Below are 56,501 nucleotides of genomic sequence, written 5' to 3'. Positions count from 1 at the left end.
CCGTCGATACGGACTCTTGGGGAAGATCAGCCTGTTATCCCCGGGGTACCTTTTATCCGTTGAGCGACGGCGCTCCCACAAGCCACCGCCGGATCACTAGTCCCTGCTTTCGCACCTGCTCGACCCGCCAGTCTCACAGTCAAGCTCCCTTGTGCACTTACACTCACCACCTGATAACCAACCAGGCTGAGGGAACCTTTGGGCGCCTCCGTTACTCTTTAGGAGGCAACCGCCCCAGTTAAACTACCCACCAGACACTGTCCCCGATCCGGATCACGGACCCAGGTTAGACATCCAGCACGATCAGAGTGGTATTTCAACAATGACTCCACCCAAGCTGGCGCTTGAGCTTCACAGTCTCCCACCTATCCTACACAAACCGAACCGAACACCAATATCAAGCTATAGTAAAGGTCCCGGGGTCTTTCCGTCCTGCTGCGCGAAACGAGCATCTTTACTCGTAATGCAATTTCACCGGGCCTATGGTTGAGACAGCCGAGAAGTCGTTACGCCATTCGTGCAGGTCGGAACTTACCCGACAAGGAATTTCGCTACCTTAGGATGGTTATAGTTACCACCGCCGTTTACTGGCGCTTAAGTTCCCAGCTTCGCCACACCGAAATGTGACTAACCAGTCCCCTTAACGTTCCAGCACCGGGCAGGCGTCAGTCCGTATACATCGCCTTACAGCTTCGCACGGACCTGTGTTTTTAGTAAACAGTCGCTTCTCGCTGGTCTCTGCGGCCACCCCCAGCTCAGACAGCAAAGTGTCATCACCAGAAGAGGCCCCCCTTCTCCCGAAGTTACGGGGGCAATTTGCCGAGTTCCTTAACCATAGTTCACCCGAACGCCTCGGTATACTCTACCTGACCACCTGAGTCGGTTTAGGGTACGGGCCACCATGAAACATCGCTAGAGGCTTTTCTCGACAGCATAGGATCATCCACTTCACCACAATCGGCTCGGCATCAGGTCTCACCCACAATGTTGCACGGATTTACCTGCACAACGGGCCACACCCTTACCCCGGGACAACCACCGCCCGGGCTGGACTACCTTCCTGCGTCACCCCATCACTCACCTACTACCCCCTCGGGTCACCGGCTCCACCACTCTGGATCACCTCGAAAGGATCACCAGCGGCTTCACGGGCTTAGCATCAGAAGATTCAGCGTTGGCGCTCCATAGCGGGTACCGGAATATCAACCGGTTATCCATCGACTACGCCTGTCGGCCTCGCCTTAGGCCCCGACTTACCCTGGGCAGATCAACTTGACCCAGGAACCCTTAGTCAATCGGCGCACACGTTTCTCACGCATGTATCGCTACTCATGCCTGCATTCTCACTCGTGAACCGTCCACAACACGTTTACACGGCTGCTTCACCCAGCACACGACGCTCCCCTACCCACCACACACAAGTGCAGTGACACGACTTCGGCGGTGTACTTGAGCCCCGCTACATTATCGGCGCAGAATCACTCGACCAGTGAGCTATTACGCACTCTTTCAAGGGTGGCTGCTTCTAAGCCAACCTCCTGGCTGTCTCTGCGACTCCACATCCTTTCCCACTTAGCACACGCTTAGGGGCCTTAGTCGATGCTCTGGGCTGTTTCCCTCTCGACCATGGAGCTTATCCCCCACAGTCTCACTGCCGCGCTTAAACTTACCGGCATTCGGAGTTTGGCTAAGGTCAGTAACCCGGTAAGGCCCATCACCTATCCAGTGCTCTACCTCCGGCAAGAAACACACGACGCTGCACCTAAATGCATTTCGGGGAGAACCAGCTATCACGGAGTTTGATTGGCCTTTCACCCCTAACCACAGGTCATCCCCCAGATTTTCAACTCTGGTGGGTTCGGGCCTCCACGCAGTCTTACCCACGCTTCACCCTGCCCATGGCTAGATCACTCCGCTTCGGGTCTAGGGCATGCTACTCAAACGCCCTCTTCGGACTCGCTTTCGCTACGGCTCCCCACCAACAGGTTAACCTCGCAACACACCGCAAACTCGCAGGCTCATTCTTCAAAAGGCACGCAGTCACGACACAGCAAGCAAGCTCACTGTGCGACGCTCCCACGGCTTGTAGGCACACGGTTTCAGGTACTATTTCACTCCGCTCCCGCGGTACTTTTCACCATTCCCTCACGGTACTATCCACTATCGGTCACCAGGGAATATTTAGGCTTAACGGGTGGTCCCGCCAGATTCACACAAGATTTCTCGGGCCCTGTGCTACTTGGGAAACACACAAGAGAGCCACCATGATTTCGCCTACGGGGGTCTTACCCTCTACGCCGGGCCTTTCGCATGCCCTTCGACTACCACAATGGTTTCTTACTCTCCGACCGTCCGGCAGAACGACCAAGCACGCTCCCACAACCCCGCCTGCGCAACCCCTGCCGGGTATCACACACAAACGGTTTAGCCTCATCCGGTTTCGCTCACCACTACTCCCGGAATCACTGTTGTTTTCTCTTCCTGCGGGTACTGAGATGTTTCACTTCCCCGCGTTCCCTCCACACCGCCTATACATTCAGCGGTAGGTGACAGCCCATAACGACTGCCGGGTTTCCCCATTCGGACACCCCCGGATCACAGCTCGGTTGACAGCTCCCCGGGGCCTATCGTGGCCTCCCACGTCCTTCATCGGTTCCTGGTACCAAGGCATCCACCGTGCGCCCTTAATAACTTGGCCACAGATGCTCGCGTCCACTGTGCAATTCTCAACCAACAACCAGTCCACCAAAAGAAACCCCCCATCAAGGGAGCCCCTCCTGATACTGGAAACCGAAGACACCAACCACCCAACAGCGGCCGTGCCCTCAGACACCCAACAACGTGCCCAACACCCCTCATGCCTCCCAGACCACGTTCCACACCCACCGAAGCGAGTAGTACTAGCAGGCCGAAAAACCCGAAGAGCGCCGAATAGTCAATGTTCCACCCATGAGCAACCACTCCAGGACACTCGCCCGAAGCTGGCCATATGCTCCTTAGAAAGGAGGTGATCCAGCCGCACCTTCCGGTACGGCTACCTTGTTACGACTTCGTCCCAATCGCCAGTCCCACCTTCGACAGCTCCCTCCCACAAGGGGTTAGGCCACCGGCTTCGGGTGTTACCGACTTTCGTGACGTGACGGGCGGTGTGTACAAGGCCCGGGAACGTATTCACCGCAGCAATGCTGATCTGCGATTACTAGCGACTCCGACTTCATGGGGTCGAGTTGCAGACCCCAATCCGAACTGAGACTGGCTTTTTGAGATTCGCTCCACCTCACGGCATCGCAGCTCATTGTACCAGCCATTGTAGCACGTGTGCAGCCCAAGACATAAGGGGCATGATGACTTGACGTCGTCCCCACCTTCCTCCGAGTTGACCCCGGCAGTCTCCCGTGAGTCCCCATCACCCCCGAAAGGGCATGCTGGCAACACAGGATAAGGGTTGCGCTCGTTGCGGGACTTAACCCAACATCTCACGACACGAGCTGACGACAGCCATGCACCACCTGTACACCGACTCAAAGAGGGCTACTGTCTCCAGCAGTTTCCGATGTATGTCAAGCCTTGGTAAGGTTCTTCGCGTTGCGTCGAATTAAGCCACATGCTCCGCCGCTTGTGCGGGCCCCCGTCAATTCCTTTGAGTTTTAGCCTTGCGGCCGTACTCCCCAGGCGGGGAACTTAATGCGTTAGCTGCGGCACAGACAACGTGGAATGCTGCCCACACCTAGTTCCCACCGTTTACAGCGTGGACTACCAGGGTATCTAATCCTGTTCGCTCCCCACGCTTTCGCTCCTCAGCGTCAGTATCGGCCCAGAGACCCGCCTTCGCCACCGGTGTTCCTCCTGATATCTGCGCATTTCACCGCTACACCAGGAATTCCAGTCTCCCCTACCGAACTCTAGCCTGCCCGTATCGACTGCAGACCCGGGGTTAAGCCCCGAGCTTTCACAACCGACGTGACACGCCGCCTACGAGCTCTTTACGCCCAATAAATCCGGACAACGCTTGCACCCTACGTATTACCGCGGCTGCTGGCACGTAGTTAGCCGGTGCTTCTTCTGCAAGTACCGTCACCCACCCAAAAAGGCAAGGCTTCTTCCCTGCTGAAAGAGGTTTACAACCCGAAGGCCGTCATCCCTCACGCGGCGTCGCTGCATCAGGCTTTCGCCCATTGTGCAATATTCCCCACTGCTGCCTCCCGTAGGAGTCTGGGCCGTGTCTCAGTCCCAGTGTGGCCGGTCACCCTCTCAGGCCGGCTACCCGTCGTCGCCTTGGTAGGCCATCACCCCACCAACAAGCTGATAGGCCGCGGGCCCATCCTGCACCGAAAAACTTTCCACCAACCACCATGCGACAGTTGGTCATATCCGGTATTAGACCCAGTTTCCCGGGCTTATCCCGAAGTGCAGGGCAGATTGCCCACGTGTTACTCACCCGTTCGCCACTAATCCCCGGCCGAAACCGGTTCATCGTTCGACTTGCATGTGTTAAGCACGCCGCCAGCGTTCGTCCTGAGCCAGGATCAAACTCTCCGTGAATGTCTTAGAAAGGCATCTCACGAAGGATGCTTGAACATCCTCGCAAAAATACAACAAAATCTGGCATTGACTTTTGGCACGCTGTTGAGTTCTCAAGGAACGGACGCTTCCTTCGAACCTCTTCCGAGGCCCTCCGGGCGCTTCCCTTCGGTGTGTCCACTACTTTAGATCCAACCCCCGCCGAATTCCAAATCCGGCCCCGAAGCATCTATTCCAGGCAAGCCGAAACAGACCCTCACGGGTTCGAGCTCTCACAAAGTAGGCGCCACACATGGTGGCAGATCGCTTCCTCTTCACCGTCCGTTATCCGGGCGGGTCCGTGGCAGCTCGGAGAACGTTACGCCCCGCCTGGTAGCGAGTCAAGCTCGGCCGGTCAGGCCGCCACGGGGATGTCGGCCGGGCGGTCGGAGGCTGCCACGTCACCCGTCTCGCCTGCCTGTACGGCACGGCGCCCCAGGGTGAAGACATAGACGAGGAAGGCCACTTCCGCGGCGATCCCGATGGCGATCCTGGCCCAGGTGGGCAGCCCGGAGGGGGTCACGAACCCCTCGATCGCGCCGGAGATCAGGAGCACCACCGCCAGGCCGATGGCCATGCCGAGCGCCGCCCTTCCCTCCTGGGCGAGGGCCACGGCCCGGGTGCGGGGCCCGGGGTCGATCACCGTCCAGCCCAGGCGCAGGCCGACTCCGGCCGCCACGAAGACGGCGGTCAGCTCCAGCAGCCCGTGCGGGAGGATCAGCCCGAGGAAGACGTCGAGCCGATCGGCGGAGGCCATGAGGCCGACGCCGATCGCCACGTTGACGGCGTTCTGGAACAGCACCCAGAGCACCGGCAGCCCGAGGAGCGCGCCGAAGGCGAGGGACATCCCCGCCACCTGGGCGTTGTTGGTCCACACCTGAGCGGAGAAGGCCGCCGCCGGGCTGCTGGAGTAGTAGGACTCATAGGAGCCGCCCGGCCTGGTCATCTCCCGCAGCTCCTCGGGGGCCGCGAGGCTCGACCGCACCTCGGGGCTGTCCGCGATCCACCAGCCGAGCGCGGCCACCAGGGCCGTGAACACCAGGGCCGTGGGAATCCACCAGTGTCGGGTGCGGTAGCAGGCGGCGGGGAAGCGGACGGTGAAGAACCGCGCGGCGTCGCGCCAGGTGGCCCTGCGGGTGCCGACCACGGCGCTGCGGGCCCGGGCGACCAGCGTGGTGAGCCGGTTGACCACCACCGGGTCGGGCGCCCCGGACTGGAGCTGGGAGAGCTGGGTGGCGACGCGCTGGTAGAGCTGGACCAGCTCGTCCGCCTCGGCTCCGGTGAGCCGGCTGCGGCGACGGCGCACCAGGGCTTCGAGCCGCTCCCACTCCGGCTCATGCGCGGCGACGAACACGTCGAGGTCCATGGGAGGCAGCTTGTCAGACCCTGGTGTCAGACTGTCCAGCGGAAGTCGATAACGGCGGCGGATAGGGGGCGGCCGATGAGTAGCCAGCTGGTCACGGGGGATGCGGTGGTCCTCGGCCTGCGGCCGGCGCGCCTGCCCAGTCGGGCGCTGGCCGTCGCGATGGATCTCGCGGTGGTGGTCGGCCTCTATCTCCTGCTCTCCGTCGTGCTGTTGAGCGCCGTGCTGCCGCTCGGCACGGCCACGGCGGCGGCGGTGCAGGTGGCGTTGCTGGTCCTGGTGGTGGTCGGCGGGCCGATCCTGGTGGAGACGCTCAGCCAGGGCCGCTCCCTCGGGAAGCTGGTCCTCGGGCTGCGGGTGGTGCGGGAGGACGGCGGGCCGATCCGCTTCCGGCACGCGCTGGTGCGGGGCGCCATCGGCTTTGTGGAGCTGCTGCTGACGGCGGGCTCTGTGGCCTGTATCGCCTCGCTTGTCTCCGCACGCGGGCGCCGGCTGGGCGATGTGTTCGCCGGGACGCTGGTGGTGCGCGAGCGGATACCCGCCGGGCGGCGCGGGGCGGTGCCGGCGGCGCCGCCGGAGCTGGCCGGCCACTTCGCCCAGCTCGACCTCTCCCAGGTGCCGGACGAGCTGTGGCTGACGGTGCGCCGCTTCCTCACCCGGGTGGAGCAGCTGGACGAGGGAGTTGCCTGGTCGATGGGGGTTCGGCTGGCCACGGATGTCACGGATCGGGTGGGGGCGCCGGCGCCCTCGGGCGCGCATCCGGTGGGATATCTGGCCGCTGCGGTCGCCGAGCGGCATCGGCGGGAGGCGGAACGGGCCCTGCCCGGGGCCGCCGCCGAGCCCGCGACACCCTCGATACCGGCGACACCCCCGATACCCGCGACACCCGCGACACCCGCGACACCCGCCGCGTCCGGAACGGGCTCCGGGTTCGCGCCGATCGTTCCCGGGGTCCCGACCGGTCCCGGGGGCGGGGCGGCCGAGGCGGCCTGGGAGGCCGCGCCGCAGGCGGAGGCGGCACCCGAGCGGCGCACGGGGTTCGCCCCTCCATTCTGAGCGGGCCCCGAGGGCGGTGCCGGCGCTATCCGGCTTCGCCGGGCGGCGGGGAGGCGAAGGTGGAGGGCGGGGAGTCGAGCTCCTCCAGTTCGACGCCCGGGGCGGAGAGCACCACATCGCCGGCGAGGTGGACGGTGTGCCGCTCCCCCGTCTCCAGGTCCATCACCTGGTAGGCGTCCACGGTCAGCGGTGGGCCGTCGGCCGGGTGGACCTCCCGGCCGAGGTGGGCCCAGCTCTCGTCGCGGGTGCGGGCGGCCAGGGTGGGCGGGGTGACGGTGACCAGCCTGAGCCGAGTGCCTTCGTCCGGCGGGGTCCCGGGGCCGTCCGGGCGCGGGCGGAGAACGCGGCTGACGGCGACCAGGAAGCCGGGTGAAGGGCCGCTGAAGGTGTGGGCGGCGGCGTTGCCCTCGTCGGCCTGACGTCCGGCGGCGTCCATCCGCACCCAGGTCAGGCCGTCCAGCACGCCGCCGCGCAACTGCCAGCCGCCGGCGCGCAGTTGAACGCGCAGCGGGCGGCCCAGGGCGTCCAGGGTCAGATCGGTGGACCCGAGCGGGGAGCCGTCCGGCGAGGTCAGCGCACCCACATAGCGCCAGCCGGCGGGGCCCGGCGCGCAGTGGAAGCGCTCCTCGCCCAGGAGCGTGCCGTCCTCGGGGTCGCGGATGCTGTAGCGGCCTTGGGGCATGGTGTCGCTCGGTGCCGCGCGGGCCGACCCGCCCACGCCGGGTGGCATGGGCGGGCGCCCGGAGCGGCGGCCTCGCTCAGTACCGGTAGTGGTCCGACTTGTAGGGGCCCTCGACCGGGATGCCGAGGTAGCTGGCCTGCTCCTCGGTCAGCTCGGTCAGCTCGACGCCGAGAGCCGAGAGGTGGAGGCGGGCCACCTTCTCGTCCAGGTGCTTGGGCAGCACATAGACGCCGGTCGGGTACTCGCTCTGCTTGGTGAACAGCTCGATCTGGGCGATCGTCTGGTTCGCGAAGCTGTTGGACATGACGAACGACGGGTGGCCCGTGGCGTTGCCCAGGTTCAGCAGGCGGCCCTCGGAGAGCACGATGATGTTGTGCCCGTCGGGGAACGTCCAGGTGTGTACCTGGGGCTTGACCTCGTCGCGGACGATCCCGGGCAGCGCGGCCAGCCCGGCCATGTCGATCTCGTTGTCGAAGTGGCCGATGTTGCCGACGATCGCCTGGTGCTTCATCCGCGTCATGTGCGACGCGAGGATGACGTCCCGGTTGCCCGTGGTGGTGACGAAGATGTCGGCCGTCTCCACCACGTCCTCCAGGCGGGCCACCTGGTAGCCGTCCATGGCGGCCTGGAGCGCGCAGATCGGGTCGATCTCGGTGACGATGACGCGGGCGCCCTGCCCACGGAGCGACTCGGCGCAGCCCTTGCCGACATCGCCGTAGCCGCAGACCACGGCGACCTTGCCGCCGATCAGGACGTCGGTGGCGCGGTTGATGCCGTCGATCAGCGAGTGGCGACAGCCGTACTTGTTGTCGAACTTGGACTTGGTGACCGAGTCGTTGACGTTGATCGCCGGGAACAGCAGCTTCCCGTCGCGGAACATCTCGTAGAGCCGGTGCACGCCGGTGGTGGTCTCCTCGGTGACGCCCCTGATCTCCGAGGCGGCCTGGGTCCACTTCTGCGGGGACTCGGCGACGGTGCGGGTCAGCAGTTCGAGGATGACCCGGTGTTCGTCGCTCTCGGCGGTGGCGACGTCCGGCACCTGGCCCGACTTCTCGTACTCGACGCCCTTGTGCACCAGGAGGGTGGCGTCGCCACCGTCGTCGAGGATCATGTTGGGGCCGCCGGTCGGGCTGTCCGACCAGGTCAGCGCCTGCTCGGTGCACCACCAGTACTCTTCGAGGCTCTCGCCCTTCCACGCGAAGACCGGGATGCCGGCGGCGGCGATCGCGGCGGCGGCGTGGTCCTGGGTGGAGAAGATGTTGCACGAGGCCCAGCGGACCTCGGCGCCGAGCGCGACCAGCGTCTCGATCAGGACGGCGGTCTGCACGGTCATGTGCAGCGAGCCGGTGATCCGGGCGCCGGCCAGTGGCCGGGCCTCGGTGTACTCCCGCCGAATGGCCATCAGACCCGGCATCTCGTGCTCGGCCAGGGTGATTTCCTTGCGGCCGAACTCGGCCAGCGACAGGTCGGCGACCTTGAAGTCCTGAGCGGTGGTTGCGGTCGTTGTCATGACGGCTGCTCCTCACGCGTGAGTGTGGGCGGACAGGAAGCACTGACGGGCACGTGGCGAGCCCGCACGGGATGGTGCGCGGGGTACGCGGCGCGTCCGTTGTGCCACGGTCCGTCGGAGGGCCTTCTTTCCCCTCGGCCGGGAAGGGCTGTGCCGTGTTCGGCCCTGCCGCCCGACTGCCATCAGCAACGACGTCTGGTAACGCGACGAATCTACACCGCCCGCCCCACGGGGCACTATGGCGCGGGTGGATCTCGGCCAGCCGCGCGCCCGCCCCGTCCGGGTCGGGGTCAACCGGCCACGGTGGCGCGGAAGACGGCTCCGGCGCCGGCCAGCTCGACCCGTTCACCGGCCCTGACGTAGGCGGACTCACCCGGAGCCAGCTCGACGCGCTCGCCGGCGGCGTCGGTGACGGACACCCGGCCCTCGACTCCGAGCAGGATCGCCGGCCGGTCCCCTGCCACGCGGCGCGGCGCGGCGCCCTCGGCGAGCAGCAGCCGGGACAGCTCGAACTCGTCGACGGGGGTGGTGTACACCTCGAACCCGTCGGCGCCGGTCTCGGGCCGCAGCACCCCGGGGCCGGTGGCCTCGAAGCGCACGACGCGCAGCAGTTCGGGCACGTCGACGTGCTTGGGGGTGAGCCCGCAGCGGAGCACGTTGTCCGAGTTGGCCATGATCTCGACGCCGAGGCCGCTGAGGTAGGCGTGGGGCACCCCCGCGCCGAGGAAGAGCGCCTCGCCGGGTGCCAGCCGCACATGGTTGAGCAACATGGCCGCGATCACTCCCGGGTCGCCCGGGTAGTGGCGGGCGATCGCCGCGTAGGCGGCGTAGGCGTCGGCGAACCGCGCCGCCGGCCCCTCGGTCGGGGGCGCGGCGGCGGCCCGTTCGGCACGGACGACCGTGTCCGCCATGGCCTCCGGGTCGGCGGTCAGCACGGCGGTGAGCACCTCGCGCAGCGCGTCGGCGGCGGGGCGGGCGCGGAGCAGGTCGGCGTAGGGCTTGAGCTGGTCGACGTCCAGGCCGTCGAGGAGGTCGGCGGTCTCGGCGGCGTCGCGGAACCCGCAGAGTCCCTCGAAGGGAGTGAGGGCGCAGATCAGCTCGGGCTTGTGGTTGGTGTCCTTGTAGTTCCGGTGCGGGGCGTCCAGCGGGACTCCGTTGGCCTCCTCCTCGGCGTAGCCGGCGGCGGCCTGGTCGCGGTCGGGGTGGACCTGGAGCGAGAGCGGGGAGCCGGCCGCCAACAGCTTGAGCAGGAAGGGGAGTCGGGGACCGAACCCGGCGACGGTGCGGGGGCCGAGCTCGCCGGCCGGGTCCTCGTCGATCAGCGCGGCCAGGGAGCGGGGCCCGGTGCCCCGGTCGATGTGCGAGGGGGCGCCTGGGTGGGCCCCCATCCACAGCTCGGCCTGGGGTTGGCCGGTCGGCTCGATGCCGAGGAGTTCGGGCAGGGCGGTGGTGGAACCCCAGGCATAGGGCCTGATGGTGTTCTGCAGGCGGTCCATCGCAGGTCTTCCTTTGCGCGCGAGGCGTGGTCGGGAGCTGGGTGGCGGGGCCGGGATTCAGCCGTCGGCGCCGGCGCCGGTGGCCAACGCCAGATAGACGGCGGCGAAGTCGAGCCGGTCGACCGTCTCGGCGAAGGCGACCAGCGGATCCGCGCCGTCGCCGCCCGCCAACTCGCCCACCGCGACGCCCCGTTCCTCGGCGGCGGCGCGGGCGGTTTCCACGGCGGACCGCGGGCCGCCGGGCGCGCCGTCGGCCGGCGGGTCGCGGAGCAGCAGCACGGAGGGGCGGAGCGGCGCGGGCTCGTCGACCCGGTCGCGGAAGAAGTCGTCCGGGTCGCTCGCCCCCGACAGGTCGCCGGCGAGCAGCGGTCCGTGGAGGGTGAGCGCCGCGGGCAGCGGGGCGGTGAGCGCCGGGCGTCCCGGCAGGCTGGTCAGGGTGCGTGCGGCGTGCCGGGCGGCGGCGGTGGCCAGCGGTCCCTCGCTCCAGAGCAGCGGCAGGGCCGTACCGAACTCGCTGGCCAGGGACTTGGCGGGGTTGTCCCGGGTGCCGACGGACGGGCCGCAGCGTTCGGCGACATCGTCGAGCCGGTCGGCGACGGCCTGGACGGTGGCGTCGGGCGCGGCGAACAGGCCGAGGCGGTCGCCGAGCAGCAGCAGCGGCGTGAGCAGCGCCCAGCCGATCCCGGGCGCGGCCGGATGCCCGGTCGGCTCCTGGAAGGGCGCGGCGGTCAGTGGCAGCAGCAGGCCCCTGCGGTAGCGGACGGCCTCGGCGAGCGGGGAGCCGTCGGGGGCGACGGCGACGACGGAGCAGCCGCGTCGTTGGGCTGCCTCGGTCAGCATCGAGAGGCCGGGTTCGACTCCGGTGGCGCTGGTGATCAGGAGCAGGTCGAGGGCGCCGACCCAGCGGGGCAGGCCCCAGCTGAGGGCGCCCGGCTCGGTGCTCGGTCCTTCGGGACGCAGCTCGGTCACCCGCACGGAATCGCCCGCGAGGGCCTCGAACAGGTCGGCCAGCAGCGGCACCTGGGGGCCGAGCCCCGCGTGCAGCACGGTGCCGGGGCGGCCTTCGGGGGTGAGGTGGGCGAGCGGCGACTCGGCGGCGCCGCGCGCGGCGCCACGGACCTGGGCGCCGGCGCCGGCGACGGCTCGGAGCAACCTGCGCGGGTCGGCGCGGACGAGCCGGTCGGGTGCGTCGAGCAGCGCTTCGTCGATCATGGCGGGTCCGTGGCTCCGGCGGCTCAGCCGGTCCTGCGGGCCTCGTCCACCAGCAGCACGGGGATGCCGTCGCGGACCGGGTAGGCCAGGGCGCAGGCGTCGCCGGTGCAGATCAGCTCGCGCTCCTGCTCGTCGGCGCGCAGCGGGGCATGGCAGACGGGGCAGGCGAGGATGTCCAGCAGGGCGTCTTCGACGAGCGGCATGGCTTCCTCCAGCGGTGGATACAGGGCTTTGAGGGGATGGGGCGTCGGTGCGTGGACAGCGACGATCACCCTACCCGCAGCGGCGACGGCCGGGCACGGGGTGCCCGACCGTCGGTGGCGTGGGCGGGCGGCTCGGACGTTCAGGCGCGGACGATGGCGAGCACCTCGTCGCGGACCTTGTCGACGGTGGCGCTGTCCCTGGCCTCGATGTTGAGGCGCAGCAGCGGCTCGGTGTTGGAGGCGCGGAGGTTGAACCACCAGTCCTCGCTGGTCACGGTGAGCCCGTCGAGTTCGTCGAGGGTGACACCCGACCTGTCGGCGTAGGCGGCGCGGACGGCGGCGGCGCGGCCGGCCTGGTCGGCGACCCGGCTGTTGATCTCGCCGGAGGACGCGTACCGGTCGTACTCGGCGACCAGCGCGGAGAGCGGGCGGTCCTGGTGGCCGAGGGCGGCCAGCACATGGAGCGCGGCGAGCATCCCGGTGTCCGCGTTCCAGAAGTCCCTGAAGTAGTAGTGCGCGGAGTGCTCGCCGCCGAAGATGGCGCCGGTGCGGGCCATCTCGGCCTTGATGAACGAGTGGCCGACGCGGGTCCGCACGGGCTCGCCGCCGTTCTCCCTGACCACCTCGGGGACGGTCCAGGAGGTGATCAGGTTGTGGATCACGGTGGCGCCCGGGTCCTTGGCGAGTTCGCGGGCGGCGACCAGCGCGGTGATCGCGGACGGTGGTACGGGCTCGCCGCGTTCGTCGACGACGAAGCAGCGGTCGGCGTCGCCGTCGAAGGCGAGCCCCAGATCGGCGCCGGTCTCCCTGACCCTGGCCTGGAGGTCGACGATGTTGGCCGGGTCCAGCGGGTTGGCCTCGTGGTTGGGGAAGGTGCCGTCGAGTTCGAAGTAGAGGGCGTCGAGGCGCAGCGGCAGCCCGTCGAAGACGGTCGGCACGGTGTGCCCGCCCATGCCGTTGCCGGCGTCCACCACGACGGACAGCGGCCGGATGCTGGTCAGGTCGACGAGGGACCGCAGGTGGGCGGCGTAGTCGCGGAGCAGGTCGCGCTGGTCGATGGTGCCAGGGCGGTCGACGGGCGCGGGGGCGCCGGCGTCGGCCCAGCGCTCCACGAGGGCCCTGATGTCGGCGAGACCGGTGTCCTGACCGACGGGTGCGGCGCCCGCGCGGCACATCTTGATGCCGTTGTACTGGGCCGGGTTGTGACTGGCGGTGAACATGGCGCCCGGCAGGTCGAGCGCGCCGCTCGCGTAGTACAGCTGATCGGTCGAACAGAGGCCGATCTCGGTGACGTCGGCGCCGCGCCCGGCGGCGCCCCTGGCGAAGGCGCGGGCGAGACCGGGGGAGGACGGCCGCATGTCGTGTCCGATGACCACGGCGGGTGCGTCGACGACGTCCACGAAGGCGGCGCCGAACAGCTCCGCCAGGGACTCGTCCCACTGGGCGGGGACCTCACCCCGAATGTCATACGCCTTCACGATCTGTGACAGGTCCGGCACAGCTGACCCCTTGTCTTGAGGCTGGTGATTGGGCGGTGCTGTGATCAAAACGCCCTTCAATGTACCGGCCAGACGTTACGGGCAGCGGTTAGGGCTCAGGGGACCGCAGGATTCGAAGATGCCCCCGACGGGCGACCTCGACCGGGTCGGCGGCGCCTCGGCGGGGCAGCGGCGCGCCCGGCCTCGGCTCGGGGCGGACCGGGGTGCGGGCGGCCTCGCGGACGGCGTCGGCGAGGGCTTCGAGGTCGTCGCCGCTGGGGCGGGTGGTGCTCGGATCCATGGCGAGCCGGACGACCTCCCAGCCGCGTGGCGCGGTCAGCCGCTCGGAGTGCTCGGCGCACAGGTCGTAGCAGTGCGGTTCGGCGTAGGTGGCGAGCGGGCCGAGGACGGCCGTGGAGTCCGCGTAGACATACGTCAGCGTCGCGACGGCGGGACGGCCGCAGGCGGTGCGCGAACAGCGACGTACGGGGCTCACGATGTTGGACCGTACCGCACTCCTGAGCGGGCCGCGACGACTCGGGGCGGCGTCACCCTGCCGTGTCGTCCCGGTCCGGCCCGCAGTGTACGGATTCGCCCCCGGGGACTCGGTGTTGTCCCTCCCACGGGTGGCCGCGCCCGGGTGGGTCCGGTGGTTCCGGCGGGTGGCTGTGGGGGCGGGACGGGCGAAGGCGCTCTGACCTCGGGGCCGTATCTGATCTATCGTCGAGGCGATGGACAAGTCCAGCGGAGTCCCCCCACCCGCGTCCGGTCCGCCCGAGCGCCATCGGCGCCGCGACCGGCATGGCCGCGGCATGCGCGGCCCCGTGGCTCCGCCGCAGGTGCCCCTCGCGCTGAGCAGGGCGGACACGTTCGACTCGCTCGTCCACGACTCGGCCGAGCGGCTGCGGCGCCGGCTGCCGCAGCTCGACGGGGTGGATTTCGGAGTGCAGGAGGTGCCGGTGCTGCGCGCGGAGAGCGTCGGCGGCGCCGATCCGCTGGACGGCGTGGTGCCGCTGGGCGGGGTGCTGCGCGCCCAGCGCGGGCGGCGGGACCGCATCGTGGTGTACCGCCGCCCGGTGGAGCTGCGCAGCCGCAGCCGCGAGGAGTGCGCCCAGCTGGTGCACGAGGTGGTCGTGGAGCAGGCGGCCGAGCTGCTGGGGCTGGCGCCCGAGACGGTCGACCCGCAGTACGGGCAGGACTGAGCGCCCGGCCGTGACTCGGCCGTTCACTCGACCAGCATCGACAGGTCCTGGCTGCTCTCGGGGACGGAGACCCGGGAGTGGTCGTCGGGCAGGGTCTGGGTGGTGAACGTGGTCGTGCCGTCGTCGTCCACGATGAGGGTGCGCGCGGCCCAGAGCGATCCGCCCCGGCTCGACGGGGTCAGCGTGAGCGCGAAGTTGCCCTCGGTGTCGTCGAGTTCGGGGGTGATGGTCATGGTGGTGCCGGGGTCGACCGTGTACGTCTCCTCGACCGGCTCGCCGCCGTCGGCGCCGGCGGAGTAGGTGACCTCGACCTCGACCGTCTCGTCCAGCGCGAAGAGCGAGAGCCTGGTGCCCGAGCCGGTGTTCCCGGCGGCGGTGGCCCGCTCCCCCACCGGCGCTGCGGCCGGGATGAACGCGGACTCGCGCTCGTCGTCCTCGCCCGCGACCACGTGCAGGCTGGCGATCACCGGGCCGCCGCCGGAGCCGGACGTTCTGGTGAGGACCAGCGAGGACGCCTCGCCCTGGGTGATGTCGCCGAGGTCGACGGTGGTGACGGTGCCGGCGTGGGCGGAGACGGACTCGTGGCCGGCCGGCGTGATGGTGCCGGAGGGGCCGGCGAGGCCGATGTCGAGCGCGATGTCCTCCTCGCCGGGGGCGAAGACGGTGAGCCGGGAGGCGTTCACCCCCGCGGGGATGCCGGGCAGCACCACGGAGTCGGCGACCGGCGCGGTGACGGGGGGCAGCCAGTCCGTGCCGAGCCGCGCGTCCACCACCTCGACCTGCGCGCCGACCCGGCCGCTGCGGGCCGCGACATGCACGGCGAGCCCGGGCTCCGGCTCGCTCAGCAGCGTGGAGAGCCTGATGGCGACGCTCGACTGCCCGGGCACCGTGATGGCCTGGCCGTGCTCGGCCTCGACCCTGCCCTCGGCGCCGTAGATCTCGATGTCCACGACGGTCGCGGCCTCGTCCGGGTTGGTGACATGCACATAGTCGTGCCGGTCCTCCTCGGCGCTCGCGCCGGCGAACCAGAACTCGGTGTCCGGGGTCTGACAGGCGGTGCCGAGGGTGCCGGTGCCCTCACCTGAGCTGACGACGGTGGTCTGCTGGACCGTCCAGCCGGGCGCGAGCCACTGCTCGGCGATGCCGGCGAGGGCCGGCGCGCCCGTCTCGTCTACCCGGGTGGTGACGGGGAGACCCGGCTCGGCCAGCTCGATCACCGGCTCGACCTCGGGCTCCTCGGCCGCGCCGTCCTCCGCCTCGTCGGCCTCTTCGGTCTCGTCCGTGTCCTCGGACTCCTCGCCGCTCTCGCTCTCGTCGCCCTCCTCGGGGTCGGTCGTCTCACCGGCGTCCGGGTTGGGCGTGTGCTCCGGCGCGGGAAGCAGGTAGGCGGCGCCTTCCTCGTCCTGTGCGCCCCGCGCGCTCTCGGTCGGCGGGGTGAAGGCGCTGTACCAGGTGGTGGCGGACTCGGCTCCGGACGGGCGCGGGCAGGTGAGCGCGGTGCGCTCGACGGGGAGTCGGGTGGCCTCGGGCAGCTCCACCGTCTCCTGGGCGTCGGGGCGCAGCGCCGCGACGCCGGCCACGGCGAGCAGCGCCGCGACGATCCCGAGCAGCGGAAGGGGCGCGCGGTTCACCGGTGATCACTCCCGTCGCCATAGTCGGTCGGGTAGTCGTATGGCGCGACATAGCTCTGGTCGTAACTCTGCTGCTGGCCCTGGTCGTAGCCCTGCTGATAGGGCTGGCCCTCCCAGTCGCCGTAGGGCTGCTGCCCTGGCACCCGCTGGCCCGGCGGATAGCCGGGCCCCGGCTGCTGACCGTACTGGTCGGGGGGATAGCCGGAGCCGTCCTGGTAGGGCTGCTGGCCGCCGTCGTAGGCGGAGCCGTCCTGGTAGGCGTCCGGCGTCGCGGCCGTCGGCGCCCACTCGGGCCGCTCCGGCTCGGGCTGCTGGGCCGCGGCCGGCTCGGGCGCCGCGGCCGGCCCGCCCTGGGCCGGCACGGACGCCATCCGGCGGGCCCGGCGGCCCACGGGCGCCGCCTCGGCCTCCGGCTCGGGCATGTCGTCGTCCAACTCGCGGCGCCGATCGGGCAGGGAGAGCACGCAGAGCACCAACAGGCCAAGGCCCTGGGCCCAGACCCACAGGGTGTGGACGCCCGACGTCTCATAGACGACATCCAACCGGCCGCCGCCGGCGGGCAGTTCGAAGCCCTGGGCCCAACCGCCCACCGTGACGGGGGTGAGCGAGGCGCCGTCGAGCGTGGCCGTCCAGCCCTCGTCGGCGCTGTCGGCGAGCCGCAGCACCCGGCCGGCCGGCCCCTCGGGCAGCTCGGTGTGGATCTCGACCGACTCGGCGGGCAGCGGAACGGGCTCGGCGCCCGGCCCCTCCTCCTCGGCGGGGAGCACCATGGCGCGGGCCGCGTCGCGGTTCACCCGCCAGAGCGCGCTGCCGTCCTCCTGGCTGAGCCGCTGAAGCCCCGGGGTGGTGTCCAGCACCTGGTGCAGGGCCTCGGGACCGCCGTCGCGCACCAGCACGTAGCGGACCGCGTAGTCGGCGAGGACCCGCGTCTGGTCGGCTCCGGTGCCGGCGGTCAGATCGCCCACGGCCTGGCTCAACGAGCTGTCCTCGCCGAGGAGTTCGGCCAGGTCGGCATCGCCGAGGCGGGCGCCGGAACCGCGCACCAGCGTGTAGGAGACCTCCCTCGCCTCGCCGTCCTCGGCGCCCGCGCCCCTGGCGTCCAGCACCAGGGTGCGGGCCTGGTCGCTGGTGGTGCTCTCAGCGGCGACGAAGGCCGGCACCTGGACCGGGCCGGTGCGCTTCAACGGGCCGTCGGCGCCGCCCAGCACCCATCCGGCGGCGACCAGCAGCGGCCCCGCTGCGGCGGCGCCGGCCACGGCCACGGCCAGCGGCTGCCGCCAGCCGAAGCTGCGCGCCGCAACGCGGTAGCGCGCGCCGTCGGCGCCGAGCACGGCGGCACAGAGCAGCGCCAGGCCGTAGAGCAGCGTGGCCGGGCCGGCCCAGCCGTCCACATCCGACCAGACGGCGAAGAGCAGGCCGGTCAGCGCGGCGGCCCAGGCGGTGTGGATGGCCAGCCCGCGCTCCGAGCGCAGCAGCGCGCCCAGCGCCGCGAGCAGCACACCGGCCAGCAGCCAGCCGCTCGGCGTGCCCGGGCCGCCGGGGCTGAGCCCCATCAGCTGGAGCGCGCTGGTCGAGCCGGTCTCGTAGGGGAGCCCGGCCTCCCGCAGGAACGCGGACGGGCTCAGCAGCGTGGAGAGCGACCAGGGCGCGAGCACCAGGAGCGGGGTCGCCAGGGCGATCGCGAAGCGGAGCGCCTTGGCCCGCCGCACCGCCGAAGGGGTGCGCCAGGGCAGCAGCAGGGCGCAGCAGGCGAGCACCACCGCCATCGGCCAGATGACCGGGGTGAAGGCGGCGCCCACGGTGAGCAGCAGGGCGCAGGCCCAGACGGCGCGCCAGGGCCCGACGCCGTCCCTGGTGTGGCCGGCGGCGGCGACGGCCGACCTGGCCAGGGCCGGCAGCAGCACGGCCAGCACGGCGGTGCCGATCCGGCCGCCGGCCAGGGCGCCGGTGACGGCGGGGAGGAAGGCGTAGGCGACGCTGCCCCAGGCGCGCAGCAGTCGGGACATCACCAGGGGGCGGGAGGCGAAGTAGGCGCTGAGGCCCGCCAGCGGCACCGAGGCCACCAGCAGCAGCGTCATGGCCGGTCCCGGGTTGCCCAGCAGCGCGCTGGAGAGCAGCGCGAGCAGCCCCAGATAGGGCGGCGCGGACTCGGTGCCGCCGGTGCCGACGGGTTGCCAGGTGGCGAGATAGCGATCCCACAGGGCGCCGGCGTCGGGCGGCGCCGGCAGCAGCGCGCCGCCGGCGAGCGCGCCCCCGCCGATCAGGTTGCGGCAGGCCATCAGGGAGACGACCAGCAGCACCAGGAAGAGCATCGGGCCCGGCCGCTTGGCCAGCCGCTTGACCCGGGAGAACTGCTCGACCTGCAACGAGTCCGCCTCGTCGTCGCCCGGCCCCGACTCGACGGCGCCATGGCGACCGCTGGAGGCGGAGGCGGGCTCGGCGCGTCCGCCGAAGTTGCTCGCGACCTGTTCGACGGTGGTGCGGATGGTGGCGCCTGGCGGCGGGAAGAGCGGTCTGAGCTCCTTGGGGTCGTGGCCGGCCGCCGCGGCCTTGGCGCGGGCGCGCCTGGCGGCGATCAGCCGGCCGGGGCGGAGCAGCGTGGAGAGCATTCCCGCGGCCTCGTCGAGGGCGCGGCCCGGCTGTTTGCCGACCAGATAGGCGAGAACGCGCAGCAGCGTGCCGAGGATCAGCCGGAACAGCACCCAGGGCAGCACCTGGCCGCGGGCGTTGGCCAGCAGCGTGTAGGCGGCTGCCGCCTTGTCCACCCGGTGCGGGCTGCCGCCGAGCCGCCCGGCGCAGTCGATCGAGCGGCGCTCCCTGGAGGCCGCCTCGGCGTGCCGCAGCACGGCGTCGGGGGCGATCAGCACGCCGTGCCCGGCCTGCTGGGCGCGCCAGCAGAGGTCGACGTCGTCGCGGGTCAGCGGCAGCCGGCGGTCGAAGCCGCCGAGTTGTTCGAAGACATCGCGCCGGATGAGCATGCCGGCCGTGGAGACGGAGAGCACCGGGCGGACCCGGTCGTGCTGGCCCTGGTCCTGCTCCCGGCGGTCGAGGCCCGTCCAACGACGGCCGCTGTAGGCGAGGGAGACGCCGACCTCAAGCAGCTGTCTGCGGTCGTACCAACCGCGCAGCTTGGCGCCGACGACGGCGGCGGACGGGCTGGCGTCGGCCTGGCGCAGCAGCTTGTCGAGCGCATCCGGCTCGGGCGCCGAGTCGTCGTGCAACAGCCACAGCCAGTGCACGGGTTCGCCGTGCGGATGCTCGGGCAGGTCGTAGGTGCTGGTGTCCCAGGTGCGGTTGACCGGATCCCAGGCGGCGGGCCGCTTGAGATAGGGCAGCTCCTCGGGCGTCAGCACGGGGGCCGTGCGCACCGCCTCGGCGACGGCGGCACCGAAGCCCGTCCGGCGGGCGAGGTGCAACACCCGCTCGGCGCCGAAGGCTTCGGTGATCAGGGTGGCCGACGCGTCGGCGCTGCCGGTGTCGGCGGCGATCACGTCCTGGACGGGCCGCTCCTGGCCCAGCAGACCGCTCAGCACCTCGGGGAGCCAGCGTTCGCCGTCGTGCGAGACGAGCACGGCGGTGACCACGTGCCGAGGGAATTCGGGATGGGCGGCCGGCTGCGCGGCCTGCTGGCTGTGCACGGACATCGAGGTGCTGGCCCCGGTTCGCTGGACGGTGGTGGACGGCGCTGCCCGGAGGGAGCGGCGGTACGTCTCGGACAGCGCACCACACTAGCGGCTGGGACTGTCAGCACCCCGCGCACGGAGGCCGGGAGAGGGCCGGGGATCGACCCGGGAGCGCCCGGGGAGTAAGGGAGAGAAGGACAAGGACCGCGACCGGGGACCAGCCCGGGGCCGGGCCGGGGTCAGACGGCCGCCTTCTTCAGACGGCGACGTTCACGTTCGGACAATCCACCCCAGATTCCGAAACGTTCGTCGTTGGCGAGGGCGTATTCAAGACATTCGGACCTGACCTCGCAGGCCAGGCAGACCTTCTTGGCCTCGCGAGTGGATCCGCCCTTCTCGGGGAAGAAGGACTCGGGGTCGGTCTGCGCGCAGAGCGCGCGCTCCTGCCAGCCAAGCTCTTCGTCGGCTTCCTCGACCAGCAGTTGTTCGAACAGCTCGGTCATATGCGCGCCCCTCGTCTTCTTTGCGTCCCCGTGATGCCGTCGTTATCCGTACCGGTCGAACGACATGAGTGAAATTACAAGTGGGGCGCTCGGCGGCAGTCAAGCCACGATCTGCCATTCACCCGATGATTCACCCTGTGGCACCACACTCGCACAGAAAGTGTTCAAATCGGTACAAACACTGCTCGTTCCCTTGGCCATCCGTCACGCAATCCGGCGGATCCCCGACACATCCCCGACAGACCCCCGACCGATCCTGTTCCTCTCCTGGAGAGACGAACGGGGGCGCGGAAATGTTGCAGGCCCCCGACGGCAGCGACGCAGATCACAGCGGGATCACGGATGCGCAACGCCCACGGGGCCCCCGTGGATGATGACGCGCCTGTCCGTGAATCGAGGCGCATAAACCTTTCAGCGGCGCCACAGGCCCGGATCTGGTGAAACAATGCCGGTGACCGCCCGTCCAGTTGACACTCCTTCGGCTGAAGGATTCGACTGGGCGATCCCAACCCATTCGAGGCATACCGCACTCCATGGACAACGACAACGCGATCGCCGGCGACCCGCTGGCGATCCCGCATCTGCTGCCCCCCGTGCCCGCGCACCCGCACACCGTCGCGGGGTTCGCCGGCCTGGCCCTCGCGCTGGCGGGCGATCGGGAGTGTTGGGCTCCCCTGGTGCGGTACGACGCGGGCAGCCGTTGGTACCACCGGCTGCGGGTCGGCCCGGGGTACGAGGTCTGGCTGTTGAGTTGGGTGCCGGGGCAGAGCAGCGGTCGACATGACCACGGCCCCTCCAGCGGGGTCTACACCGTGCTGGAGGGCGCGCTCACCGAGGCGGCCGACGGGCGCGGCAGCCGCGTTCTGACGCCGGGTTCGCTGCGGGTCTTCGCGCCGGGATATGTGCACGAGGTGGTCAACGCCGCGCTGGCGCCGGCCGTCAGCCTGCATGTCTACTTCCCAGGTCTCACCGAGATGCCGATGCGGCCCCTGGCCGCCAGGGCCAGCGGCGTCGCACCCAGACCCCGGGGTGTCATCGCCTGCTGACAGACTGGGCGTCATGCGACGCATCGTGGTTTTGTCCGGCGGTATCGGCGGGGCCAGGTTCCTGCGTGGCCTGTTGCGGGCCGCGCCGGAGGCCGAGGTCACGGTCATCGGCAACACCGGTGACGACATCCATCTCTTCGGTCTCAAGGTCTGTCCCGACCTCGACACCGTGATGTACACGCTCGGCGGTGGCATCCACGAGGAGCAGGGCTGGGGGCGGGCGGCGGAGACGTTCGCCGTCAAGGAGGAGCTGGCGGCCTACGGGGTGGGTCCCGAGTGGTTCGGTCTCGGCGACCGGGACTTCGCCACCCATATCGTCCGCACCCAGATGATGGCCGCCGGTTATCCGTTGAGCGCGGTCACCGAGGCGCTCTGCCGGCGGTGGCAGCCGGGGGTCCGGCTGCTCCCGATGACGGACGACCGGGTCGAGACGCATGTGCTGATCGACGACGAGGAGAGCGGCGAGCGCCGGGCCGTGCACTTCCAGGAGTACTGGGTCCGGCTGCGCGCGTCGGTGGCGGCGCGGGCCGTGGTGCCGGTGGGCGCCGACCAGGCCAAGCCGGCGCCCGGGGTGCTGGAGGCGCTCGCCGAGGCCGATGTGATCGTCTTCCCGCCGTCCAACCCGGTGGTCAGCGTGGGGAGCATCCTCGCGGTGCCGGGCATCAGGGAGGGCATCGCCGAGGCCGGGGTGCCGGTGGTCGGGCTCTCCCCGATCGTGGGCGACGCCCCGGTGCGCGGCATGGCGGACAAGGTGCTGGCCGCCGTCGGGGTGGAGGCCACGGCCGCCGCCGTCGCCCGGCACTACGGCTCGGGCCTGCTGGACGCCTGGCTGGTCGACACGGTGGACGCCGGCACGGTAACGGCCGTCGAGGAGGCGGGAATTCGCTGCCGTGCGGTGCCGTTGCTGATGACCGACACCGATGCCACCGCCGAGATGGCCAGAGCAGCGCTCAGCCTCGCCGAGGAGGTCACCGCCGTATGACCACGCCCGCTTACCAGGTCTGGGCCCTGCCCGGCATCCCCGAGGTCCGGCCGGGGGACGAGGTCGCCAAGCTGGTCGCCGAGGCCGCGGCGGCGGAGGGGCTGCCGGGCCTTGTGGACGGGGACATCCTCATCGTCACCTCGAAGATCGTCAGCAAGGCCGAGGGCCGGATGCGGCAGGCCGACGACCGGTGGGACGCCATAGAGGAGGAGACGGTCCGGGTGGTGGCCACCAGGGGGCCGGCCAGGATCGTGGAGTCCCGGCACGGCTTCGTGATGGCCGCGGCGGGGGTCGACGCGTCCAACACCCCGCCGGGCACGGTGCTGTTGCTGCCCGAGGACCCGGACGCCTCGGCCGCCGGCATAAGGCGCGGGCTGCGGGAGCTGCTCGGCGTCGATGTCGGCGTGGTGATCACGGACACCTTCGGCCGGCCGTGGCGCGAGGGCCAGACGGATGTGGCGATCGGCGCCGCCGGCGTCACCGTGCTGGACGATCTGCGCGGCGGCACCGACAGCCATGGCAACCCCCTCGGGGTCACGGTCACCGCCGTGGCCGACGAGTTGGCGGCGGCCGGCGAGCTGGTGAAGGGCAAGACGGACGGGCTGCCGGTCGCGGTGCTGCGGGGCCTGCCGCACCGCACGGGCGGCACGTCGACGGCCAGGGCGCTGGTGCGCGAATCCGCGTTGGACATGTTCCGGCTCGGCACCGCCGAGGCGGTCAGGGAGGCCGTGACGCTGCGTCGGACGGTGCGCGAGTTCACGGAGGCGCCCGTCGATCCGGAGTCCGTGCGGCGCGCCGTGGCCGCCGCGCTGACGGCGCCCGCCCCGCACCACACCACGCCCTGGCGGTTCGTGTTGGTGGAGTCGGCCGAGGCCAGGACGGCGCTGCTGGACGCGATGCGCGACGCCTGGGCGGCCGATCTGCGCGCCGACGGCAGGTCGGAGGAGAGCGTGGCCAAGCGGCTGCGCCGGGGTGACGTGCTGCGTCGGGCGCCCTATCTGGTGGTGCCCTGTCTGGTCGCCGAGGGGGCGCACGCCTATCCGGACGAGCGCCGGGCGGGCGCCGAGCGCGAGATGTTCGTGGTGGCGACGGGCGCCGGGGTGCAGAACCTTCTGGTGGCGCTGGCCGGCGAGGGGTTGGGCTCGGCATGGGTCTCCTCCACCATGTTCTGCCGCGATGTGGTGCGCGCGGTGCTGGAGCTGCCGGAGGAGTGGGAGCCGATGGGCGCGGTCGCCGTGGGGCACGCCGCCGCGCCACCGCGTCCGCGGCCCGAGCGCGATCCGGCGGCGTTCCTCACCGTGCGCTGAGCGGCTCGCCGCCGAGGCCGCCGGGCAGCAGCCGCCGAAGGTGCCGCCCGTGGCGCCCACGGCGTGGGATCGCGCCCCGGCGCCCTGCCGGCGCACCGCGTCTGACGCCGCGGGCTGATCCGACAAGTCGACTGACACGGCACTAGCAGATGATCCGGTCCGCCGTGGTGGTGCCGTGTTCCTCGCCGCCCGCCGGGGTGGCGTGGGGCGCTTCGGCCAGGTCCTCGGAAGGGCTCGGCAGCGGCTGGTCCTCGCGCAGCGCGGCGAAGAGCCGGTCCGCCTCCTCGCCGTCCCAGATCACGGTGGAGCCGAGGCCGGGCACGTCGCGTTCCCTGTCGGCCACGGGGACCGAGGCGAACTCGGCCGACGAGGTGGTGAAGTACCGCATGAGGCCGGCCAGTTCGAGAATCTGTTCGGAGCCGAAGCCCTCGTCGGCGCGGACCGAGTCCAGCAGGGTGTCGGCGAGGGAGGCCACCTTGCCGGGGTTGAGGAGCACCCCGCCGCTGACCGCGCGGTCCACGAAGGCGGCGAGGAGGCGCTGTTGCCGCTGCATCCGGCCGAAGTCGGAGGCGCCGTCCAGATGACGCGCGCGGACATAGGCCAGCGCCCCCGGGCCGTCCAGGGTGCTGGTGCCGGCGGGGAGGTCGAGGCCGGCGTAGGCGTCCCGCAGCGGCTCGGTGGTGCAGACCTCGACGCCGCCCACCTCGTCGACGGCCCGCATGAAGCTGACGAAGCTCACTTCGAGGTAGTGGTCGATCCGGACCGAGGTGAGGTCCTCGACGGCGCGCACCATCAGCTGGGGACCGCCGTGTGAGAGCGCCGAGTTGAGTTTGTCGTCATGGCTCTCGTGCCGCTCGCCGGTGCCGGGGATGGTGTGTTCGGGCAGGGTGGCGAAGGAGTCGCGGGGCAGGCTGACCATGCTGACCCGTTCGCGGTCCTGGGAGATGTGCAGCAGCAGGATGGCGTCGGCGCAGTGGCAGGAGGCGTCGCCCACGTGGTAGCGCGCGCGTTCCTCGGCGCTCAGGCCCTCTCTGCTGTCGGTGCCGATCAGCAGGATGTTGAGTCCAGAGCCGGCGTCCGGCCGGTCGCGGAGTCCGCCGAAGGCGTCTACCCTGCCCACCCCGTCGGTGACCGAGGCGACCACGGAGTGGCCGACGCCGCTCGCGGTCAGGACCAGCGCGGAGAGGGCGCTGGCAACGCGGATACCCCAACGGCGGCGTCTGGCTGGCATGGGCTGGGCTCTCCCGCTCTGTCGGAGACGGCCCGGCAACAGTACGCAGATACGATCTTGGGCTTTGAGGCGGCGCGCGCCGGTGTCCCCCGTTCGCGGTAACGTGAGCCGGTGACCAGCGAGCCGACCCCAGCCGTGTCCGTGATCATGCCGGTGCTCAACGAGGAGCGGCATCTACGGAACTCCGTACGGCATATCCTCGAACAGGACTACCCGGGCCAGCTTGAGGTGGTGATCGCCCTCGGCCCCTCCACGGACCGCACCGACGCGATCGCCGCCGAGCTGGTGGCCGAGGACGCCCGGGTGCGCACGGTGCCCAACCCGACGGGACGCACCCCCGCCGGGCTCAACGCGGCGATCGGCGCCTCCCGGCACCCCGTGGTGGTGCGGGTGGACGGGCACGGGATGCTCTCCCCCGACTACATCGCCACCGCCGTGCGCCTGCTCGACGAGACGGGCGCCGCCAATGTGGGCGGCATCATGCACGCCGAGGGCGAGAACGACTGGGAACGGGCGGTCGCCGCCGCCATGACCGCGCGGATCGGCGTGGGCAACGCCGCCTTCCACACCGGCGGCCAGGCGGGCGAGGCGGAGACGGTCTATCTGGGGGTCTTCCGCCGCGAGGTGCTGGAGCGGCTCGGCGGCTACAACGAGGAGTTCATCCGGGCCCAGGACTGGGAGTTGAACTACCGCATCCGGCAGGACGGCGGGCTGATCTGGTTCTCGCCCGAGCTGCTGGTGTCCTACCGGCCCAGGCCGTCGGTGCGGGCGCTGGCCAAGCAGTACCGCAACTACGGGCGTTGGCGGCATGTGGTGGCCCGCTACCACGCCGGCTCGATCAACCCGCGCTATCTGGCGCCGCCGACCGCCGTGGTGGCGATCATCCTCGGGCTGTTGGCCGGCGCGACGATCACGCCGTGGGCGCTGCTGGTGCCGGGCGGCTATCTGGCCGCCATCGCGGTGGGCTCGGTGCCGGCCGGCCGGGGCCTGTCCCCGGGCGCGCGGGCCAGGATCCCGCTGGCGCTGGCCACCATGCACATGTCGTGGGGATGGGGCTTCCTGACCAGCCCGCCGAGCCTGGCCAAGAAGGTCATCGCGGCCCGCCCGTCGACGGCCGAGCGCTCCGGCTGATCCGCGCCGCGCCCGCCGGTGACCCCCCGGACTACCAGGTGTAGAGGGGGTTCACCGGCATGCAGTCCACGCCGCCCGAGCCGGAGATGATGTCGTCCTCGCTGACGGCCGGATCGTCGCTCCTGGTCTCCTCGGGCTCCTCGACCGGCTCGGGGAAGGTGGTGCCCTCCCGCCAGTCCTCGCCGATGACCAGGGTGACATCGGTCGCGCTCGGCGAGACCATCACCCGGTCCGCCGGCATCCCGAGCGCCTCGGCCAGGGCCTCGGCGTTGGCCCGGTCCGCCGGCTCCGCGTAGCGCACCTCGCTCTTCGCGGCGAGTTCGGTGATCTCGGTGTCGGTGCCGGCGAGGGAGTAGCCGAGGCGGACCAGTTCGTCGGTGATCACCCCGGCGCGTCCGTTCACCGGCGCCGTCATGCCGGAGCCCGTCGCGTTGCGCACCGCGACCCGCACCGACTCGACCGGGTCGGGATCGGTCGTCCCCGCGTCCGGGGCCTCGTCTGTCTCCTCCGGGGACGGCTCGGCCGGGGTCGCGTCCTGGTCGTCGAGCGGGACGTCGCCGCGCACCATCGCGAAGAGCTCCTCGGCCCGCTCCGGGTCCGGGATGATGGTCACATCGGGATCGGCGGGATCGGGGAGCCAGGGCAGGGTGACCATGTTGAAGCGGTCGTTCGGCACCCGACGCAGGTCGTCGCCCAGCTCGTAGAGCGCCTGCACCGACCCCAACTCGTGGTCCACGGTCAGCGCGTTGGTCGCCGCCTCGGCGAGGTCCATCAGCTCGCCCGTGTTGGTCAGCGAGGCGCTGGACTGGAGCTCCTCCACCATGTTGGAGAGATACATCTGCTGCGCCCGGGTGCGCCCGATGTCGCTGCCGTCGCCGAACGCCTTGCGGGTGCGCAGCCACTGGAGCGCCTCCTCGCCCTCCAGCACGCTCTCCCCCGCCGACAGCCGCAGCCCGGACTTGTCGTCGGCGACGTTGTCCTCGACGCAGACCGGCACCCCGCCCACCGCGTCCGCCATGTCCACCACGCCGGCGAAGTCCACCATCATGAAGTGGTCGATGTAGAGGCCGGTCAGCTCCTCCCAGGTGGCCAGCACACAGCCGGGCCCGCCGTTGGTGAGCGCGGTGTTGATGGACGCCGACTCCGAGGCCGGGTAGACGTCGCCCGTCTCCGGGTCGGTGCACTCGGGGATGGCGACCTGGGTGTCGCGCGGGATGCTGATCAACGTCATGTTGCTGCGGTCGGCGGAGGCGTGCAGCAGCATCTGCACATCGGCGCGGACCGGGCCGCCGGCCAGGTCGCGGGCGCCGCCCAGGCGTTGGTTCTCCTCGCCGTCCCTGGAGTCGGAGCCCAGCAGCAGGATGTTCAGCGGGGTCTGCCCAGCCGCGTTGGGCGGGGGCTTCTCCAGCTCCTCGCTGCCCAGGGTGCGCGGCTTCTTGGTGATGTTGTTGTTGAGGTGCCGGATATAGAGGAAGCCGGCCACCGCCACGCCCGCCACCACCACGGCCAGCGAGGCGGACGTCCAGAACAGGACCCGCCGCCACACCGGCTTGCGCCTGCGGCGCGCGGCCCGCCGCCCGCGCCGGGACGGCGGCCCGTCGCCGCCGCCCGCCTCGGCGGCGTCCCGCGCCGTCCGTGGCCCGGGGACGGTGCCCCGCCCCTCCTGGAGCGAGTCGTCCCATCCCGGGTCCGCCGCGCCGCCACCGGCGCCGGACGCACCCTTGTCGTCCTCACCGGGTATACCGGTCCTCCGCACGGGGCCCCCCGCTCGTGTCTTCCATAGCTTCGCCGCGCCGCGCCGCGCGGCCGAGCCGTCAGGCGGCGCAGTCCGGTTCGTCGTCCGCCGTGATGCTGTCGACGTCGTCCGGCATCTCCGGCGTGATCTCGATGGGCTGCCCCGCGCCCCTGAAGTCGTCACCGAGGATCAGCACCATCGGTTGGTCCCCCGCCTCGGCCGGCTGCTCCTGGAGCGCGTCGCCGGGCAGCCCCATCATCTCGGCCAGCGTGGCGGCCTGCCCCGCCTGGTCGGGACCGTACTCCAGGGTCGTGGTCTCCTGCGGCGACGGGGCGTTGCCGACATTGGTCGAGAGCGGCACGCCCTGCACGTTCTGCAGCCAGTCCAGCGTCTCCTGAGCCGCCCCGATCACCCCGCCGCCGTTGTAGACGTCGACCCTGACCTCCCCCGGCGGCGCCGCCTCGACGGTCTCGGACTCCTCCCCCGCCGCCTCCTCCTCCTCGCGCTCCTGCGGCGAGATGTCCTGCCTGATCATCTCCAGCAGCGGCGCGGCCCTGCCCTCGTCCAACACGACGGTCGCCCTGGCGTCCTCCGGCTCGTCCGGGTTGTCCACCACGGGCAGGGTCACGAAGTTCAGATCCGACATGGGGACGCCCCCCAGCGTGGAGGCCAGGTCGCGGAGCTTCTGGATGCTGCCTATGCCGGTGTCGACGGAGAGCGACCTGGTCGCGGTGTCCGCCAGATCCCACAGCTTGCCCGGGTCGGTGAGCATCCCGCCCTCGGTGATCTGCCGGGCCATCGACGCCACGAACTGCTGCTGCAACTCGATCCGGCTGAGGTCGCTGCCGGTGCCGACGGAGTAGCGGGTCCGCACGAAGGCCAGCGCGTCCTCCCCTTCCAGGGTGTGCTCGCCGGCGTCGAGCCGCAGACCCGACTTGGGGTCGTCGATGGGCTCGTTGATGCAGATCGGCACGCCGCCCACGGCGCCGGAGAGGTCCTTGACCGCGTTGAAGTCGGCCATCATGAAGTGGTTGATCGACACCCCGGTCAGCTCCTCGACCGTGCGCCAGACGCAGCCGGGGTCGCGGCCGTCGGTGCCCATGCTCGTGTTGAACCTGACGCCCTCGGACGGCGGGATGACCTGGGTGGTGCCGTCCTCGCCCCTGACCTCGCACTCCGGGATGTCGACGATCAGGTCGCGCGGGATGCTGAGCCCGGTGGCGTGGGTGCGGTCCTCGGAGAAGTGCATGAGGATCGTGGTGTCGGCGCCCTCGCTGGCGTCGCCGCCATAGGCCTCGTTGCCGGCCCCCGTCCTGGTGTCGGTGCCGATGAAGAGCAGGTTCACCGGCTCGTCGGAGCGGAAGTCGTTCTCGATGCCGACGTCGTACTTGGTGATGTTGTTGTTGAGCCGGTTGATCACCCACCAGGCTCCCGCGGCGCCCACCACCAGAAGGAAGGCGAGCGACCCCCCGGTCCACATCAGGACCTTCTTGCCGCGTCCGCGCTTCTTCTTGGCGCGCCCCTTGGGCTCCTTGCCCTTGCGGCGGCTGCCCCGCTGCGCGCGGCGGTCGCGTTGCCCCGGCAACGGATGGTCGCCGGCGGAGGGCGGGGAGGCGTCCTCGCCCTCCGTGGACGGGGCGCTACGCTGGCGTGGCGGAGCGTTACGAGGCGCGGGCCCATCCTCGGATGCGGCCCGTCTCCGTCCCGGCTGCCCGGCGTCTCTGGTGCGCTGGCCGCCGGTCAGCCGCAGTTCGTAGTTGCCGGTGTCCGGGTTGAACACCCACTGATCAGCGGGATCGACGCCGTCCGCGCCCCCACGTCCCTGCGCGTCCACGTGTTCGTGTGCCCTCCGTCTGCCTGCCTAGAGGATCAGACGGCACACACTAGCCCCAGGGTTCCGCGACAGACGAGGTCGGTGACCTATACCACCCACCAGCCACGGGCGGATTATCCGGGTTGACACCTCTTTTGTCGCTTTTACCGCGTTGCTCTTTACTCATTCATGGTCTTGCGTTCCGCGATCCGTTACCCGGCGGGCGGACGAACGGAGGGCCGCCCCTCGGTCGGGGATGCTCCCCGGTCCGGCGCCCCGCCCTCGCCCGCCCCGCCGCCCCCGCCGACGCCGGCGATCTCGCCGGCGGGGGCGGGCGGCGGCGCGGGCGGGGCGCTCCGGCGCGTGCTCCAGCCGAACGCGGCGGTGACCAACACGGCGGCGGCCACCAGCAGGGCGACCCAACGCGGCCAGCCCCTGCGGCCCTTCGGCCGGTCCCACGGGTTCTCTGGCTCGTCGGCCGGCTCGGTGAGCCGGTAGTAGGCGGGCTGTCGCGGCACCCTCATACCGCCGATCCTGCGCGGGCCCCCCGGGGCCGGCCACCGTCAGTCGGCGAAGTGGGTGACGCGCTCACTCTCCTGGCGTGCGGCGCGCGCGGCCTCGTCCAGCCGACCGGCGTTGCGGCACAGCACCACGGAGCCGCGGACGACCAGCGGCGCGAAGAGGCCGGCCAGCAGGCCCGGCAGATGGTCGTACCCCAGCGTGGACATGAGCCGGGAGCCGGGCGTCAGGCCGCGTTCGACGGCGTCCGCGCGGGCCAGCTCCAGGAGTTGGCCGCCGGTCAGCTCCCGCCCGTCGACCACGAGGGCGGGATCGTCGGGACCCGGCGGGTCCAGGGCGGCGAACACGTCGCCCTGCCCCGGCGCCGCCACCGCGTAGTCGATGAACCCCGCCGGCGTCGCGGGGAACCGGCCGCCCAGCGGGCGCAGGGCCAGGGCGACCCGTTCGCCGGAGCAGGCCAGCGCCGTCTCCAGCCGGTCGGGGCCGGTCACGACCAGATCGGCGTCCGCCGGATCCCCGTCCACCAGCACGACCACCCCGGTCGCCGACGCGGCGAGCAGCCAGACGGCGGTCTGCCAGTGGGCCGGCAACAGCAGGGCGAGGCGTTCGCCCCTGGCCGTGGCCAACTCGTCCTGGAGCAGGTTGGCGGTCTTGGCCACCCAATTGGCGAGGGTGGCCGCGGAGAGTTCCACCCGCTCGCCGGTGGCGTCGTCGTAATAGGTGATCAGCGGACGGCTGGCGTCTCCGGCGAGCGCGGAACGCAGCAGGTCGGCGGGGGTGCGGTCGGCGGTGTTCATCGTCGTCAGGTTACGCCGGGGCGCTGGGCCGTCCGCGCGACCCCGACAGCCCGCGGGTTCTCACGGAACGTCAGGTCACAAACACTCAGGAATGGACAGCTTTGTGGGTGTATGACCAACATCAGAACCATGCGTGCATTCCGAACTCTCTCCCTCCGTTCCCTCCCCCTGATCGGTTCGTGCACCGCCGCCCTGCTCGTCCCGCTGGTCCTGCCCCTGGGCGGCGCGGCGCAGGCGGTCGACAGTGCGAGGGGTGCCGCGCCGCGGATGGCGGCGGCCACCCAGTCCCTCCCCCTCAGCCCGCTCACCCCGCTCGCCGGCAGCAGCGACGAGGAGGGGTCAGGCGACGCGTCGGGCCCCACGCTCTCCCTCGCCGGGCAGGGCATCCCGCCGACCGACACCGAGCCCTTCTCGCTGCTGGGCGTCATCTGGGCAGACCCCACCGAACAGGTCGAAGGACAGGTCGAGGTCCGCGTCCGGGACAGCGGGACCGGCGACTGGTCCGGCTGGCTCGAACTGGACGCGCACCCCGAACACGCCCCTGACCCCGAGTCGGTCGAGGCCGAGGGGCGCGAGCTGCGCGGCGGCACCGCGCCCCGCTGGGTCGGCGCCGCCGACGCGGTGGAGGCGCGGGTCGCCCCGGCCGCCGACGCCGCCCCCGAGTCCCTGCCCGACGGGCTCAGCCTGGAGCTGATCAACCCGGGCGAGCTGGCGGCCGACCTCCTCGCGCCGCAGCCGCAGGCGGTGCCGGCCGCCGGGGACCATGTCGGCCCCAGGCCCGGCATCGTCATCCGCTCCGGCTGGGGCGCGGACGAGAGCCTGCGGGAGAGCGGCTTCGTCTACACCGACACCGTGAAGACGGCGTTCGTCCACCACACCGCCGACACCAACAACTACAGCTGCTCCGAGGCGCCGGCGATGATCCGCGCCATCTACCGCTACCACGTGGTGAGTCAGGGGTGGCGGGACGTCGGCTACAACTTCTTCGTGGACCGCTGCGGCACCATCTACGAGGGCAGGGCCGGCGGGGTGATCGAGCCCGTGCAGGGCGCGCACACCGCGGGCTTCAACCACAACAGCATGGGTGTGGCGGTGATCGGCACCTACACGAGCACCAAGCCCAACCGCGACATCACCGACGCGCTGTCGCTGCTGACCGCCTGGAAGCTGGGTCTCTTCGACGTCAACGCCGGCGGCTCGGCGAACCGCACCTCGCAGGGCGGCGGCAAGTACGCCAAGGGAACAACGGTGCGGATGAACAACATCTCCGGTCACCGGGACGGCTTCGCCACCGAATGTCCGGGCGAGGAGCTGTACAAGGCGCTGGGGACGATCCGTTCCACCGCGACCAAGCTCCAGGGACGTTGACCGTCCGGCGCCCCCGGCCGGCCGGGCCCGCCGGGGGCGCCGTTAGCCTTGCGGGGCCATGCCCGACCGTGAGTGGACCCCGCCCGAGCCCTACGACCTGCGCCGCAGCCTCCGTGTGCTGCGGCGCGGTCCCTATGATCCCGCGTTCCGCGAGGAGCCGGACGGCACCGTCTGGCGGGGCACCCGCACCCCGCTCGGCCCGGCCACGCTGCGGCTGCGGCCCGGCGCGCGGATCGCGGCCAGGGCCTGGGGCCCCGGCGCCGACTGGCTGCTGGACCGGCTGCCCGCGCTGCTGGGCGCCGATGACCGTCCCGAGGAGTTCACCCCCCGCCACCGGCTGATCGCCGAGGCCAGACGGCGCCACGGCGGGCTCCGACTGATCCGCAGCGGCCTGGTGCTGGAGTCGTTGATCCCCTCCATCCTGGAGCAGCGGGTCACCACGGAGGACGCCTACCGCTCCTGGCGCCGGCTGCTGCGCTGGTTCGGCGAGCCGGCCCCTGGGCCTGGCCCCGAGGTGGACCTGTGGGTGCTGCCCGAACCGCGCGCGCTGGCCCGCGTCCCTTCCTGGGACTGGCACCGGGCCAATGTGGACGGCTCCCGGTCGGCGACGATCATGCGGGTGCTGCGGGTCGCGCGGCGGATGGAGGAGGCGGCCGGGATGGAGCTGCCCAGGGCGCTGGCCCGCCTCCAGGCGGTGCCAGGCGTCGGCCCCTGGACGGCGGCCGAGACGCTCCAGCGCAGCAACGGGGCGCCGGACGCGATCACCGTCGGCGATCTGCACCTGCCGGGGATCATCGGCCACGCGCTGGCCGGCGAACGGGACGCGGACGACGCGCGGATGCTGGAGCTGCTGGCCGACTACCCGGGTCAGCGGTACCGGGCGGCCCGCTATGTGCTGCTCACCGGGGTCGCGCCGGCCCGCCGCGCGCCCCGGCAGCGGCACGCCCGCATCGCCCATCTGTGACCGGCCCGCCGGCGGGGCTCAGGCGCCGCTGCCCCGGGCGCGCAGTTCCATGATCTCGCGGCGCCTGGCCAGCCGGTGGGTGCGCCGGATCTGGGCCTCCTCGAAGCGGCGCCGGTCGAGATCGTCCTCCGGCAACACGGCGGGCACCGGGCGGGGTTTGCCGTTCTCGTCGACGGCGGCGAAGACCAGATAGGCGGTGCCGACCCGGGTCGCCGGCGTCGACTCGTTCCACCGCTCGGCCAGCACCTTGACGCCGATCTCCATCGAGCTGCGGCCCGTCCAGTTGACCTGGGCGTGGACATGCACCAGGTCGCCGATCTTGACCGGCTCCAGAAAGACCATCTCGTCCATGGAGGCGGTGACGGCCGGGCCGCCGGAGTGGCGTCCGGCGACCGCGCCGGCCGCGTCGTCCACCAGCTTCATGATCACGCCGCCGTGCACGGTGCCCAGCAGGTTGACGTCGTTCTGGCTCATGATCTTGGAGAGCGTGGTGCGGGAGGCCGCCGTCGGCTTGCCGACGGGCTCGGCGGGGCTCTCAACGGATCCCTTGGCGGGCTCGACGGGCTCGACGAGCCCCTCGGCGGAGGGCGGAGCGGGCAGATCGGTCATAAGACCAGCGTAGACATCTCATCGGAGCGGCGTCTCCGCAGTGTGCTTCGGTCGTCTCTGCATCAGCTCTGCCACAGTTGGTGACCCTCGTTTCCCCCGAGGGGCCCTACCACGGCACACTGGCTCGTTATGAGCGACTGGCCCGACGGGTGGACCGACGACGACCAGGACCGGAGCCGTTACGGCCAGGGGCGCGGGAGCGCGACCCCGGAGAGCGCCCGGGTCATGCCGCACGTACCGAGACCGCCCAGGCAGCGCTCGCCGGGGCACGACGCCCACGGCGCGGGGCAGCGGCCTCCGGCGTCCTACGACTCCGGCTACAACGAGGGCCAGGTCTACCGGGGCGCCGGCCGGCAGGTCCCGCCCCCGCCCCAGGGCCCCACGGACCCGCCCCCCCAGGGCCAGCCCAAACCGCGTCCGCGCTGGGGCAGGCGAATAGGCATCGGCGCGCTGTCGCTGCTGCTGGTGCTGGTGATCGTGGCGACCGCCACCTACTTCTGGGCGGACGGCAAGCTCAAGCGCGAGGTGGATCTGGCGGCGCTTGAGGACCGTCCGGAGAAGGGGGAGGGCACCAACTACCTGATCGTCGGCTCCGACAGCAGGGAGGGGCTCAGCGAGGAGCAGCGGCGGGAGCTGAGCACGGGCAACTCCTCCAGCAGCCTCGCCGACACGATCATGATCCTGCATGTGGGGTCCAACGGGAACACCATGGTCAGCCTGCCAAGGGACTCCTGGGTGACCATCCCCGAGTTCACCGGCTCCGAGTCGGGCAACCGCATCCCGGAGCAGCAGCGGAAGCTGAACGCCTCCTTCTCCATCGAGGGCGCCTGGCTGCTGGCCCGCACCATCGAGCACAACCTGGACATCCGGATCGACCACTACGTGGAGATCGGCTTCGGCGGCTTCGCCAACGTGGTGGACGCGATGGGCGGCGTCGAGATGTGCTTCGACGAGCCGATCCAGGACGAGAACTCCGGCGCCGACTTCGAGGAGGGCTGCCACCGGCTGGACGGCGCCGAGTCGCTGGCCTTCAACCGGCAGCGCTACCAGGAGGCCGAGGGCGATCTGGGGCGCACCAAGAACCAGCAGGAGTTCCTCAGCACCCTCGCCGACCAGGCGGCCTCGCCCGCCACCCTGATCAACCCCTTCAAGCTCTACCCGACCATGGGCGCGGTCCTCGACGCGCTGATCGTGGACGAGGACATGAGCCTGTGGGACCTGCGGTCCATGTTCTGGGCCATGCGCGGCGCCCAGCGGATGAACATCCCGGTGTCCGACCCCGGCTTCGCCACGGAGGAGGGTTCCGCGGTGCTCTGGAACACGGAGCAGGCGGAGCTGCTGATGGAGCAGCTGCGCAACGACGAGGAGGTCACCGTCGGCGTGGAGTGAGGGCTACTCCTCCCCCGAGGGTGCCGCGGGCGCGTCTCCGGACGCGCCCGCGCGCCGTTTGGCGCGGTAGGCGCGCATCTTGGCGCGTGAGCCGCAGGAACGCATCGAGCACCAGCGGCGGCGCCCCGCCGGGCTGTGGTCGTAGTACGCCCAGATGCAGTCGCTCGCCTCGCAGACCTTGAGCCGCCGCCACTCCCCCCTGGCCTCGGCGACCGCGACGACGGCCGCGACCCGCGCGGTGAACTCCGCGAGACCGGTGAGCCGGGGCGCGGGTTCGAGCGACGCCGCGCCGTCCTCGTCGACGCGGGTGACCAGCGGCGCGGCGGCGAACAGCTCGGTCAACTCGGCGGGCGGCGGAGCCGATTCGACATGGTGCGCCAGCCCGGCGGCGCGCAGCGCCTCGCGCAGCCGGCGCAGCCCGGGCAGTTCGCCGGGCCCCAGCGCCAGCTCGCCGTCGAACGCGGCGAGCCCGTCCTCCGTGGCCAGCGTGTCCTGGTCCCGGTCCACGTCCCTGGTGTTGACCAGCCGCATGATCAACGCGATGCCCTGGGGGATCGGTCGGTCCGCCATGGTTGCGACGTTACTGGACAACCCCCCATCATGAGGTCACGCGTTACCGCATCACGGCTTCTTGCAGTAACGGTGTGCGGTGACCGACACCGTTCCCGTCGAAGGAGAGAGCCCATGGCCATCGCCACGTTGACAACCACCGTGCTGGACTGTCCCGAGCCCCGGGAGCTGGCCGCCTTCTACGCCACGGTGCTGGGCGGGGAGCTGGAGGACGACGGCAAGGGCGACTGGGTCCAGCTCGTCGGGCCAGACCGCCATGTGCTGGCCTTCCAGCGCTCCGCCGGCTACCAGCCGCCGAGTTGGCCGAGCACCGAGCACGGCCAGCAGCTCCATCTGGACCTCCACGTGCCCAGGGCGGAGTGGGACGCGGCCGAGCGACGGGTGCTGGAGCTGGGCGCCACCCTGTTGGAGAGCGACCACGGAAAGCGCGACTGGCGCGTCTACGCCGACCCGGCGGGGCACCCGTTCTGCCTCTGCGTGGGCTGACCGGGCGCGCGCCCGCCGCCCTGGACGCCGGACCATCGGCCACCGGCCCGGTGAACGTTCGCGGCGGCGGGGCCGGGGACGGCCGGCTGCGGGAACGAGCCGACGTGCGGCTTCCTCGTGCCGACGCTGGTGTGTGGCACCGCCGGACCCCTCGGGTAGCGTCAGGGCGTATGGACGGCACGACGACCGGCACCGCCCGGCTGGAGCGGCTGGTGGGGGTGCTGCGCTGCCCGGTGTGCGAGGCCGTGTTGGCGCCGGGCGAGCGCTCGCTGCGCTGCCCGTCGGGGCACGCCTTCGACGTGGCCCGGCAGGGCTATGTGAGCCTCCTGACGGGCGCCGCCCCCGGCGCCAACGCCGACACCGCCGCCATGGTCACCGCCCGTGCCGCCTTTCTGGACGCCGGCCACTACGCGCCGCTGTCCGCCGCGCTCGCCCGGCTGGCCGGCGAGCTGTCGCCGCCCGACGCCGTCTCGCTCGACGTCGGCGGCGGCACCGGACACCATCACGCCCGGGTGCTCGACGCGCTTCCCCGCGCCTTCGGGCTCACCCTCGACCTCTCCAAGCACGCGCTGCGGCGGGCCGCCCGCGCCCACCCCAGGATGGGCGCTGCGGCCGGCGACATCTGGCGCGGGCTGCCCGTGCGCACCGCCGCCGTCGACCTGCTGCTCAACGTCTTCGCGCCCCGCAACGGCCCGGAGTTCCGGCGGGTGCTCGCCCCGGGCGGCGCCCTGCTCGTGGTCACCCCTGAGCCCGGCCATCTGGCCGAACTCCGGGAGGCGCGGGGTCTGTTGTCCATCGATCCGGCCAAGGACGAACGGCTGCGCCGCACCCTGGCCGAGCACTTCGAGCAGCGGCACACCGAAGCCCTGGAGTTCCCCCTCGCGCTCACCGCCGACGAGGCGACCGCCCTGGTGGCGATGGGCCCCAGCGCCCACCACGCGACGAAGGCCCCCGCCGCCCCGGCGACGGTCTCGGCCGCCTTCCGGCTCTCCGTGCACCGCCCGCGGTGACGACGGGTCCGGTCCCCGGCGCCGCCGTCGTGACGACCAACTGTTCAGCCAGAGTTGGGGCGCACGGCGTCCGCGCCGCACGGCGCGGGAACGATACTGCCGCCCGTTGAGTCGATTTCCGGCCATGGGAGGTGCCCGAGGATGACGCGTGCAGGCGACAGGGACAACGGCGGAACGGTGGGCCGGCGGGCCCTGCTGCGCGGCGCGGCGACCGCGTCGGCGGCGCTGGCGCTGCCGGCGGGGGCGACGCTCCTCGGCGCGGCGCCCGCCCAGGCGCTCGGCGGCCGGCCGGCCGCCGACTGGGGCGTCCAGGTGGGCGACGTGGGCACCTCGTCCGGGCTGGTCTGGGTCCGCTCCGACCGGCCGGCCCGGATGATCGTCGAGACCTCGGCCACCGAGTCCTTCCGCCATCCGCGCCGGTTCGCCGGCCCGCTGATCGGCCCCGACACCGACTTCACCGGCACCACCCGGCTGCGCGGCCTCGAAGCGGGCCAGCAGATCCACTACCGGGTGCTGCTCGCCGACCCGGACGACCACCGCCGCGTCGGCCGCCCGGTCAGCGGCACCTTCCGCACCGCGTCCGAGCGGCGCCGGGACGGTGTCCGCTTCGTCTGGTCGGGCGACCTGGCAGGCCAGGGCTGGGGCATCAACCCCGCGTTGGGCGGCTACCGCGCCTTCGCCGAGATGCGGGCCCTCGACCCCGACTTCTTCCTGTTCAGCGGCGACACCGTGTACGCCGACGGACCGCTCACCGATGAGGTCGCCCTGCCCGAAGGACGGATCTGGCGCAATATCACCACCCGGGAGAAGGCCAAGGTCGCCGAGACCCTCGCCGAGTACCGGGGCAACTTCCGCTACAACCTCCTGGACGAGAACCTCCGCGGGTTCAACGCCCAGGTCCCCTCGATCGTGCAGTGGGACGACCACGAGGTCACCAACAACTGGTACCCGGGCGAGCTGCTGGACGACGACCGCTACACCGAGAAGTCCGTCGACCGGCTCGCCGCCCGCGCCCGCCGGGCGTTCAGCGAGTACTTCCCGATCGGCACCCTCCGCCCCGGCGAGCGGGAGCAACGGGTGCACCGCGTCGTCCACCACGGCCCGCTGCTGGACGTCTTCGTGCTCGACATGCGCACCTTCCGGGACGCCAACTCGCCCGGCCGGCAGACGGAGAACGCCCAGGGCATCCTGGGCCGCGAGCAGCTCGCCTGGCTCAAGCGCGAGTTGGCCCGCTCGCGGGCGGTCTGGAAGGTGATAGCCGCCGACATGCCCATCGGGCTCGTGGTCCCGGACGGGGACACCGACTTCGAGGCCGTCGCCAACGGCGACCCGGGCGCCCCGCTCGGCCGTGAGCTACAGATCGCCGAGCTGCTGCGGTTCGTGAAACGCCGGCGGATCACCGGCACCGTCTGGCTGACCGCCGACGTGCACTACACCTCGGCCCAGCACTACCGGCCCGAGCTGGCGGCCTTCGGCGACTTCGCGCCGTTCTGGGAGTTCGTCACGGGACCGCTGAACGCCGGCTCGTTCCCGGCCAACGAGCTGGACGGGACGTTCGGCCCCGACCGCGTCTTCGTCAAGGCCCCCGAGGCGTCCAACGTCTCCCCCGCCGATGGGTACCAGTTCTTCGGCGAGGTGGCCATCGACGGCGACGGCGGCGAACTGACCGTGCGGCTGCGGGAGGTCGGCGGCAGCGTGCTGTTCAGCAAGACCCTGCGTCCGGGCCGCGTCGGCCAGTGACCGGGGGCGCGCCCGGCTGCCCGCGGTGGTACACCTGGACCCGTGACACCGAGCGCTGAGGACGACCAACCGGCGCTGCTCCCCGACCCCGAGGAGCGGCGCCGGCCCCCGGTGTACTGCCGCCTCTGCGGGCGGCCACTGCGCGACCGGGAGGCCAGGACCTGGGGCCTCGGGCCCGAGTGCCGCGCCAAGCTGGCGCTGCGCAGCGCGCCCGAGCCGCCGGACCGGCCGGTGGACCAGGACCCGCTACCCGGCCTCTGACCCGCGCCTCCCCGCCGGCCACCACGCCTGGACCCGCCAGGGGCCAGCGCTCCGGCAACATGGCTCGTTCTGTACCGGGCGCCGAACCGCCCGCACCGGCATGAACGCCGGGCGGGCGGACGCGGACCGGCCCCGGGCGGGGGCCCGACTCAGTCGAACGAGGACGAGAAGGAGTTCAACGCCAGCCCGGCGCCGTTCTCCCAGGGCTCGAAACCGGCCTGGACGCTGGTGACGTACCAGGACGGGTCGGCGAGGCCATGGGCGACCGCCTGGTCGACGAAGTCCAGCACGTCGAACTGGAAGCCGCTCAGCGCGGACGGGGCGACGAACGAGATCACGTCGTTGCCGCCGTTGTTGCCCGTCCAGACCTCCCACTGCCGGCCGGCGACGTCGGCGGTGCCGGTCTGGCTGCCGATGGGCTGGATCGGGCCGACGCGGTTGAGCCAGATCATGATCTCGGTCTCGCTCACCCCGGTGGTCTGCGGCTCGGGGTCGAGCCAGATGTCGTAGGAGGCGTTGTAGGACGCGTTGTCCACATAGGTGTAGGAGACGCTGCTGGGCGCGCTGTTGATCGCGCCGATCCGCAACGGCAGCCGGGTGCCGGGGGCGCACGTGCCGTAGTGGCAGCCGTCGAAGACGGACGGGTACGACTTGGGCGCCCCGTTGGTGGGCACGCTGCCGTCCGCCTGGACCAGCTGGAAGCCGCTGTCGGTCACGTTGATGCACTGCTGCTCGTTGGTGCCCCAGCGGTTGTTCTGCGCGATGTAACGCCCCTGGACGACGGTGGTGCCGTACTGCTCGCAGATCAGCTCGTCGGCCTGCGCGGTACCGGGAGACAGGGTCAGCATCGCCGCGGCCACACCGATGACGGCGGGGACAGCGGTCGCGAGAAGGCGCTTACGAGATGCCATGGTGCTCCTCCGTGGGGGAGACGTGGGGGGTTGGCCATGGGAGCGCTCCCAACTGCCCGGCGGAGACTATGCGCATCCGCTGGGGCTGACAAGACGTCGCGTCGAGGACTGTCGAATCCCATCGAACACGGAGGGAACCGGCCGCGGTGCGGGTCCGCCGCGCGGGTCCGCTGCGCGCGTCCGCTGCGCGCGGTGGCGGGCGGGGTCCGCTGCGCGGAGCGGGGCGCTGCGCGCGGTGGCGGGCGGGGCGGGGCCGCCGGGGCGGCGGACCGTTGCGCGGAGCGGGGCGCTGCGCGCGCCGTGGCGGACGGGGGCCGGGTCCGCCGCCCGGAACGGGGCGGGGGACGCGGGTCCGCCGCCCGGAACGGGGCGGGGGACGCGGGTCCGCTGCGCGCGGTGGCGAGCGACGCTCGGGGGCGGAGGCGCGGAGCGGGGCGCCGGGCACAGGGGCGGGGACGCGGGGCAGGCGGGCCGCTGCGCGCAGCGGGGGCGGGGAGCGGGGCGGCAGGCAGGGGCCGCGCTGCGCGCGGTGGCAGGCGGGGGACCTGCCCGGGGCGGAGGGTTGGGAGGCCGGGCCCCTGGCCAGGGCCGAGGCGCCCGGCACAGGACCAGGGCCGGGGGGCGCGGGGCAGAGGCTCGGCGAGCGGGGGCCGTTGCCCGGGGCGGTGTGGCCAGGGCTGAGCGGATGTCGAACGGTGCGGGCGGGGGACAGGGCGACGCGGGGCGGAGCGGCCGACCGGGCGCGACTCCGTCGTTACCCGCACGCGTCGGCCAGCAGGCCACCGAAGCCGGGCCGCGGCGAAGCCAGGACGGACGGCGGCGTGGGTCCGGGCCGCCGAACGGCCGGAACCCGGCGGGCCAGGGGCGGCGGGCCCAGCGCCCGCGCGGCGGGCGACCAGCGGCCCACCGAGCCGGGCGCGAGGCGGCGAACAGGAGACCCGGCGGCCCAGCGACGCCGCCCACCGCCCCCGGCAGCACCCGCGCCGGCGGCCGGCTGGAGCCGACGGGGGCACCCCGCGACCGACGGCCCGCCTGGGGCAACGGCCAACCTCCGGGAGCCGGCCGGGGACGCGGACCGTTCAGCCCCGGCGCGGCGCGGCGCGTCACGCTCGGGGGCGGCCGAGGGCGCGGACGGTCCAGTCGGCCTTGCGCCAGTGCGCGGAGTCGAGGGTGTTGCGGCCGTCCAGGATGTGCCGGCGGGAGACGACCTCGCCGACGGTCTCCGGATCCAGCTCCTGGAACTCCCGCCACTCCGTGAGGTGCAGCAGCACATGCGCGCCCCGCGCGGCCTCTATCGCGGATTCGGCGTACCGCAGGGTGGGGAACACGGCGCGGGCGTTGGCCATGGCCTTGGGGTCGTAGACCGTCACCTCGGCGCCTTGGAGGTGGAGTTGGCCGGCGATGTTGAGCGCCGGGGAGTCCCGCACATCGTCCGTGTCCGGCTTGAAGGCGGCGCCCAGCACGGCGATCCGCTTGCCGAGCAGCGAGCCGCCCAGCGCCTCGCGCGCGAGCTCGACCATCGAGGCGCGGCGCCGGACGTTCAGGGAGTCGATCTCCCGCAGGAACTGGAGGGCCTCCGAGGCCCCCAACTCCCCCGCCCTGGCGACGAAGGCGCGGAGGTCCTTGGGGAGGCAGCCGCCGCCGAACCCGATGCCGGAGCGGAGGAACTTGGGCCCGATGCGCTCGTCGTGGCCGAGGGACTCGGCGAGCTTGACCACGTCGCCGTCCGCGACCTCGCAGATCTCGGCCATCGCGTTGATGAAGGAGATCTTGGTGGCGAGGAAGGCGTTGGCCGCCGTCTTGACCAGCTCGGATGTGGGCAGGTCGGTGACGATGAACGGGGTGCCCTCGGCGATCGGCACCGCGTACACCTCGCGGAGGAGGGCCTCGGCGCGCTCGCTGGTGGCGCCGACGACGATGCGGTCGGGGTGCAGGGTGTCCCGGACGGCGAAGCCCTCCTGGAGGAACTCGGGGTTCCACGCCAGCTCGGCCGCCTCGCCCACGGGGGCCAGCTCGGCGATCCGGCGGGCCAACCGCGCGGCGGAGCCCACCGGCACGGTGGACTTGCCGACCACCAGCGTCGGCCGGTCCAGATGGGGGGCCAGCGACTCGACGGCGCTGTCGAAGTGCGTCATGTCACAGCCGTACTCGCCGGCGCGCTGCGGGGTGTTGACGCAGATGAAGTGCACATCGCCGAAGGCGGCGACCTCGGCGAAGGAGGTGGTGAAGGAGAGGCGTCCCGAGGAGCCGGGGAGGCCCACCACATGCCGGCGCAGGATCTCCTCCAGACCCGGCTCGTACATCGGCGCGACGCCCTGGGAGAGCAGCTCGACCTTGGCGGGGACGACGTCGAGGCCGATCACCTCGAACCCCAACTCCGCCATGGCCGCGGCGTGCGTGGCTCCGAGATAGCCGGTACCGATCACCGAGATCTTCTGAGACATGGCCCCGAGCATAGACGGACGCCTCTGTCGGCAAGCTCACCTATCCCCAGGCCCCGGGTAACCCTAGGATCAAGTTACTTAACGGTCATGAACCCGTAGGACGCTCGGATCACGCGGTCCCGCAAGGCGTGCGCTCGGAGACGAAACGTCCGTCGGTTCGGCCGATTCAGCCTCTTCGTTCGCAGGGAGTGAGACAGGTGGCAGGAGCCGGGGACTTCGACCTCTACCGTCCGGCGGAGGAGCACGAGATGCTCCGCACGTCGGTTCGAGCGCTGGCGGAGGCGAAGATCGCGCCGCACGCGGCGGACGTGGATGAGTCGGCGCGCTTCCCGCAGGAGGCGCTGGACGCGTTGGTCGCCAACGACCTGCACGCCGTGCACGTGCCAGAGGAGTTCGGTGGCGCGGGCGCTGACGCGTTGGCCACCGTGATCGTGGTGGAGGAGGTCGCCCGCGCCTGCGCGTCGTCCTCGCTGATCCCGGCGGTGAACAAGCTCGGCTCACTGCCCGTGATGCTGGCCGGCTCGAAGGAGTTGCAGGCCCGCTACCTGACGCCGCTGGCCAAGGGCGACGTGCTGTTCTCCTACGCCCTCTCGGAGCCGGACGCCGGTTCGGACGCCGGCGGGATGAAGACCCGGGCGGTGCGCGACGGCGACCACTACGTGTTGAACGGCGTCAAGCGGTGGATCACCAACGCGGGCGTCTCCGAGTACTACACCGTGATGGCCGTCACGGATCCGGAGAAGCGGACCAGGGGCGGGATCTCGGCCTTCGTGGTCGAGAAGGACGACGAGGGCGTCTCGTTCGGGGCCCCCGAGCGCAAGCTGGGGATCAAGGGGTCGCCGACCCGCGAGGTGTATCTGGACAACGTGCGGATCCCGGCCGATCGGATGATCGGTGCCGAGGGCACCGGATTCGCGACCGCGATGCGCACGCTGGACCACACCCGGATCACCATCGCCGCGCAGGCGTTGGGCATCGCCCAGGGCGCGCTCGACTACGCACAGGGGTATGTGCGCGAACGCAAGCAGTTCGGCAAGCCGGTGGGCGAGTTCCAGGGCATCCAGTTCATGTTGGCCGACATGGCGATGAAGCTGGCCGCCGCCCGGCAGCTCACCTATGTGGCGGCGGCCAAGTCCGAGCGGGAGGACGAGGACCTCACCTTCTATGGCGCGGCGGCCAAGTGCTACGCGTCGGACGCGGCGATGGAGATCACCACGGACGCCGTGCAACTGCTCGGCGGCTACGGCTTCACCCGGGACTACCCGGTGGAGCGGATGATGCGGGACGCCAAGATCACGCAGATCTACGAGGGCACCAACCAGGTGCAGCGCATCGTGATGGCGCGCAACCTGCCCTGAGGCGACCGGTGGTCACGGCCTCTCGCACGCCGGATTGTCAGTGCCGTGTGTGAGGCTGTGGCCATGGAGCAGACAGAGAGTCAGGCGGGGCGGGACAGCGGGGCGCGGAGCGTCGTGCGAGCCCTCTGGGACCGCACGCAGGCGAGGGACTGGGCCGGTGTGCGGGAGGTGCTGGCGCCCGATGTGGTGGTGGAGTGGCCGGCCAGCGCGGAGCGGATCGTCGGCCGGGAGAACTACGTCGGCCTGAACGCGGAGTATCCCGAGGGCTGGTCGATCAAGGTGCTGCGGCTGGTCGAGGAGGGGGATGTGGTGGTCTCCGAGGTCGAGGTCCCGCATGTGGAGTCCGGCATACACCGGGTGGCCTCGTTCTGGACGGTGCGGGACGGGCTGATCACGGCCGGCCGGGAGTACTGGACGGAGTACGGCTCCGATCCGGTGCCGGCCTGGCGGGAGCGCTTCGTCGAGCGCGGCTGAGACCGCCGGCGGGGCGGGGGCGGGGGAGCTCAGCCTCCCTTGACGCTTCCCTTCACGCCTTCCTCCACGCCGTCCTCCCGGCGTTGGATCTGCGCGGCCACACTGTCGAGGAGGAAGCCGAGGCCGTATTCGAAGTCCTCCTCGGCGGTGGCCCCGCTGTCGAAGGTGCCCGTCTTGACCACGTGGGCGACGGTCGGATAGCGGTCGTCGGTGAGGACGCGGCGGAGCATCCTGGCGTAGATGTGCCCCCAGTCCTGGTAGCTGACCCCGGTGCGGGCCGATGCGGAGGTCATCGTCACCTCCTGCCGGGCCTCGCCGACGACGAATCCGGTGAGGATCATCAGCACCCCCATCATGTCGTCCTCGGTGAGCGCCGTGTCGTCCAGGGCGGCGAGGGCGACCTCCATCCAGGCGAGGTTGTTGGGCCCCATCGGGGGCGCGCCGATGGGGATGTCGAACATCCAGGGGCGGCTCAGCAGCGCCTGTCGCGTGGCGTGACACCAGGCCCGCAGCCGGCCGCGCCAGTCGGTCGGCCAGTCGGTGGTGTCCGGCTGACCGCTGGCCATCTCGAACATCAGATCCAGTAGATCGTCCTTGCTGGGCACATAGCGGTAGAGCGTCATGCTGGTGACGCCGAGCACCTGGGCGATCCTGCGCAGGGAGACTCCCGCGACCCCCTCGGCGTCGGCGATGTCCACGGCCACCTGGACGATCTGGTCCACGCTGAGGCTGCCCCTCGGCCCACGCGTGCCCGGGGTGTGGGTGCGCCAGAGCAGGTCGAGCAGATACTCCGGATTCCGCCCGCGGTTGCCTTCCGCAGCCGCCATGTCACCGCTCCTCGATCCGTTTTCCAAGTCCGCTTGCCGACATCGTAAAACTATGTACAGTGTCCACGGTAAATATACACCGCATACAGTTTGGCGCTCAGGAGCGCGAAGGGGTGGGATACGGGATGGCCGGAGAAGCGATCGTCGCCGAGGGGATACGCAAGCGGTACGGGGACACCCAGGCTCTCGACGACTTCCATCTGACCGTCGCCAGGGGCACGGTGCACGCGGTGCTCGGCCCCAACGGCGCCGGCAAGACCACGGCGGTGCGCTCCCTCACCACGCTGGCGCGCATCGACGTCGGTCGGGCGTGGGTGAGCGGCTTCGACGTGGCGCGCCAGCCGGACGAGGTGCGCGCCAGGATCGGGCTGACCGGCCAGTACGCCGCCGTCGACGAGATGCTGAGCGGACGCCAGAACCTGGTGATGTTCGGCCGGTTGTTCCGGCTGCGGGCCCAGGTGGCGCGGCGTCGGGCCGATGAGCTGCTGGCCCAGTTCGGCCTCAGCGAGGCGGCGGGACGCAGCGTCAGCGGCTACTCGGGAGGCATGCGACGCCGCCTCGACCTCGCGGCGAGCATGGTCGTCGTCCCCGAGGTGCTCTTTCTGGACGAGCCGACCACCGGGCTTGACCCGCGCAGCCGCAACCAGGTGTGGGACGCGGTCCGTTCGCTGGTGGCCGGGGGGACCACGGTGCTGCTCACCACGCAGTACCTGGAGGAGGCCGACCAGTTGGCCGATCTGATCTCGGTGGTGGACTCCGGCCGGGTGGTCGCCGACGGCACCGCCGACCAGCTGAAGTCGCGGCTCGGCGGGGACCGGGTCGAGGTGGTGGTCCGCCACAGCGTCGAGCTGGCGCGGGCCGCCGGCATCATGCGGCGGGTGTGCGGGGTGCCGACCGAGGTCGACGAGGACGAACGCCGGGTGGTCGCGCGGGTCGCCGACCGGGTCCTGGCGCTCACCGAGGTGGCCAGGGCACTGCGGGACGCCGGTCTCGCCGTGGAGGACCTCGGGACCCGACGGCCCACCCTCGACGAGGTGTTCCTGCATCTGACCGGCCAGGGCGGGCACCAGACAGCCACTCAGGAAGGTGAGGCGGCATGAGCGGCATCGGCGCGACCAGGACGGAACTGCCGTCGGCCGGCAGCCGGGTGGCCAGAGGGCCCAGGGTGGCGCTGGCCGACGGGCTGGTGATGACCCGGCGCAACATGGCCCAGCTGATGCGCAGCCCCGAGGAGATCTCGCTCTACTTCAGCCTGCCGATCCTCTTCGTGCTGGTCTTCGGCTATGTCTTCGGCAGCGGGATGCAGGTGCCCGACGGGGGTGACTATCGCGAGTTCCTGCTGCCAGGCGTCTTCGCCATGACCATGCTCTACGGCATGGGGGCCACCGGAACAGCGCTCGCCTTCGACGTGAGCCGCGGTGTGGTGGACCGCTTCCGGTCCATGCCGATGGCCAGGTCGGCGCTGCTGGTCGGCCGGTGCGTGGCCGATCTGCTGCGCGCGCTGCTGGAGATGACGGTGCTGGTGGTCTGTGGCCTGCTGGTCGGCTGGCAGTGGCACCGGGGGGTGGGGCTCGCGCTGCTGGCGGTGGCCCTGGTGCTGCTGCTGCGGGTGGCGATGTCCTGGATCGGGATCTACATCGGCCTGCTGCTGCCCAACCCGGACTCGGTCGGGACGGTGATCTTCCCGCTGGCCTTCCCGCTGACGGCGCTCTCCAGCATCTTCGTCGAGCCGGATCTGATGCCCGGCTGGCTCGGGGCGATCGCCGAGTGGAACCCGCTCTCCGCCACGGTGGCGGCGATCAGGGAGCTGTTCGGCAACCCGGGGCTCAGCGGCGGCTCCTGGCCCACCGACAACGCGCTGCTGCTCGCGGTGCTCTGGCCGGTCATCCTGATCGCGGTGTTCGCCCCGCTGGCGGTGCGGCGGTACCAGCGCCTCACCGACTGAGACAGGTCAGGCCCCGCCGACGGAGGGGGTCGGCGGGGCCTGACCCGGCGCTCAGATGGTGACGCCGTGGCCGCGCAGGTAGGACATCGGGTCGATGTCGGACCCGTAGGACGGGCCGGTGCGCACCTCGAAGTGCAGGTGCGGGCCGGTCACGTTGCCCGTGGCGCCGGAGAGGCCGAGCTGCTCGCCCGCGCCAACCGACTGACCGACGCCGACCGAGATCGACGAGAGGTGGGCGTACTGGCTGTAGTGACCGTCGGCGTGCCGGACGACCACCTCGTTGCCGTAGGACCCGCCACTGCCGGCGGTCACGACCTCGCCGGCGGTGATGGCGACCACCGGGGTCCCGGTGGAGACGGGGAAGTCGGCGCCGGTGTGGTAGCCGGAGGACCACAGGGCGCCGGCGTTGCCGTACCCGCCGCCGCTGACGCCGGCGACCGGCGCGAAGTAGCCGGTCTCCTGCGCGTCCTCGGCGGGCGCCTCCTCCTCGGGGGCCTCCTCCGGGGCCTCCTCGGCCGGCGCCTCGGCGTCGAGCGAGAGCTGGGTGCCGGGGGTGATGCGCGAGGGGTCGTCGCCGATCGCGGCGCGGTTGACGTCGAAGAGCTGCTCCCAGCCGCCCGCGATGTCGTGGTCGACGGCGATGCGGTAGAGCGTGTCGCCGCTCTCCACGGTGTAGCTGGCGGGGGCGGCGCTGGCGGGGCCGACAGCGGCGAGCGGCAGGGCGATGCCGGCGGCGCCGGCGGTGATCAGCAGGGAGATCCGGGAGCGCTGGGACAGCTGTCGGGAACCCTGACGGCGATGGCGTCCGCGTGCGGACATGGGCGTTCTCCTCTCCAACGCCTGCGAGGTGAGCTGTCGGGTTCGGGCCGGAGTCGCCCGGCCATCGCCTCGGTGCGGGCGCGAACGCCCACCTCGGCCATGGCTTCACCCCAAGCCGGAACGGAACACGGTCCGGCGGAAAGTGGGTCCCCCGCTCCTGTCAGACGGAATTGCAGCGTTTCCGCTGCCGGTGACAGGATTCGGCGTCCGGAGCGGTTCGCCGCGAATGCGACGCGGATCGAACGTTAAACCCGCGAATTCGCCAGGACAAGAAAACCGCATTCCCCGCACCATGATCAACGCAGCCGCACCACCCGGGAGATAACACCCCGCTCTGATCGTTATCCATACCGTTATCGTCGGCATTCCGGAGCCCCCGGCCAACTCTCCGAGAAAGCGGGCCACTTATCGGGCACGCCGGGAGAGGGGCGGAGCGGCACCCGCCGGGGCACCGCGACCGCGAGTGAACTCGGTCACGGGGCGGACCGCTGACGGAAGTATCAACCAGTAAGAGCGGAATGCCCGATTCGACGCGGTGGGGTCAGCCGTCCAGGCTCGCGAGGGTGGCGATGGAGGGCCCGCGTCGGGCCGAGAGATCGGCGGCCACCGTCTCCGCGTCCCGCACCACCCGCACCGCGTTCTCCCAGGTCAGCTTGGCCAGATCCGCGTGCGACCAGCGGCGCTCCAGCAGTTCGGCGACCAGCAGCGGGTAGCCGGAGACATCCTCAAGCCCCTGGGGCAGGAACGCCGTGCCGTCGTAGTCGCCGCCGATGCCCAGATGGTCGATGCCGGCCACCTCGCGCATGTGGTCCAGGTGGTCGGCCACGGTGGCGGGCGTGGCCACCGGACGCGGGTCGGCCTCGGCGAACGCGTGCTGCACCCGCATCGCCGGCTCCGTGGTGTCCAGCGGATGGAAGCCGTTGGCCCGCATGTTCTCGTCGGCCCGGCGCGTCCACTCGATGGCCGCCGGCAGCACGAACTTGGGCACAAAGGTCGCCATCGCGACCCCGCCATTGGCCGGCAGCGCGGCCAACACATCGTCGGGAATGTTCCTCGGATGATCACAGACCGCCCGCGCCGAGGAATGCGAGAAAAGCACCGGAGCCTCGGAAACCCGAAGGGCGTCGCGCATCACATCCGCCGACACATGGGAAAGATCGACGAGCATGCCGACGCGGTTCATCTCCCGCACGACCTCCTCGCCAAAGGCCGTCAATCCGCCATGCCGAGCCTCGTCGGTGGCGGAATCGGCCCAGTCGATGGTGGAGTTGTGCGTCAGCGTCATATAACGCACGCCCAACCGGTGGAAAGCGCGCAGCGTGGCCAGCGAGTTGTTGATGGAATGGCCGCCCTCGGCGCCCATCAGCGAGGCGATCCGCCCCTGCGCACGGGCCGCGACCATGTCGTCGGCGGTGAGCGCCCGGGCCAGATCCGCCGGATAGCGGTCCAGCAACTGCCCCACCACGTCGATCTGTTCGAGACAGCCGCTGACCGCGGCGTCGCCGCTCAGCTCGGCCGGCACATAGACCGACCAGAACTGCGCGCCCACCCCGCCGGACCGCAGCCGCCGCAGATCCGTGTGGAGCCGGCCGGTGAGATCGCCGCCGATGTCCGCCTGGTCCAGGTCGTAGCCCACGGTCTCGCGCAGCGCCCACGGCAGATCGTTGTGCCCGTCGACCAGGGGATGCGCGGCCAACAGCGACCTCGCCTCAGCCAGCCGCTCCGCGCCCGTCCCGTCCGTCACAGCGGCCTCCGTCATCGATCGGTCCCCCTGTCCTGGGCGCCTTCCTGGGTGTCCTGCCGCGCACGCTGGCGGACCGGCTCCTCAGGGAGCACCGGGGGCCCGGCCAACGACGCGCGCAGCCGGCGGCCCTTCTCCTCCGCCTGCTCCCGCAGCCGGATCTGGAAGGCGCTCATCCGCTCCCGCAGCGCCGGATCGGCCGCGGCCAGCACCCGCACGGCGAGCAGCCCCGCGTTGCGGGCCCCCGCGACCGAGACCGTGGCCACCGGCACCCCGGCCGGCATCTGGACGATGGAGAGCAGCGAGTCCATCCCGTCCAGATGCTTGAGCGGCACCGGCACCCCGATGACCGGCAGCGGCGTCAACGAGGCGAGCATGCCGGGCAGATGGGCGGCGCCGCCGGCACCGGCGATGATCGCGGCCAGACCGCGGTCGGCCGCCTCCTCCCCGTAGCGGAGCATCTCGTGCGGCATCCGATGGGCGGAGACGACGTTCGCCTCGTAGGGGATGTCGAACTCGTCGAGCGCCTCGGCGGCGGCCCGCATCACCGGCCAGTCGGAGTCGGAGCCCATCACGATGCCGACCAGCGGCGCCGAGGGTGGGTTCTGCGTGCTGCTCATGCGTCACCTCTGTCTGTCGCTGCTGTCACTTTCGCGCCGGGGTCCCCGGCTGGCCGGCGCCCGACCGTCACTCGTCGATGACCCCGCGCAGGTAGTCGGCGGCGTGCCGGGCGCGCTCCCGCACCTCGGCCAGATCCGCACCGTAGGTGGTGACATGGCCCACCTTGCGGCCCGGCTTGACGTCCTTGCCGTACATATGGATCTTGAGGCCCGGATCCCGCGCCATGCAGTGCAGATAGGCGGGATACATGTCCGGATAGTCGCCGCCGAGGACGTTGGCCATCACCGTCCAGGGCGCGCGGGGGCGGGGGTCCCCCAGCGGCAGGTCGAGGACCGCTCGCAGGTGGTTGGCGAACTGCGAGGTGACCGCGCCGTCCTGCGTCCAGTGCCCCGAGTTGTGCGGGCGCATCGCCAGCTCGTTGACCAGCACCCGGCCGTCCGCCGTCTCGAACAGCTCCACGGCGAGATGGCCCACGACATCCAACTCCTTGGCGATCCGCAGCGCCATGCGCTGAGCCGCCAGGCCCAGTTCGTCGTCGAGCCGCGGAGCCGGGGCGATCACCGTGTCGCACACGCCGTCCACCTGCACGGACTCGACCACCGGATAGGCGACGGCCTGGCCGTGCGGCGAGCGCACCACGTTGGCGGCCAACTCACGGGTGAAATCGACCCGCTCCTCGGCCAGCACCGGAACACCGGCGCGGAACGCGTCCCCCGCCTCGGCCGGGGACCGCACCAACCAGACGCCCTTGCCGTCGTAGCCGCCGCGCACCGTCTTGAGCACCACGGGGAAGCCGCCGCCCTCGGCCGCGAACCGCGCCACGTCCGCCGGGTCCGCGACGATCCGATGGCGCGGGCAGGGCACTCCGAGCACCGAGAGCCGGGCGCGCATGACGCCCTTGTCCTGCGCGTGCACCAGGGCCGCCGGGCCGGGACGCACCGGGATGCCGTCCGCCTCCAGGGCGCGAAGGTGTTCGGTGGGCACATGCTCGTGATCGAAGGTGATCACATCGCAGCCCTCGGCGAAGGCCCGCAGGGTGGTCAGATCGTGGTAGTCGCCCACCACCACATCGCTCACCACCTGCGCGGCGGAGTCCTGCGGAGTGTCACTGAGCAGCTTGAACCTGACGCCGAGCGGGATGCCCGCCTCATGGGTCATACGGGCGAGCTGACCGCCTCCGACCATGCCGACCACGGGAAATGTCACGGCTCCAGCGTATCCGTCGGGTCGGACAGCCGATCCGCCGGTAGGAACCAAGCGGTACCGAAGGCACGTCTTTCCTCCCAACAGCGAGACGTGGGAAGAGAGCCGTGGAGAAGGAACGGAGAGCCGCGAGGACCGGGCGCGGGACCGGCGCCGCGTTCGCCGCGCTGGCCGTGGTGACCGCGCTGGCCGCCGGCGGGCTGACCGCCTGCCAGGAGACGAGCGGCCCGAACGGCGGACCCGAGCCGGCCCGGACGGAGTTCACCGATCCGGACCAGCCGGTCGAGGTTCTGGAAGGCGAAACGTTCACCCTCGTCCTGGAGGAGAACCCGTCCACCGGTTTCGTCTGGAAGACCGTCGATCCGGCACCCGACCCGGCCGTGGCGGCCCCGGCGGGCGACCGGTTCGAGTCCGACAACCCCGAGCTGGACGGCATCGGCGGCACCAGGTATCTCCACTTCGACGCGGTCGGCGAGGGGGAGACCCTGATCGTCCTCCAGCGCTCCAGGGACACCGAGCCGACGGGCGACGAGCTGACCTTCGAGGTCACGGTGGGTGCGGCGACCGGATGAGGCACGCTCAACCACGGCCAGGGGCCGCCCGCGACGGGCGTGGTTAGCATGGCGAGTATGCGCGAGGAGCTTCGCTTCCGGGCCCGGCTGCGAGGGCTCGCCAGAGAGGCGGCGAAGTTCGGCACGGTCGGCGCCTTCGGGTTCCTGGTCAACGTGCTCGTGTTCAACCTCTGCGGGCAGGCGGCCGGCCTGGCCCCGGTGCGGTCCGGCGTCATCGCCACCTCGGCGGCCATCTGCACCAACTACCTGGGCAACCGTTACTGGACCTACCGCCATCGGGACAAGTCGGGGCGCCGCCGCGAGATCGCGCTGTTCCTGCTCTTCTCCGCCGTCGGCATGGTCATCGAGAACGGTGCGCTGGCGCTCTCCCACTACGGCCTCGGCCTCACCTCGCCGCTGGCGGACAACCTGGCGAAGAACGTGATCGGCCTCGGCATCGGCTCGCTGTTCCGCTTCTGGTCCTACCGCACCTGGGTCTTCCGACAGCGCGCCACGGCCCCCGCCCCGCCGCCGGACCCGGTGCCCGTCGGCCCGCCCCTGCGCTGACCGGCCCTGGCCGGCCCCCGCGCCTCAGGCCCCGCCCTGCGCCTCGCGCTCGAACTCGCGGCTGAGGAACAGGGCGAAGACCGGCGGATGCTGCCCCAGCAGCTCCAGCCGTCCACCGTCCGCCTCGGCCAGATCCCGCGCCACGGCCAGCCCGAGCCCGGTGGAGTTCCGGCCGCTCACCGTGCGTTCGAAGACCCGGGCGCCCAGCTCCTTCGGCACCCCGGGGCCCTCGTCCGTCACCTCGACCACCACCTGGTTGCCCGTGACCCGGATGCGCAGCGCCACCGTGCCGGCCCCGTGCATCAGCGAGTTCTCCACCAGCGTCGCCAGCACCTGGGCGACCGCGCCCGGCGTGCCGACCGCGCGTTGGCCCTGCTTCCCCGAGCGCACCAGGGCCCGCCCCGCGCTGCGGTAGGCCGGCCGCCACTCCTCCATCTGCTGGGCCACGACCTCGTCCAGATCGAACCCGATCGCCGAGCCGAGCCGGGCGTCCCTGGAGTTGGTCAGCAGCCGCTGCACGACATCGGTGAGCCGTTCCACCTGGGCCAGGGCGACCGTCGCCTCCTCCTTGACGATCTCCCGGTCCTCGGTGGCGACGATCTCCTCAAGCCGCATGGAGAGCGCGGTCAGCGGCGTGCGCAACTGGTGCGAGGCGTCGGCGGCGAGCCGCCGCTCGGCCGTCAGCATCCGGGCGATGCGCTCCGCGCTGGTGTCCAGCACATCGGCCACCCGGTCCAGCTCCGCGACGCCGTATCTCCGGTGGCGCGGTCGCGGATCGCCCGAGCCGAGGCGTTCGGCGGTCTCCGCCAGATCGGTCAGCGGCGCCGAGACCCGGCGCGCCTGGCGCACCGCCAGCAGCGCCGCCGCTGCGACGGCCAGCAGCGAGACCACCAGGATGATCATCAGCATCCGGGCGATCTCGTCGCTGACGACGCTCCTGGGCTGTTGAACGGTCACCGTCTCGCCGTGCGTCCCGGTCTGCGAGGTCTCCATCGGCGCCTCGCCGGCCGGCTCGCCCAGCCGGATGGCGGGCCGTCCCACCAGTTCGATCACCACATGGCGGTCGGCCGGCGCCGAGGCGCGCATGTCCTCAGCCGTCACCGGCTGCCCGGCGGCCAGCCGGCTCTCCACATCGGCGAGCAGCCGCGCCGCCTCGGCCTCCAGCCGGTCGCGCGCGCTGGACTCGATGGTCCTGGTCTCCACGAAGAACAGGGAGACCCCGAACACGGCGATCACCACCAGGACCACCGACAGTGTGGAGTTGATCAGACGACGGCGCACGGACAGGGCTCCGTCAACTCTTCTCGAAGCGGAATCCCACGCCCCGGACGGTCGCGATGTAACGCGGGTTGCCCGCGTCGTCGCCGAGCTTCTTGCGGAGCCAGGAGATGTGCATGTCCAACGTCTTGGTGGAGGACCACCAGGTGGTGTCCCAGACCTCGCGCATCAGCTGCTCCCGGGTGACCACCCGGCCCGCGTCCCGCACCAGCACCCGCAGCAGGTCGAACTCCTTCGCCGTCAGATGCAGTTCGTCCTCGCCCATCCAGGCGCGGTGGGACTCCACGTCGATCCGGATGCCGTGCACCGTCGGCGCCGGGCCAGGCTCGCTGTTGCCCCGGCGCAGCAGCGCCCGCACCCTGGCCAGCAGCTCGGCCAGCCGAAAGGGCTTGGTCACGTAGTCGTCGGCGCCGGCGTCCAGGCCCACCACGGTGTCCACCTCGTCGGCGCGGGCGGTCAGCACCAGCACGGGGAGACCGTGCCCCTCGTTCCGCAGCCGGCGACAGACCTCAAGCCCGTCCATGCCCGGCAGGCCCAGATCCAGGACGACCAGATCGACGTCGCCGCGCAGGCCGGCCCGCAGTGCCTCGGGGCCGTCCTCGCGCACCTCCACCTCGTATCCCTCGCGACGCAGGGCACGGGCCAGTGGCTCCGAGATGGATGCGTCGTCCTCGGCGAGCAGCACACGGGTCATGCGCTGATGGTAGACGCCCGGGCCCCGGGGGCACCGGCAGCTCCCGTACGAAGGGGCCGGAACCGGCCGATCAGCCCGGAGACGTCCCGCAGCCCGGGGACGTCCCGGCGTTCCCGTCCTTGCCGTCCTTGCCGTCCTTCCGGTCCGACGGGACGGGGTCAGCTCGGCGTGGGCGTGCCCAGCTCGGCCCAGACCGTCTTGCCGGCGGCGTCCGGCTCGCGCACCACGCCCCAGTCCAGGCAGAGGCGCTGCACGATGAACATCCCGTGGCCGCCGGGGCGGCCGGGCCGGCGCGTGGTGCGCAGCGCCGGCGTGCCCGAGCCCCGGTCGAGCACCTCCACCCGCACCAGCTTGCCGCCCCGGCCGACCCGCAGCTCCTCGGGACCGCCGGCGTGCAGACAGGCGTTGGTGACCAGCTCGGAGACGACCAGCAGCACATCCTCGGCGGCGGCGTACTGATCGTCGTCCGCCGCCGGCAACCAGCCCCAGTCGTGCAGCGCCTGGCGGGTGAACTCACGAGCCCTGGAGACCACTCCGGTCGTGCCGATCAGCCGCAGCCTGCGTACCTGTCGGACTGGCTCCTCGGCGGTGACCTGGGGCTCCGCGCCATGGTCACCCGCCGGGCGCGGTCGAGTCGTCCCCATGCACGCCCTCCCTTAGGCCTTCTCCGCGCCCCATCCCTGGGCAGCCGTTTCCTCGAACCAGCAGAGCGCCGGGTCCGTTCGGTCCGGCATCGAGTGGTCTTCTGCCCGGCCGGGCGGTGCACACACCCGCCCCTTCGTGGCAATCCACCAAGCAGAGATTCCAGCAGTAGTGTGACCCGCGAATGGAACGCCGTACAGCGGCCGTTCCCCGACGCTCAGTCGGCCGGCAGGGCGGCCAACGCCTCGGCGAGCGTCTCGTGCACGGCGAAGACCGCGCCGGCGCCCGTTATCTCCAGAACTCGGGCGACAATCGGCGGCATTTCGGCCAGGTGCACCGAACCGCCCACCGCCTCCGCTTCCATACGTGTGGTGAGAAGCACATTGAGTCCGATGGAGTCACAGAACTCAAGGCCAGAACAATCAATGACAATCCGGGCATGGCCGGATGTGACGCACTCCCGCAACGCCGTCTGGAGTCGCTCCGCGGAATGGTGATCCAGCTCACCAGCGGGAGCGACGACAGCCCCTGCGCCCACTCGCCGAACATCGACCGTCAACTGACGCCGGTACATCTCGCCCGGCACACCACGGTCCATGCAGCCCCCTTCTCATTGGAGCGCCTCGCTGGCTAAGTTCGAAACCTTAGCCTCTGGAAGGCCGGCGCGGCACCCTAACAGGCCCGACATTGCGCGCAATTCGGACGTAGCAGACTTGCCATGGTCACCGAACGACCGATAGGGGTATAAGGACACAGCATTTTCAAGACGGCTTTGGAGGCGCCGCACTCGCAGTGCACGTCATGGCTTCGGCAGCCATATGCCGAGAGACTACGGAGGACACACCATGTCACCGGCCCCTCGTACCCACGAACCGCATACCGGCGCTTCCGCGAAGGACGCCGCCGCCACGGCAGCCGCTTCTCCGGCACCCGAGGACGTGCTCGCGTC

At 71.4% G+C, this 56,501-nt stretch carries 48 protein-coding genes, 2 rRNA genes, 1 pseudogene and 1 riboswitch (2 of these 52 running past the window's edge); of the genes and pseudogenes, 20 read left to right on the top strand and 31 right to left on the bottom strand.

The window, feature by feature from the left end; translation table 11 throughout:
• The 3 genes from K4G22_RS19175 to K4G22_RS19165 all read right to left on the bottom strand — a co-directional run.
• A 23S ribosomal RNA gene (locus tag K4G22_RS19175) occupies window positions 1-2,698 on the bottom strand; it reaches 415 nt to the left of the window's first position.
• A gap of 302 nt (window positions 2,699-3,000) precedes the next feature.
• Window positions 3,001-4,542, bottom strand: a 16S ribosomal RNA gene (locus K4G22_RS19170).
• The 16S and 23S rRNA genes sit together here, the layout of an rRNA operon.
• A 373-nt stretch (window positions 4,543-4,915) precedes the next feature.
• Window positions 4,916-5,926, bottom strand: coding sequence for a stage II sporulation protein M (locus tag K4G22_RS19165; protein WP_228081514.1), 1,011 nt, complete (start codon window positions 5,924-5,926; stop codon window positions 4,916-4,918).
• A gap of 75 nt (window positions 5,927-6,001) precedes the next feature.
• Between K4G22_RS19165 and K4G22_RS19160 the strand changes: the two genes are divergently transcribed.
• Window positions 6,002-6,979, top strand: coding sequence for an RDD family protein (locus K4G22_RS19160; protein ID WP_228081513.1), 978 nt, complete (start codon window positions 6,002-6,004; stop codon window positions 6,977-6,979).
• A gap of 25 nt (window positions 6,980-7,004) precedes the next feature.
• Here K4G22_RS19160 and K4G22_RS19155 read toward each other — a convergent pair whose 3' ends face one another.
• From K4G22_RS19155 to K4G22_RS19125, 7 genes are all read right to left on the bottom strand, one after another.
• Window positions 7,005-7,661 carry a hypothetical protein gene (locus K4G22_RS19155; RefSeq protein WP_228081512.1) on the bottom strand — a complete coding sequence of 219 codons (657 nt, stop codon included), beginning with the start codon at window positions 7,659-7,661 and terminating at the stop codon, window positions 7,005-7,007.
• A gap of 76 nt (window positions 7,662-7,737) precedes the next feature.
• A complete protein-coding gene (gene ahcY, locus K4G22_RS19150; RefSeq protein WP_228081511.1) occupies window positions 7,738-9,171 on the bottom strand; it encodes an adenosylhomocysteinase in 1,434 nt (477 codons plus the stop codon).
• Between the two features lie 290 nt (window positions 9,172-9,461).
• Window positions 9,462-10,667, bottom strand: a complete 1,206-nt coding sequence (gene manA / locus K4G22_RS19145) for a mannose-6-phosphate isomerase, class I (protein ID WP_228081510.1) — start codon at window positions 10,665-10,667, stop codon at window positions 9,462-9,464.
• A 57-nt stretch (window positions 10,668-10,724) separates the two neighbouring features.
• Entirely contained in the window at window positions 10,725-11,879 is a 1,155-nt protein-coding gene (locus K4G22_RS19140; protein ID WP_228081509.1) for an SIS domain-containing protein, read from the bottom strand.
• A 23-nt stretch (window positions 11,880-11,902) separates the two neighbouring features.
• Entirely contained in the window at window positions 11,903-12,082 is a 180-nt protein-coding gene (locus K4G22_RS19135) for a Trm112 family protein (RefSeq protein ID WP_062216334.1), read from the bottom strand.
• A gap of 140 nt (window positions 12,083-12,222) precedes the next feature.
• Complete coding sequence (locus K4G22_RS19130; RefSeq protein ID WP_228081508.1) at window positions 12,223-13,581, bottom strand: phosphomannomutase/phosphoglucomutase; 1,359 nt, start codon at window positions 13,579-13,581, stop codon at window positions 12,223-12,225.
• A gap of 88 nt (window positions 13,582-13,669) precedes the next feature.
• Complete coding sequence (locus K4G22_RS19125; protein WP_228081507.1) at window positions 13,670-14,056, bottom strand: DUF3499 domain-containing protein; 387 nt, start codon at window positions 14,054-14,056, stop codon at window positions 13,670-13,672.
• A 235-nt stretch (window positions 14,057-14,291) separates the two neighbouring features.
• On the opposite strand from K4G22_RS19125, the gene K4G22_RS19120 reads away from it, so the two are divergent.
• Complete coding sequence (locus tag K4G22_RS19120; RefSeq protein ID WP_228081506.1) at window positions 14,292-14,762, top strand: metallopeptidase family protein; 471 nt, start codon at window positions 14,292-14,294, stop codon at window positions 14,760-14,762.
• A gap of 23 nt (window positions 14,763-14,785) precedes the next feature.
• On the opposite strand, the gene K4G22_RS19115 is transcribed toward K4G22_RS19120, so the two are convergent.
• The 3 genes from K4G22_RS19115 to K4G22_RS19105 all read right to left on the bottom strand — a co-directional run bounded on the left by K4G22_RS19115 (window position 14,786) and on the right by K4G22_RS19105 (window position 20,519).
• Complete coding sequence (locus tag K4G22_RS19115) at window positions 14,786-16,393, bottom strand: DUF5719 family protein (protein ID WP_228081505.1); 1,608 nt, start codon at window positions 16,391-16,393, stop codon at window positions 14,786-14,788.
• On the bottom strand, window positions 16,390-20,037 hold the full coding sequence (locus tag K4G22_RS19110; protein ID WP_228081504.1) for a glycosyltransferase family 2 protein: 3,648 nt from the start codon (window positions 20,035-20,037) through the stop codon (window positions 16,390-16,392). Before K4G22_RS19110 ends, K4G22_RS19115 begins: the two co-directional genes overlap by 4 nt.
• Before the next feature lie 218 nt (window positions 20,038-20,255).
• On the bottom strand, window positions 20,256-20,519 hold the full coding sequence (locus K4G22_RS19105; RefSeq protein ID WP_003950432.1) for a WhiB family transcriptional regulator: 264 nt from the start codon (window positions 20,517-20,519) through the stop codon (window positions 20,256-20,258).
• Between the two features lie 533 nt (window positions 20,520-21,052).
• Between K4G22_RS19105 and K4G22_RS19100 the strand changes: the two genes are divergently transcribed.
• From K4G22_RS19100 to K4G22_RS19090, 3 genes are read left to right on the top strand one after another with little or no spacing between them, the layout of a single operon-like run.
• Window positions 21,053-21,565, top strand: a complete 513-nt coding sequence (locus K4G22_RS19100) for a cysteine dioxygenase (protein WP_228081503.1) — start codon at window positions 21,053-21,055, stop codon at window positions 21,563-21,565.
• Window positions 21,566-21,578: 13 nt separating this feature from the next.
• Window positions 21,579-22,547: a 2-phospho-L-lactate transferase gene (cofD, locus tag K4G22_RS19095; protein WP_228081502.1), complete on the top strand. Its 969-nt coding sequence runs from the start codon at window positions 21,579-21,581 to the stop codon at window positions 22,545-22,547.
• Window positions 22,544-23,854, top strand: coding sequence for a coenzyme F420-0:L-glutamate ligase (locus tag K4G22_RS19090; RefSeq protein WP_228081501.1), 1,311 nt, complete (start codon window positions 22,544-22,546; stop codon window positions 23,852-23,854). Before cofD ends, K4G22_RS19090 begins: the two co-directional genes overlap by 4 nt.
• Window positions 23,855-23,996: 142 nt before the next feature.
• Here K4G22_RS19090 and K4G22_RS19085 read toward each other — a convergent pair whose 3' ends face one another.
• On the bottom strand, window positions 23,997-25,085 hold the full coding sequence (locus K4G22_RS19085) for an LCP family protein (protein WP_228081500.1): 1,089 nt from the start codon (window positions 25,083-25,085) through the stop codon (window positions 23,997-23,999).
• Between the two features lie 111 nt (window positions 25,086-25,196).
• On the opposite strand from K4G22_RS19085, the gene K4G22_RS19080 reads away from it, so the two are divergent.
• On the top strand, window positions 25,197-26,216 hold the full coding sequence (locus K4G22_RS19080) for a glycosyltransferase family 2 protein (protein ID WP_228081499.1): 1,020 nt from the start codon (window positions 25,197-25,199) through the stop codon (window positions 26,214-26,216).
• A gap of 31 nt (window positions 26,217-26,247) precedes the next feature.
• On the opposite strand, the gene K4G22_RS19075 is transcribed toward K4G22_RS19080, so the two are convergent.
• From K4G22_RS19075 to K4G22_RS19060, 4 genes are all read right to left on the bottom strand, one after another.
• On the bottom strand, window positions 26,248-27,972 hold the full coding sequence (locus K4G22_RS19075; RefSeq protein ID WP_228081498.1) for an LCP family protein: 1,725 nt from the start codon (window positions 27,970-27,972) through the stop codon (window positions 26,248-26,250).
• A 58-nt stretch (window positions 27,973-28,030) separates the two neighbouring features.
• Window positions 28,031-29,785: an LCP family protein gene (locus tag K4G22_RS19070; protein WP_228081497.1), complete on the bottom strand. Its 1,755-nt coding sequence runs from the start codon at window positions 29,783-29,785 to the stop codon at window positions 28,031-28,033.
• 191 nt (window positions 29,786-29,976) lie between these two features.
• Window positions 29,977-30,288 carry a hypothetical protein gene (locus K4G22_RS19065; protein ID WP_228081496.1) on the bottom strand — a complete coding sequence of 104 codons (312 nt, stop codon included), beginning with the start codon at window positions 30,286-30,288 and terminating at the stop codon, window positions 29,977-29,979.
• Between the two features lie 39 nt (window positions 30,289-30,327).
• Window positions 30,328-31,080 (bottom strand): TIGR03089 family protein, encoded by a 753-nt coding sequence (locus tag K4G22_RS19060; protein ID WP_228081495.1) that lies wholly within the window; start codon window positions 31,078-31,080, stop codon window positions 30,328-30,330.
• 129 nt (window positions 31,081-31,209) lie between these two features.
• Between K4G22_RS19060 and K4G22_RS19055 the strand changes: the two genes are divergently transcribed.
• Both K4G22_RS19055 and K4G22_RS19050 read left to right on the top strand, forming a co-directional pair.
• Window positions 31,210-32,448, top strand: a complete 1,239-nt coding sequence (locus K4G22_RS19055) for a peptidoglycan recognition protein family protein (RefSeq protein WP_228081494.1) — start codon at window positions 31,210-31,212, stop codon at window positions 32,446-32,448.
• A 58-nt stretch (window positions 32,449-32,506) separates the two neighbouring features.
• Window positions 32,507-33,412 (top strand): DNA-3-methyladenine glycosylase family protein, encoded by a 906-nt coding sequence (locus K4G22_RS19050; RefSeq protein WP_228081493.1) that lies wholly within the window; start codon window positions 32,507-32,509, stop codon window positions 33,410-33,412.
• A gap of 18 nt (window positions 33,413-33,430) precedes the next feature.
• Here the strand turns inward: K4G22_RS19050 and K4G22_RS19045 are convergent, their stop codons facing one another.
• Window positions 33,431-34,021 (bottom strand): acyl-CoA thioesterase, encoded by a 591-nt coding sequence (locus K4G22_RS19045; RefSeq protein WP_228081492.1) that lies wholly within the window; start codon window positions 34,019-34,021, stop codon window positions 33,431-33,433.
• Between the two features lie 129 nt (window positions 34,022-34,150).
• Here K4G22_RS19045 and K4G22_RS19040 point away from each other — a divergent pair, with 129 nt between their 5' ends.
• Window positions 34,151-35,410 carry an LCP family protein gene (locus K4G22_RS19040; protein ID WP_228081491.1) on the top strand — a complete coding sequence of 420 codons (1,260 nt, stop codon included), beginning with the start codon at window positions 34,151-34,153 and terminating at the stop codon, window positions 35,408-35,410.
• Between the two features lie 3 nt (window positions 35,411-35,413).
• Here K4G22_RS19040 and K4G22_RS19035 read toward each other — a convergent pair whose 3' ends face one another.
• Entirely contained in the window at window positions 35,414-35,980 is a 567-nt protein-coding gene (locus tag K4G22_RS19035; RefSeq protein WP_228081490.1) for a CGNR zinc finger domain-containing protein, read from the bottom strand.
• 114 nt (window positions 35,981-36,094) lie between these two features.
• Between K4G22_RS19035 and K4G22_RS19030 the strand changes: the two genes are divergently transcribed.
• The 4 genes from K4G22_RS19030 (at window position 36,095) to K4G22_RS19015 (ending at window position 39,477) form a co-directional block, all read left to right on the top strand.
• Window positions 36,095-36,466, top strand: coding sequence for a VOC family protein (locus K4G22_RS19030; protein WP_228081489.1), 372 nt, complete (start codon window positions 36,095-36,097; stop codon window positions 36,464-36,466).
• Window positions 36,467-36,636: 170 nt separating this feature from the next.
• Complete coding sequence (locus K4G22_RS19025; RefSeq protein ID WP_228081488.1) at window positions 36,637-37,476, top strand: putative RNA methyltransferase; 840 nt, start codon at window positions 36,637-36,639, stop codon at window positions 37,474-37,476.
• A 141-nt stretch (window positions 37,477-37,617) separates the two neighbouring features.
• A complete protein-coding gene (locus tag K4G22_RS19020; protein ID WP_228081487.1) occupies window positions 37,618-39,216 on the top strand; it encodes an alkaline phosphatase D family protein in 1,599 nt (532 codons plus the stop codon).
• A gap of 42 nt (window positions 39,217-39,258) precedes the next feature.
• Window positions 39,259-39,477 carry a DUF6011 domain-containing protein gene (locus K4G22_RS19015; protein ID WP_322785112.1) on the top strand — a complete coding sequence of 73 codons (219 nt, stop codon included), beginning with the start codon at window positions 39,259-39,261 and terminating at the stop codon, window positions 39,475-39,477.
• A 158-nt stretch (window positions 39,478-39,635) separates the two neighbouring features.
• Here the strand turns inward: K4G22_RS19015 and K4G22_RS19010 are convergent.
• A pseudogene (locus tag K4G22_RS19010) lies at window positions 39,636-40,388 on the bottom strand (GH12 family glycosyl hydrolase domain-containing protein); the annotation flags it as partial.
• A gap of 1,103 nt (window positions 40,389-41,491) precedes the next feature.
• Window positions 41,492-42,832, bottom strand: a complete 1,341-nt coding sequence (locus K4G22_RS19005) for a UDP-glucose dehydrogenase family protein (RefSeq protein WP_228081486.1) — start codon at window positions 42,830-42,832, stop codon at window positions 41,492-41,494.
• 197 nt (window positions 42,833-43,029) lie between these two features.
• Here K4G22_RS19005 and K4G22_RS19000 point away from each other — a divergent pair, with 197 nt between their 5' ends.
• Together K4G22_RS19000 and K4G22_RS18995 are read left to right on the top strand one after the other, a co-directional pair.
• Window positions 43,030-44,190, top strand: coding sequence for an acyl-CoA dehydrogenase family protein (locus K4G22_RS19000; RefSeq protein WP_228081485.1), 1,161 nt, complete (start codon window positions 43,030-43,032; stop codon window positions 44,188-44,190).
• Window positions 44,191-44,253: 63 nt separating this feature from the next.
• Window positions 44,254-44,664: a nuclear transport factor 2 family protein gene (locus K4G22_RS18995; RefSeq protein ID WP_228081484.1), complete on the top strand. Its 411-nt coding sequence runs from the start codon at window positions 44,254-44,256 to the stop codon at window positions 44,662-44,664.
• A 29-nt stretch (window positions 44,665-44,693) separates the two neighbouring features.
• Here K4G22_RS18995 and K4G22_RS18990 read toward each other — a convergent pair whose 3' ends face one another.
• On the bottom strand, window positions 44,694-45,491 hold the full coding sequence (locus K4G22_RS18990) for a TetR/AcrR family transcriptional regulator (protein WP_228081483.1): 798 nt from the start codon (window positions 45,489-45,491) through the stop codon (window positions 44,694-44,696).
• A 125-nt stretch (window positions 45,492-45,616) separates the two neighbouring features.
• On the opposite strand from K4G22_RS18990, the gene K4G22_RS18985 reads away from it, so the two are divergent.
• A complete protein-coding gene (locus K4G22_RS18985; protein WP_228081482.1) occupies window positions 45,617-46,591 on the top strand; it encodes an ATP-binding cassette domain-containing protein in 975 nt (324 codons plus the stop codon).
• Window positions 46,588-47,436, top strand: a complete 849-nt coding sequence (locus K4G22_RS18980; RefSeq protein WP_425336720.1) for an ABC transporter permease — start codon at window positions 46,588-46,590, stop codon at window positions 47,434-47,436. The genes K4G22_RS18985 and K4G22_RS18980 overlap by 4 nt, the downstream gene beginning before the upstream one ends.
• A gap of 51 nt (window positions 47,437-47,487) precedes the next feature.
• Here the strand turns inward: K4G22_RS18980 and K4G22_RS18975 are convergent, their stop codons facing one another.
• From K4G22_RS18975 to K4G22_RS18960, 4 genes are all read right to left on the bottom strand, one after another.
• Entirely contained in the window at window positions 47,488-48,255 is a 768-nt protein-coding gene (locus K4G22_RS18975) for a M23 family metallopeptidase (RefSeq protein ID WP_228081481.1), read from the bottom strand.
• A 3-nt stretch (window positions 48,256-48,258) separates the two neighbouring features.
• A riboswitch (cyclic di-AMP (ydaO/yuaA leader) is annotated at window positions 48,259-48,443 on the bottom strand.
• A 353-nt stretch (window positions 48,444-48,796) separates the two neighbouring features.
• Window positions 48,797-50,014, bottom strand: a complete 1,218-nt coding sequence (locus tag K4G22_RS18970) for a dipeptidase (RefSeq protein ID WP_228081480.1) — start codon at window positions 50,012-50,014, stop codon at window positions 48,797-48,799.
• Complete coding sequence (purE, locus tag K4G22_RS18965; RefSeq protein WP_228081479.1) at window positions 50,011-50,616, bottom strand: 5-(carboxyamino)imidazole ribonucleotide mutase; 606 nt, start codon at window positions 50,614-50,616, stop codon at window positions 50,011-50,013. The genes K4G22_RS18970 and purE overlap by 4 nt, the downstream gene beginning before the upstream one ends.
• Before the next feature lie 67 nt (window positions 50,617-50,683).
• The gene (locus K4G22_RS18960; protein ID WP_228081478.1) at window positions 50,684-51,823 is read right to left on the bottom strand and encodes a 5-(carboxyamino)imidazole ribonucleotide synthase; all 1,140 of its coding nucleotides are present in this window, start codon (window positions 51,821-51,823) and stop codon (window positions 50,684-50,686) included.
• Window positions 51,824-51,927: 104 nt separating this feature from the next.
• Between K4G22_RS18960 and K4G22_RS18955 the strand changes: the two genes are divergently transcribed.
• Window positions 51,928-52,392 carry a protease inhibitor I42 family protein gene (locus tag K4G22_RS18955; RefSeq protein ID WP_228081477.1) on the top strand — a complete coding sequence of 155 codons (465 nt, stop codon included), beginning with the start codon at window positions 51,928-51,930 and terminating at the stop codon, window positions 52,390-52,392.
• Window positions 52,393-52,449: 57 nt separating this feature from the next.
• Window positions 52,450-52,938 (top strand): GtrA family protein, encoded by a 489-nt coding sequence (locus K4G22_RS18950; RefSeq protein ID WP_228081476.1) that lies wholly within the window; start codon window positions 52,450-52,452, stop codon window positions 52,936-52,938.
• Between the two features lie 24 nt (window positions 52,939-52,962).
• Here the strand turns inward: K4G22_RS18950 and K4G22_RS18945 are convergent, their stop codons facing one another.
• From K4G22_RS18945 to K4G22_RS18930, 4 genes are all read right to left on the bottom strand, one after another.
• Window positions 52,963-54,219 (bottom strand): ATP-binding protein, encoded by a 1,257-nt coding sequence (locus tag K4G22_RS18945; RefSeq protein WP_228081475.1) that lies wholly within the window; start codon window positions 54,217-54,219, stop codon window positions 52,963-52,965.
• Window positions 54,220-54,232: 13 nt separating this feature from the next.
• A complete protein-coding gene (locus K4G22_RS18940; RefSeq protein WP_228081474.1) occupies window positions 54,233-54,910 on the bottom strand; it encodes a response regulator transcription factor in 678 nt (225 codons plus the stop codon).
• Window positions 54,911-55,068: 158 nt separating this feature from the next.
• Complete coding sequence (locus K4G22_RS18935; protein WP_228081473.1) at window positions 55,069-55,554, bottom strand: ATP-binding protein; 486 nt, start codon at window positions 55,552-55,554, stop codon at window positions 55,069-55,071.
• Window positions 55,555-55,769: 215 nt separating this feature from the next.
• Entirely contained in the window at window positions 55,770-56,150 is a 381-nt protein-coding gene (locus K4G22_RS18930) for an STAS domain-containing protein (RefSeq protein ID WP_228081472.1), read from the bottom strand.
• A 247-nt stretch (window positions 56,151-56,397) separates the two neighbouring features.
• Here K4G22_RS18930 and K4G22_RS18925 point away from each other — a divergent pair, with 247 nt between their 5' ends.
• On the top strand, window positions 56,398-56,501 hold the 5' portion of the coding sequence (locus K4G22_RS18925) for an RNA polymerase sigma factor SigF (RefSeq protein WP_228081471.1). The gene runs 796 nt beyond the window's last position; only the first 104 of its 900 coding nucleotides appear in the window; the start codon lies at window positions 56,398-56,400; its stop codon lies off the right edge, out of view.

Origin of the sequence: Streptomyces profundus (genome assembly GCF_020740535.1) — a bacterium.
Lineage (GTDB): Bacteria > Actinomycetota > Actinomycetes > Streptomycetales > Streptomycetaceae > Streptomyces > Streptomyces profundus.
This window is presented reverse-complemented; position numbering and strand designations above follow the sequence as displayed.

What these genes read in the sequence shown, in the direction of transcription:
- K4G22_RS18940 (WP_228081474.1), bottom strand. Translation starts at nt 54,910, where the DNA reads ATGACCCGTGTGCTGCTCGCCGAGGACGACGCATCCATCTCGGAGCCA.
- cofD (WP_228081502.1), top strand. Translation starts at nt 21,579, where the DNA reads ATGCGACGCATCGTGGTTTTGTCCGGCGGTATCGGCGGGGCCAGGTTC.
- K4G22_RS18985 (WP_228081482.1), top strand. Translation starts at nt 45,617, where the DNA reads ATGGCCGGAGAAGCGATCGTCGCCGAGGGGATACGCAAGCGGTACGGG.
- ahcY (WP_228081511.1), bottom strand. Translation starts at nt 9,171, where the DNA reads ATGACAACGACCGCAACCACCGCTCAGGACTTCAAGGTCGCCGACCTG.
- K4G22_RS19090 (WP_228081501.1), top strand. Translation starts at nt 22,544, where the DNA reads ATGACCACGCCCGCTTACCAGGTCTGGGCCCTGCCCGGCATCCCCGAG.
- K4G22_RS19110 (WP_228081504.1), bottom strand. Translation starts at nt 20,037, where the DNA reads ATGTCCGTGCACAGCCAGCAGGCCGCGCAGCCGGCCGCCCATCCCGAA.
- K4G22_RS18975 (WP_228081481.1), bottom strand. Translation starts at nt 48,255, where the DNA reads ATGTCCGCACGCGGACGCCATCGCCGTCAGGGTTCCCGACAGCTGTCC.
- K4G22_RS19120 (WP_228081506.1), top strand. Translation starts at nt 14,292, where the DNA reads ATGGACAAGTCCAGCGGAGTCCCCCCACCCGCGTCCGGTCCGCCCGAG.
- manA (WP_228081510.1), bottom strand. Translation starts at nt 10,667, where the DNA reads ATGGACCGCCTGCAGAACACCATCAGGCCCTATGCCTGGGGTTCCACC.
- K4G22_RS19035 (WP_228081490.1), bottom strand. Translation starts at nt 35,980, where the DNA reads ATGGCGGACCGACCGATCCCCCAGGGCATCGCGTTGATCATGCGGCTG.
- K4G22_RS19165 (WP_228081514.1), bottom strand. Translation starts at nt 5,926, where the DNA reads ATGGACCTCGACGTGTTCGTCGCCGCGCATGAGCCGGAGTGGGAGCGG.
- K4G22_RS19155 (WP_228081512.1), bottom strand. Translation starts at nt 7,661, where the DNA reads ATGCCCCAAGGCCGCTACAGCATCCGCGACCCCGAGGACGGCACGCTC.
- K4G22_RS19025 (WP_228081488.1), top strand. Translation starts at nt 36,637, where the DNA reads ATGGACGGCACGACGACCGGCACCGCCCGGCTGGAGCGGCTGGTGGGG.
- K4G22_RS19060 (WP_228081495.1), bottom strand. Translation starts at nt 31,080, where the DNA reads ATGAACACCGCCGACCGCACCCCCGCCGACCTGCTGCGTTCCGCGCTC.
- K4G22_RS19100 (WP_228081503.1), top strand. Translation starts at nt 21,053, where the DNA reads ATGGACAACGACAACGCGATCGCCGGCGACCCGCTGGCGATCCCGCAT.
- K4G22_RS19065 (WP_228081496.1), bottom strand. Translation starts at nt 30,288, where the DNA reads ATGAGGGTGCCGCGACAGCCCGCCTACTACCGGCTCACCGAGCCGGCC.
- K4G22_RS18930 (WP_228081472.1), bottom strand. Translation starts at nt 56,150, where the DNA reads ATGGACCGTGGTGTGCCGGGCGAGATGTACCGGCGTCAGTTGACGGTC.
- K4G22_RS18970 (WP_228081480.1), bottom strand. Translation starts at nt 50,014, where the DNA reads ATGACGGAGGCCGCTGTGACGGACGGGACGGGCGCGGAGCGGCTGGCT.
- K4G22_RS18990 (WP_228081483.1), bottom strand. Translation starts at nt 45,491, where the DNA reads ATGGCGGCTGCGGAAGGCAACCGCGGGCGGAATCCGGAGTATCTGCTC.
- K4G22_RS19105 (WP_003950432.1), bottom strand. Translation starts at nt 20,519, where the DNA reads ATGACCGAGCTGTTCGAACAACTGCTGGTCGAGGAAGCCGACGAAGAG.
- K4G22_RS19160 (WP_228081513.1), top strand. Translation starts at nt 6,002, where the DNA reads ATGAGTAGCCAGCTGGTCACGGGGGATGCGGTGGTCCTCGGCCTGCGG.
- K4G22_RS19005 (WP_228081486.1), bottom strand. Translation starts at nt 42,832, where the DNA reads ATGTCTCAGAAGATCTCGGTGATCGGTACCGGCTATCTCGGAGCCACG.
- K4G22_RS18995 (WP_228081484.1), top strand. Translation starts at nt 44,254, where the DNA reads ATGGAGCAGACAGAGAGTCAGGCGGGGCGGGACAGCGGGGCGCGGAGC.
- K4G22_RS19045 (WP_228081492.1), bottom strand. Translation starts at nt 34,021, where the DNA reads ATGACCGATCTGCCCGCTCCGCCCTCCGCCGAGGGGCTCGTCGAGCCC.
- K4G22_RS19050 (WP_228081493.1), top strand. Translation starts at nt 32,507, where the DNA reads ATGCCCGACCGTGAGTGGACCCCGCCCGAGCCCTACGACCTGCGCCGC.
- K4G22_RS19055 (WP_228081494.1), top strand. Translation starts at nt 31,210, where the DNA reads ATGCGTGCATTCCGAACTCTCTCCCTCCGTTCCCTCCCCCTGATCGGT.
- K4G22_RS19040 (WP_228081491.1), top strand. Translation starts at nt 34,151, where the DNA reads ATGAGCGACTGGCCCGACGGGTGGACCGACGACGACCAGGACCGGAGC.
- K4G22_RS18935 (WP_228081473.1), bottom strand. Translation starts at nt 55,554, where the DNA reads ATGGGGACGACTCGACCGCGCCCGGCGGGTGACCATGGCGCGGAGCCC.
- K4G22_RS19085 (WP_228081500.1), bottom strand. Translation starts at nt 25,085, where the DNA reads ATGCCAGCCAGACGCCGCCGTTGGGGTATCCGCGTTGCCAGCGCCCTC.
- K4G22_RS18980 (WP_425336720.1), top strand. Translation starts at nt 46,588, where the DNA reads ATGAGCGGCATCGGCGCGACCAGGACGGAACTGCCGTCGGCCGGCAGC.
- K4G22_RS19030 (WP_228081489.1), top strand. Translation starts at nt 36,095, where the DNA reads ATGGCCATCGCCACGTTGACAACCACCGTGCTGGACTGTCCCGAGCCC.
- K4G22_RS19140 (WP_228081509.1), bottom strand. Translation starts at nt 11,879, where the DNA reads ATGATCGACGAAGCGCTGCTCGACGCACCCGACCGGCTCGTCCGCGCC.
- K4G22_RS18950 (WP_228081476.1), top strand. Translation starts at nt 52,450, where the DNA reads ATGCGCGAGGAGCTTCGCTTCCGGGCCCGGCTGCGAGGGCTCGCCAGA.
- purE (WP_228081479.1), bottom strand. Translation starts at nt 50,616, where the DNA reads ATGAGCAGCACGCAGAACCCACCCTCGGCGCCGCTGGTCGGCATCGTG.
- K4G22_RS19020 (WP_228081487.1), top strand. Translation starts at nt 37,618, where the DNA reads ATGACGCGTGCAGGCGACAGGGACAACGGCGGAACGGTGGGCCGGCGG.
- K4G22_RS19135 (WP_062216334.1), bottom strand. Translation starts at nt 12,082, where the DNA reads ATGCCGCTCGTCGAAGACGCCCTGCTGGACATCCTCGCCTGCCCCGTC.